At 70.2% G+C, this 40,845-nt stretch carries 39 protein-coding genes; 9 read left to right on the top strand and 30 right to left on the bottom strand.

What is annotated here, in order from left to right; translation table 11 throughout:
* A partial coding sequence (locus tag VLG41_RS20355) for a class I adenylate-forming enzyme family protein (RefSeq protein WP_325351212.1) occupies window positions 1-1,026 on the bottom strand: 1,026 nt, incomplete at its 3' end.
* A gap of 240 nt (window positions 1,027-1,266) precedes the next feature.
* On the opposite strand from VLG41_RS20355, the gene VLG41_RS20350 reads away from it, so the two are divergent.
* The gene (locus VLG41_RS20350) at window positions 1,267-2,172 is read left to right on the top strand and encodes a cytochrome c (protein ID WP_325351211.1); all 906 of its coding nucleotides are present in this window, start codon (window positions 1,267-1,269) and stop codon (window positions 2,170-2,172) included.
* Window positions 2,173-2,178: 6 nt separating this feature from the next.
* Here the strand turns inward: VLG41_RS20350 and VLG41_RS20345 are convergent, their stop codons facing one another.
* Genes VLG41_RS20345 through VLG41_RS20315 form a run of 7 tightly spaced genes read right to left on the bottom strand, consistent with a single transcriptional unit; the run spans window position 2,179 to window position 7,277 of the window.
* The gene (locus tag VLG41_RS20345; protein ID WP_325351210.1) at window positions 2,179-2,526 is read right to left on the bottom strand and encodes a hypothetical protein; all 348 of its coding nucleotides are present in this window, start codon (window positions 2,524-2,526) and stop codon (window positions 2,179-2,181) included.
* Window positions 2,496-2,732: a hypothetical protein gene (locus tag VLG41_RS20340; RefSeq protein ID WP_325351209.1), complete on the bottom strand. Its 237-nt coding sequence runs from the start codon at window positions 2,730-2,732 to the stop codon at window positions 2,496-2,498. The genes VLG41_RS20345 and VLG41_RS20340 overlap by 31 nt, the downstream gene beginning before the upstream one ends.
* 41 nt (window positions 2,733-2,773) lie before the next feature.
* The gene (locus VLG41_RS20335; protein WP_325351208.1) at window positions 2,774-3,961 is read right to left on the bottom strand and encodes a serine hydrolase domain-containing protein; all 1,188 of its coding nucleotides are present in this window, start codon (window positions 3,959-3,961) and stop codon (window positions 2,774-2,776) included.
* 19 nt (window positions 3,962-3,980) lie between these two features.
* A complete protein-coding gene (bktB, locus tag VLG41_RS20330; protein WP_325351207.1) occupies window positions 3,981-5,165 on the bottom strand; it encodes a beta-ketothiolase BktB in 1,185 nt (394 codons plus the stop codon).
* A gap of 58 nt (window positions 5,166-5,223) precedes the next feature.
* Window positions 5,224-5,778 carry a histidine phosphatase family protein gene (locus VLG41_RS20325; protein ID WP_325351206.1) on the bottom strand — a complete coding sequence of 185 codons (555 nt, stop codon included), beginning with the start codon at window positions 5,776-5,778 and terminating at the stop codon, window positions 5,224-5,226.
* A gap of 21 nt (window positions 5,779-5,799) precedes the next feature.
* Window positions 5,800-6,576 carry an SDR family NAD(P)-dependent oxidoreductase gene (locus tag VLG41_RS20320; RefSeq protein WP_325351205.1) on the bottom strand — a complete coding sequence of 259 codons (777 nt, stop codon included), beginning with the start codon at window positions 6,574-6,576 and terminating at the stop codon, window positions 5,800-5,802.
* Window positions 6,577-6,608: 32 nt separating this feature from the next.
* Window positions 6,609-7,277, bottom strand: coding sequence for an RluA family pseudouridine synthase (locus tag VLG41_RS20315; protein ID WP_325351204.1), 669 nt, complete (start codon window positions 7,275-7,277; stop codon window positions 6,609-6,611).
* 57 nt (window positions 7,278-7,334) lie between these two features.
* On the opposite strand from VLG41_RS20315, the gene VLG41_RS20310 reads away from it, so the two are divergent.
* Window positions 7,335-8,321, top strand: coding sequence for a tRNA dihydrouridine synthase (locus VLG41_RS20310; RefSeq protein WP_325351203.1), 987 nt, complete (start codon window positions 7,335-7,337; stop codon window positions 8,319-8,321).
* Window positions 8,322-8,352: 31 nt separating this feature from the next.
* Window positions 8,353-9,924, top strand: a complete 1,572-nt coding sequence (gshA, locus tag VLG41_RS20305) for a glutamate--cysteine ligase (RefSeq protein WP_325351202.1) — start codon at window positions 8,353-8,355, stop codon at window positions 9,922-9,924.
* Between the two features lie 15 nt (window positions 9,925-9,939).
* Here the strand turns inward: gshA and VLG41_RS20300 are convergent, their stop codons facing one another.
* Window positions 9,940-10,230: a hypothetical protein gene (locus VLG41_RS20300; protein ID WP_325351201.1), complete on the bottom strand. Its 291-nt coding sequence runs from the start codon at window positions 10,228-10,230 to the stop codon at window positions 9,940-9,942.
* 112 nt (window positions 10,231-10,342) lie between these two features.
* Window positions 10,343-10,825, bottom strand: coding sequence for an SRPBCC family protein (locus VLG41_RS20295; RefSeq protein ID WP_325351200.1), 483 nt, complete (start codon window positions 10,823-10,825; stop codon window positions 10,343-10,345).
* A 123-nt stretch (window positions 10,826-10,948) separates the two neighbouring features.
* On the opposite strand from VLG41_RS20295, the gene ylqF reads away from it, so the two are divergent.
* Window positions 10,949-11,887 carry a ribosome biogenesis GTPase YlqF gene (gene ylqF / locus VLG41_RS20290; RefSeq protein WP_325351199.1) on the top strand — a complete coding sequence of 313 codons (939 nt, stop codon included), beginning with the start codon at window positions 10,949-10,951 and terminating at the stop codon, window positions 11,885-11,887.
* A 12-nt stretch (window positions 11,888-11,899) separates the two neighbouring features.
* Here the strand turns inward: ylqF and VLG41_RS20285 are convergent, their stop codons facing one another.
* The 5 genes from VLG41_RS20285 to VLG41_RS20265 form a co-directional block, all read right to left on the bottom strand.
* Window positions 11,900-14,602 carry an Ig-like domain-containing protein gene (locus VLG41_RS20285; RefSeq protein WP_325351198.1) on the bottom strand — a complete coding sequence of 901 codons (2,703 nt, stop codon included), beginning with the start codon at window positions 14,600-14,602 and terminating at the stop codon, window positions 11,900-11,902.
* A 34-nt stretch (window positions 14,603-14,636) separates the two neighbouring features.
* A complete protein-coding gene (locus VLG41_RS20280; protein WP_325351197.1) occupies window positions 14,637-16,088 on the bottom strand; it encodes a hypothetical protein in 1,452 nt (483 codons plus the stop codon).
* A 145-nt stretch (window positions 16,089-16,233) separates the two neighbouring features.
* Window positions 16,234-16,821 (bottom strand): thioredoxin fold domain-containing protein, encoded by a 588-nt coding sequence (locus VLG41_RS20275; protein ID WP_325351196.1) that lies wholly within the window; start codon window positions 16,819-16,821, stop codon window positions 16,234-16,236.
* A 29-nt stretch (window positions 16,822-16,850) separates the two neighbouring features.
* Entirely contained in the window at window positions 16,851-17,270 is a 420-nt protein-coding gene (locus VLG41_RS20270; RefSeq protein WP_325351195.1) for an RcnB family protein, read from the bottom strand.
* Between the two features lie 121 nt (window positions 17,271-17,391).
* Window positions 17,392-17,880 carry a TerB family tellurite resistance protein gene (locus tag VLG41_RS20265; RefSeq protein WP_325351194.1) on the bottom strand — a complete coding sequence of 163 codons (489 nt, stop codon included), beginning with the start codon at window positions 17,878-17,880 and terminating at the stop codon, window positions 17,392-17,394.
* Window positions 17,881-18,090: 210 nt separating this feature from the next.
* Between VLG41_RS20265 and VLG41_RS20260 the strand changes: the two genes are divergently transcribed.
* On the top strand, window positions 18,091-20,208 hold the full coding sequence (locus VLG41_RS20260; RefSeq protein WP_325351193.1) for an Ig-like domain-containing protein: 2,118 nt from the start codon (window positions 18,091-18,093) through the stop codon (window positions 20,206-20,208).
* Between the two features lie 37 nt (window positions 20,209-20,245).
* Window positions 20,246-20,992 (top strand): tRNA-uridine aminocarboxypropyltransferase, encoded by a 747-nt coding sequence (locus tag VLG41_RS20255; protein ID WP_325351192.1) that lies wholly within the window; start codon window positions 20,246-20,248, stop codon window positions 20,990-20,992.
* Here the strand turns inward: VLG41_RS20255 and VLG41_RS20250 are convergent.
* Both VLG41_RS20250 and VLG41_RS20245 read right to left on the bottom strand, forming a co-directional pair.
* The gene (locus tag VLG41_RS20250; RefSeq protein WP_325351191.1) at window positions 20,989-21,843 is read right to left on the bottom strand and encodes a hypothetical protein; all 855 of its coding nucleotides are present in this window, start codon (window positions 21,841-21,843) and stop codon (window positions 20,989-20,991) included. The genes VLG41_RS20255 and VLG41_RS20250 overlap by 4 nt on opposite strands.
* Entirely contained in the window at window positions 21,834-22,790 is a 957-nt protein-coding gene (locus tag VLG41_RS20245) for an alpha/beta fold hydrolase (protein ID WP_325351190.1), read from the bottom strand. The genes VLG41_RS20250 and VLG41_RS20245 overlap by 10 nt, the downstream gene beginning before the upstream one ends.
* 77 nt (window positions 22,791-22,867) lie before the next feature.
* Between VLG41_RS20245 and VLG41_RS20240 the strand changes: the two genes are divergently transcribed.
* Window positions 22,868-23,608, top strand: a complete 741-nt coding sequence (locus VLG41_RS20240) for an AraC family transcriptional regulator (RefSeq protein ID WP_325351189.1) — start codon at window positions 22,868-22,870, stop codon at window positions 23,606-23,608.
* Window positions 23,609-23,631: 23 nt separating this feature from the next.
* On the opposite strand, the gene kdpE is transcribed toward VLG41_RS20240, so the two are convergent.
* The 6 genes from kdpE to kdpF are packed head-to-tail and all read right to left on the bottom strand — an operon-like array spanning window position 23,632 to window position 31,550.
* Window positions 23,632-24,324 carry a two-component system response regulator KdpE gene (gene kdpE, locus VLG41_RS20235; RefSeq protein WP_325351188.1) on the bottom strand — a complete coding sequence of 231 codons (693 nt, stop codon included), beginning with the start codon at window positions 24,322-24,324 and terminating at the stop codon, window positions 23,632-23,634.
* Complete coding sequence (locus tag VLG41_RS20230; RefSeq protein WP_325351187.1) at window positions 24,321-27,026, bottom strand: DUF4118 domain-containing protein; 2,706 nt, start codon at window positions 27,024-27,026, stop codon at window positions 24,321-24,323. Before VLG41_RS20230 ends, kdpE begins: the two co-directional genes overlap by 4 nt.
* A 10-nt stretch (window positions 27,027-27,036) precedes the next feature.
* On the bottom strand, window positions 27,037-27,657 hold the full coding sequence (gene kdpC / locus VLG41_RS20225) for a potassium-transporting ATPase subunit KdpC (protein ID WP_325351186.1): 621 nt from the start codon (window positions 27,655-27,657) through the stop codon (window positions 27,037-27,039).
* A 16-nt stretch (window positions 27,658-27,673) separates the two neighbouring features.
* A complete protein-coding gene (gene kdpB / locus VLG41_RS20220; protein ID WP_325351185.1) occupies window positions 27,674-29,740 on the bottom strand; it encodes a potassium-transporting ATPase subunit KdpB in 2,067 nt (688 codons plus the stop codon).
* An 11-nt stretch (window positions 29,741-29,751) separates the two neighbouring features.
* Window positions 29,752-31,464: a potassium-transporting ATPase subunit KdpA gene (gene kdpA / locus VLG41_RS20215; RefSeq protein ID WP_325351184.1), complete on the bottom strand. Its 1,713-nt coding sequence runs from the start codon at window positions 31,462-31,464 to the stop codon at window positions 29,752-29,754.
* The gene (gene kdpF, locus VLG41_RS20210) at window positions 31,461-31,550 is read right to left on the bottom strand and encodes a K(+)-transporting ATPase subunit F (protein ID WP_116960534.1); all 90 of its coding nucleotides are present in this window, start codon (window positions 31,548-31,550) and stop codon (window positions 31,461-31,463) included. Before kdpF ends, kdpA begins: the two co-directional genes overlap by 4 nt.
* Window positions 31,551-31,726: 176 nt before the next feature.
* On the opposite strand from kdpF, the gene VLG41_RS20205 reads away from it, so the two are divergent.
* Both VLG41_RS20205 and VLG41_RS20200 read left to right on the top strand, forming a co-directional pair.
* Window positions 31,727-32,197: a type III secretion system chaperone gene (locus VLG41_RS20205; RefSeq protein ID WP_325351183.1), complete on the top strand. Its 471-nt coding sequence runs from the start codon at window positions 31,727-31,729 to the stop codon at window positions 32,195-32,197.
* A gap of 29 nt (window positions 32,198-32,226) precedes the next feature.
* A complete protein-coding gene (locus VLG41_RS20200; protein ID WP_325351182.1) occupies window positions 32,227-34,350 on the top strand; it encodes a hypothetical protein in 2,124 nt (707 codons plus the stop codon).
* Here VLG41_RS20200 and VLG41_RS20195 read toward each other — a convergent pair.
* From VLG41_RS20195 to VLG41_RS20165, 7 genes are read right to left on the bottom strand one after another with little or no spacing between them, the layout of a single operon-like run.
* Entirely contained in the window at window positions 34,304-35,389 is a 1,086-nt protein-coding gene (locus VLG41_RS20195) for a helix-turn-helix domain-containing protein (RefSeq protein WP_414652522.1), read from the bottom strand. The two genes, VLG41_RS20200 and VLG41_RS20195, sit on opposite strands and share 47 nt — an antisense overlap.
* A gap of 32 nt (window positions 35,390-35,421) precedes the next feature.
* Complete coding sequence (locus tag VLG41_RS20190) at window positions 35,422-36,096, bottom strand: nucleotidyltransferase family protein (RefSeq protein WP_325351180.1); 675 nt, start codon at window positions 36,094-36,096, stop codon at window positions 35,422-35,424.
* A gap of 58 nt (window positions 36,097-36,154) precedes the next feature.
* Window positions 36,155-37,192 carry an XdhC family protein gene (locus tag VLG41_RS20185; protein WP_325351179.1) on the bottom strand — a complete coding sequence of 346 codons (1,038 nt, stop codon included), beginning with the start codon at window positions 37,190-37,192 and terminating at the stop codon, window positions 36,155-36,157.
* 9 nt (window positions 37,193-37,201) lie between these two features.
* Window positions 37,202-37,798, bottom strand: a complete 597-nt coding sequence (locus tag VLG41_RS20180) for a carbon monoxide dehydrogenase subunit G (RefSeq protein ID WP_325351178.1) — start codon at window positions 37,796-37,798, stop codon at window positions 37,202-37,204.
* A 28-nt stretch (window positions 37,799-37,826) separates the two neighbouring features.
* Window positions 37,827-39,002 (bottom strand): vWA domain-containing protein, encoded by a 1,176-nt coding sequence (locus VLG41_RS20175; RefSeq protein ID WP_325351177.1) that lies wholly within the window; start codon window positions 39,000-39,002, stop codon window positions 37,827-37,829.
* Window positions 39,003-39,010: 8 nt separating this feature from the next.
* Window positions 39,011-39,922 (bottom strand): MoxR family ATPase, encoded by a 912-nt coding sequence (locus VLG41_RS20170; RefSeq protein ID WP_325351176.1) that lies wholly within the window; start codon window positions 39,920-39,922, stop codon window positions 39,011-39,013.
* Window positions 39,922-40,713 carry a xanthine dehydrogenase family protein subunit M gene (locus VLG41_RS20165; protein WP_325351175.1) on the bottom strand — a complete coding sequence of 264 codons (792 nt, stop codon included), beginning with the start codon at window positions 40,711-40,713 and terminating at the stop codon, window positions 39,922-39,924. The genes VLG41_RS20170 and VLG41_RS20165 overlap by 1 nt, the downstream gene beginning before the upstream one ends.
* Window positions 40,714-40,845: the final 132 nt, after the last annotated feature.

The raw sequence follows: 40,845 nt of genomic DNA, 5'->3' as shown, positions 1-40,845 counted from the left end.
CACCTGCACTGGCGTCTGCGCCACACCCACCGAGGCCAGGCGCGCCGCGTGGTCCGGGTGCGCGGCGTCGGCGATGTGCCGCCGCGCGAGCGCGGTGCCCACCATGGGCGTTTCACCCTGGCCGTAGATCTGAACGAAGCGAGGGCCCATCACGCGCAGTGCGCGCTGGATGTCGGCCAGGTACATGGGCGCGCCCCCGTAGACGATGGTCTTGAACGCGCGCGCCGCCTCGGTCGGTCCAAGGCCCTGGGCCTCTGCATGGTCCACCAGCCGTTTCACGATGGTGGGTGCCGCGAACGTGGACAGGGGCCCCAGCGCCTGTCCGAGCGCGAACAGCTCGGCCGGCTCCACCCCGCCCGAAGCCGGCACCACGTGGCGCGCGCCGGCCATCAGGTGCGGGATGGCGTACAGCCCGCAGCCGTGCGACATCGGCGCGGCGTACACGATGGCGTCGCCGCGGTCCACGGGGTCCACGTCGACGAAGTAGCACAGGCCCATGGTCATGAGGTTGCGGTGCGTGAGCATCACGCCCTTGGGTCGGCCGGTGGTGCCGCTGGTGTAGAACAGCCAGGCCATGTCGTCCGGCGCGTTGTCGTGCGGATCGGACAGGGCGCCCCGTGGCAGCGGCGCCAGCAGCGCGTCGGCCTCGGGTGATTCGATGTCGATCTGCCGGTCCAGCCCGGCCAGGGCCTGTGGCGCCATGTCGCGCGTCACGAAGGCCCAGCGCGCCTGCGCGTTGCCGATGATCCACTCCACCTCGGCCGGGTGCAGCTTGGCGTTGACCGGCACCACCGCCAGCCCGGCCCACCACGCGCCCCACAGCAGCTCCAGGTAGCGCGGGTGGTTGCGCAGGAACAGCACCACCCGGTCACCGGGCTGCAGCCCTTGTGCGCGCAGGCGCTGGGCCAGTGCCGCGCTGCGTTGCGCCCATTGCGCGTGCGTGGCCCAGGGCTCGGTGCCATGGAAGACGGCGGGGGTGTCGGGCGAAGTGCGGGCTTGGCGGGCGAGCAGGTGGGCGAGGGACATGGTGTGGGCGCAGCAACGTGACAGCTAAGGCCCGGACCATAGCGTGCGCCCGCGCTTCTGCACATACCGTGTGTATGCCACCCCGCCAGGCCCGACACCGCTGGCCGGCGCGGCGCGCATGGGTCACCGCATCTGAAAAATCCCTTAACCCAGCGACACCGACGCGCTTTTCCTCCATCGGAGCGTTGACGCGCCTGGGCCCGCTGTCGTGCAATCGCTCCACTCAACGAGGAGGGGTACATGACGACGAACAAGAACGGCACGCGCTGGCTGCGCGTGCTCGGCATTGGACTGGGCAGCGTGGTGCTTCTGGCCGCCGCCGCCCTGGCCACTGGCATCTTTCTGGCCGAACGCAAACAGCAACGCCGCGTGGACGTGGCCGTGCAGGCCGTGCCCTTCAAGAGCGACGCAGCCTCGCTGGAGCGCGGGCGCTACCTCTACGCGTCCCGCGGCTGCGTGGACTGCCACGGTGCCAACGGCGCCGGCCGCACCTTTGTGGACGACGGGGCACTCACCATCGCCGGCCCCAACATCACCACCGGCCCCGGCGGCGTGGTGGGCGCCTACCAGCCGGTGGACTGGGTGCGCGCCATCCGCCATGGCGTGGACCCCAAGGGCCGCGCGCTGATGGTGATGCCGAGCGAGGACTACAACCGCTTCACGGACGACGACCTGGCTGCGCTCGTGGCCCACATCCGCTCACTGCCGCCGCAGACAGGCTCGGGCGCGGTGGTGAAACTGCCGCTGCCGGTGCGCGCGCTCTATGGCTTTGGTGTGGTACCTGATGCGGCTTCGCGCATCGACCACACGCTGCCGCCGCAGCAACCGGTGCCCGAGGGCGTGACGCTGGCGCATGGCCAGTACGTGGCGAACATGTGCATTGGCTGCCACCGCGAGGGCCTGGTGGGCGGCAAGATCCCCGGCGGCCCGCCCGACTGGCCAGCGGCCTCGCGGCTGGCGCCGGGCGAGGGCAGCGTGATGGGGCGCTACGCCGACGCCGACGCGCTGATCGCCATGTTCCGCAGCGGCAAGCGGCCGGACGGGACGGCGGTTCAGGTGATGCCCTTCGAGTCGCTGCGGGAGATGAGCGAGACGGACCTGCGGGCGCTGCACCTGTACCTGAAGGCGCTGCCGGGACGGGGGTAGGGCCGCTCAGGCGGGCGAACCCTGCAAACGCCGCAGGACGAATGTTCCCCGTTCGGCGATGCGGGCCGATGGGTCAGTGGCCAATCGGCGGGCCAATGGCAGGGCCGCGCTGCCCAGGGCGTCCATGGCGTCGACGAGCCCCTTGGCCGCCTCGCGCCGCACGATGGGCGAGCGATCGGCCGCGGCGTTGTCCAGCGCCTGCGACAGCGCTGGGCGGTGTTCCAGGGCCCGTTGGCCCAGAACACCCTGTGAGCGGCCCCGGCCGTGCCGCAGGTCGGTCCATTGCCACCGATACCCATCGACCCAGGCGGCCTGACCCGTGATCAGGGTTCGATGGGCCAGGGCGCGCCGCACAGCGCATCGACGACTTGTTCGGGGTCCGATGCCTCGGCCAGGGCCGGTAATGTTTCGCGGGCGGCCGAGCGAACCTGCGGCACCCAGTCGTTGAGACGGCGCAGCGCCAGGGCCATGGCGAAGCCGTTCGGTGCCGGGCCCGACAAGTCACGCAGCGCCGCTTCGCGCACATAGCCGTCGCCACTGTCCAGGTCGTTCCAGTTCAAGCCTCGCATCGGCGCGAGATTCACATGCGCTGTCCGGGTGGTCAATCGACCAACGCGCCGTACACCAGTCCCCGCATCACCCCCCGGTAGTGGATCCGCTGGTTCGGCGCCTGCGCCATGAAGATGGCGAACAGGCCCAGCGTGGGGTCGACGAAGAAGTGCGTGCCGCCGATGCCGCTCCAGTGGTAGGTGCCCAGGGAGCCCGGCACGCTGGCCTCGCCCAGCGCGGTGCGCACCGCGAAGCCCAGGCCGAAGCCGTGGCCCGGCGGCAGCAGCGGGTTGTCGGCATGGGGCACGCTGGCGCCCAGGTGGTCGGCCGTCATGAAGGCCAGGGTGTGCGGTGAGAGCAGGCGCTGGCCGTCCAGTTCGCCGCCGTTGAGCAGGCACTGCAGAAAGCGCGCGTAGTCGTGCGCGGTGGACATGAGCCCGCCGCCACCCATCTCCAGCTTCGGCACCTCGCGCGGGTCGTGCATCGGCATCTGCACGCCGCCGTCGGGATCGTGGGTGAAGGCTTCGGCGATGCGGTGGTGCTGCGCGGGCGGCACGTGAAAGCCCGTCTCATGCATGCCCAGCGGTTGCAGGACAGCCCCACGCAGGTGCTCGGCCAGGGTCTGGCCGGTGATGACTTCGATCACCCGGCCCAGCACGTCGGTGGCACGGCTGTAGGCCCAGGCGGTGCCGGGCTGGTGCGCCAGCGGCAGCGCGGCCAGGCGCTCGCAGAGCTCGGCGTTGGTCTGGTCGCGACTGCCCAGGCCGGCTTGCGCGTAGAGCTCGTTCACGTGGCCGTTGCCGGTGAACTCATACGTCAGGCCGGCGGTGTGGCGCAGCAGGTCCTGCACGGTGGCGGGCCGCTCGGCGGCCACCAGCTTCACGCCGTGTGCGCCCGGCACGGCGACGCGCTGGTGCAGGAAGCCGGGGATGTAGCGGCCTACCGGGTCGCTCAACTGCAAGCGGCCCTGCTCGACGAGCATCATGGCCGCCACCGAGACGATGGGCTTGGTCATGGAGTAGATGCGAAAGATCGCATCCGTGCCCATGGGCGCGTCGCGCGCGGGGTCGAGGCGGCCGATGGCCGCATCCTGCACCACGCGGCCGTGCCGGGCGATGAGCACCGCGGCGCCGGGCAGGCGGCCGCGGTCCACGTCGGCTTGCAGCGCCCGCACGATGCGCTGCGTGCGCTCGGGGCTCAACCCCAGGTCCGCCGGCTCGGCGGTCGGCAGTCCGTGCATGCGGGCCTCCGGTGCGGGATCAGGAACGTTCGAAGATGGCCGCGATGCCCTGGCCACCGCCGATGCACATGGTGACCAGCGCGAAGCGGCCCTGGCAGCGGTCGAGCTCGTGGATGGCCTTCACCGTGATCAGCGCACCGGTGGCGCCGATGGGGTGGCCCAGCGAGATGCCCGAGCCATTGGGGTTGACCTTGGCGGGGTCGAGCCCGAGGTCTCGGATGACGGCGCAGGCCTGGGCGGCGAAGGCCTCGTTGGCCTCGATGACGTCGATGTCGTTCAGGCTCAGCCCGGTCTTCTTGAGCACGGCCTGCGTGGCCGGCACGGGGCCGATGCCCATGTACTTGGGGTCCACGCCCGCGTGGGCATAGCCCACCAGCCGCGCGATGGGGTTGATGCCGCGCGCCTTGACCTCTTCGCCACTCATCAGCACCACGGCCGCCGCGGCGTCGTTGATGCCGGAGGCGTTGCCCGCGGTGACGGTGCCGTTCTCCTTCACGAACACAGGCTTGAGCTTGGCCATGTCCTCCACGGTGGCGTTGGGGCGGAAGTGCTCGTCGGTGTCGAAGGCCACCTCGCCCTTGCGGCTCTTGAGCATCACGGGAACGATCTGCTCCTTGAAGTACCCGGCTTCCACGGCGTGCTGCGCGCGGCGGTGGCTTTCGGCGGCGAGCCGGTCCTGCTCCTCGCGGCTGATGCCCCACTTGGCGGCGATGTTCTCGGCCGTCACGCCCATGTGGATGGTGTGGAAGGGGTCGTGCAGGGCACCGACCATCATGTCGATCAAGGTGACGTCGCCCATGCGCGCGCCGAAGCGGGTGTTCAGGCTGGCGTAGGGCGCGCGGCTCATGTTCTCGGCGCCCGCGCCGATGGCGATCTCGGTGTCGCCGAGCAGGATGCCCTGCGCCGCCGAGACGATGGCCTGCAGCCCCGAGCCGCAGAGGCGGTTCACGTTGAAGGCCGGCGTGCCCTGCGCGCAGCCGCCGTCGAGCGCGGCCACACGCGAGAGGTACATGTCGCGCGGCTCGGTGTTGACGACGTGGCCGAACACCACATGGCCCACGTCGGCGCCGTCGACGTGCGCGCGGGCGAGCGATTCGCGCACGACCAGCGCGCCCAGCGCGGTGGGGGGCGTGTCTTTCAGGCTGCCGCCGAAGGTACCGATGGCGGTGCGCACCGCGCTGACGACGTAGACGTCTCGACTCATGTGAACTCCAGTGATCTGAGGGGGAAGGGGGAACGGGGCATGGTAGCGCGGGCCCGTGTCAGAAGGTCTGGCGCGCCAGCACGCGCAGGCGCTCGCCCTGGGGCCGCGTCACGAAGACCTCGCCCATGGCCAGGTACTCGCCGGTGAGTGCGGTGATGTTCACCTGGTGCGTGACGAGCATCCAGTTCGTGGGCGCGCGCAGCGCGCGCGCGGCGGCCAGCACCTCGCGCGTCTGCGCCTCGCGCGCTGGCGCGCTGCCGAAGAACGAATTGATGGGCGTCCACACCCCCTGCCGGCCAAAGGCCAGCTGCGCGGTGTCCACGCAACGGCACCAGGCGCTGTTGCGCACCTCGTCGAGGCGGATGGCCTCGCGTTGGAAGGCCTCGCCGACGCGGCGGGCCTGTTCACGGCCTTCGGCGCTCAGGTTGCGTTGCGTGGCGCATTCGCCCAGGCGAAAGCCGGGCGGATCGCCCACACCGGGCTCGGTGCGGGCGTGGCGCATGAGCACCACGTTGCCCCCTTCGCGCAGGCGGGCCCAGAAGTCGCTGGACTGGGCGCGAGCGCCACCCGCAGCGAGGACGCAGACGGCGAGGAAGCGGCGGCGTTGCAGCATGGCGACCTCGCGGGTGAAGGCTCAGGCGTCGCGCACGTCGGCCACGGGGTTCTGGCCGAAGTCCGATCGGTCGAGCCAGGCGAGCACGCGCGTGGCGGCGTCTTCGGGACTGCTCAGCAGGCCTTTCTCGCGCAGGTCGACGAAGCGCTGGCGGTCGGGGAAGGCCTGGGCTTCGCTGCCGCGCAGGTGGATCTGCATGTCGGTGTCGATCACGCCCGGGGCCAGCGACACGAGCCTGGCGCCGTGCGGCTGGTGCAGTTCTTCCAGCGCGCAGCAGCGCGTGAAGTGGTCCAGGCCGGCCTTGGCCGCGCAGTACGGCGCCTGCGAGGCCATGGCGTTGCGGCCCAGGCCGGAGGAGATGTTGAGCACGCGGCGCGGGCCTTTCCAGCCCGCTTGCACCCAGGCGCGCGTGGCGCCCAGAAACGCGGCGGTGAGGTGCATGGGCGCCTCCAGCCCCACGCGCAGGGCGTTCGTGAGCTGCTCGGGTGGGCAGTCGGGCAGCGGCACGATGGCGGGCAGCACGCCCGCGTTGTTGATCAGCGTGGCGCTGGCGATCTCCTTCGGGTTCAGGCCGGTGAGCCAGTTCGACAGGCGATCGCGCGCGCCGCCGGTGTCGGCCAGGTCCTGCGACCACTGCGTGAGCGGTGCGCCCAGGCGCTCGGCCTCGGCCTGCAGTTCGTCGCTGATCTGGCGCGACAGGCACAGCAGCACGTGGTTGGGCGAGAGCAGTTGCCGGGCCATGGCCTGGCCCATGCCGCGCGAGGCGCCGGTGAGGATGGTGAGGTGGGGGGTGGTCATGCGTTGTGTCTCTTCGGGTCGGTCGTTCGGGTTCAGAAAGGGCAGGGGCTGTGCAGTTCGAGTGTGTCGCCGCTGACGGGGTGCGGCAAGGCGAGCCAGCCCGCGTGCAGCAGCAGGCGCGGTGCCAGCGCGCGCTGCGCCTCGCTGGCGTAAAGCGGATCGCCCACGATGGGGTGGCCGATGGCCTGCAGGTGCACGCGCAACTGGTGGGTGCGCCCGGTCACGGGTTCGAGTTCTAAGCGCGTGCCGATGTCCTTGTGCGCGCCTTGGTCATCGGCCGCCAGGCGCCAGCGGGTCAGGCTGGGTTTGCCCATGCCGTGGTGCACGATGCTGCGCGGCCGGTTCATCCAGTCGATCATGAGCGGCAGGTCGATGGTCTGCCAGCCGTTGCCGGCGTCGGGGTTGGCCAGCCGGCCGGCCACCACGGCGGTGTAGCGCTTGTGCACGCGGCGCTTCTCGAAGGCCAGGGACAGGGCGCGCTGCATGGCCAGGCCGCGCGCCATGATCACCAGGCCCGAGGTCGCCATGTCGAGCCGGTGCACGATGAGCGCCTCGGGCCAGCGCGCCTGGGCGCGCGCGCTCAGGCAGTCCTGCTTGTCCGGCCCGCGCCCGGGCACGGCCAGCAGGCCCGAGGGTTTGTCGAGCACGATCAGGGCGTCGTCCTCGTGCACCAGGTGCAGCTCATCCACGGCGGTGTTCATGGGCGGGATTGTCCCCGCCGCCGGGCGCGGGCCCGCCGCCACGGGACAATACGGCCCATGCTGCTGCTCGCTCCCATGGAAGGCCTGCTCGACGCCACGCTGCGCGACGTGCTCACGCGCCTGGGCGGCGTGGACCGCTGCACGAGCGAATTCATCCGCATCACCAACACCCTGCTCCCGGAGCGCGCCTTCATCCGCGTGGTGCCCGAACTGCTGAACGGCGGGCGCACGGTGGCCGGCGTGCCGGTGCGCCCGCAGCTGCTGGGCTCCGACCCCACGCTGCTGGCAGAGAACGCGGCGCGCCTGGCCGCGCTGCAGCCCCCGGGCATCGACCTGAACTTCGGCTGCCCCGCCAAGACGGTGAACAACAGCCGGGGCGGCGCGATCCTGCTCGACGAGCCCGAGCTCGTGGGCCGCATCGTGGCGGCGGTGCGGCGCGCGGTGCCCGCGCACCTGCCGGTGTCGGCCAAGATGCGCCTGGGCTACATGGACGACGCGCGTGCCGAGGACAACGCGCTGGCCATCACCGAGGCGGGCGCGAGCGAGCTCGTGATCCACGCGCGCACCAAGGCCCAGGGCTACAAGCCGCCCGCTCACTGGGAGCGCATCGCGCGGGTGGCGCAGGCCCTGCCCACGCAGCGGCCGGTGCTCATCGCCAACGGCGAGATCTGGAATGCGGACGATGCGCGCCGCTGCCAGGCCGTCACGGGTTGCGAGCACCTCATGATCGGCCGCGGCCAGATCACCGACCCGGGCCTGGCACTGTCGATTCGCGGCGAGGGCGAGGTGGCGTGGTCGCGCGTGGTGCCGCTGCTGCCGCTGTTCTGGGCCCGGGTGAGCGCGCGCGTGGAGCGGCGCCACCGCGCGGGGCGGCTCAAGCAATGGCTCAACTACCTGCGCCACCGCTACCCCGAGGCGCAGACCGCCTTCGACGAGCTGCGCCTACACCACGATCCCGTGGCGATCGAGGCCTGGATCGCCCGGGCCCAGGCCGCCTGGGGATGCCCCGACGAGGCGTCTGCAGAATCCGCGCAGCCGTGTTAACTTCCGGCCCCCGCTTCGCAAGAGTGTCCTTATGTCTGCACTGCAACAACGGCTGGCCGCCTTGGGCCCCGAGCGCCTTCGCGGCATGCGCCGTGGCCTCGAGAAAGAGAGCCTGCGGTCGCAGCCCGATGGCAAGCTGGCGCTCACCCCGCACCCGGCCGCGCTGGGCAGCGCGCTGACGCACCCCCACATCACCACCGACTACAGCGAGTCGCAGCTCGAACTCATCACCGGCGTGCACGCCAGCGTCGAGAGCTGCCTGGCCGAGCTGGGCGAGGTGCACCAGTTCGTGCTGCGCTCGCTCAAGGCGCAGGGCGACGAAATGCTCTGGGTGTCGAGCATGCCCTGCGGCCTGCCCACCGACGAGACCATTCCCCTCGGCCGCTATGGTTCGTCCAACGTGGGCCGCGCCAAGAGCGTCTACCGAATGGGCCTGGGCCACCGCTATGGCCGGCGCATGCAGACCATCTCGGGCATCCACTACAACTGGTCCCTGCCCGGCGTGGACAACGAGGGCTACTTCGCGCTGATCCGCAACTTCCGCCGCCACGCCTTCCTGCTGCTCACACTGTTCGGCGCCTCGCCGGCCGTGTGTTCCAGCTTCGTCGAAGGCCGCAACCACGAGTTGCAGAAGCTCGGCGCGAGCGGCACGCTGTACATGCCGCACGGCACCTCGCTGCGCATGGGCCGCCTGGGCTACCAGAGCGAGGCGCAGGCCACGCTGGCCGTGAGCTACAACGGCCTCGAGGGTTACGCGGCGTCGCTGCACGACGCGCTCACGCGGCCCTGGCCCGCCTACGAAACCGTGGGCATCCGCAACCCGGGCGGCGACTACAACCAGCTCGCCACCACGCTGCTGCAGATCGAGAACGAGTTCTACGGCACCATTCGCCCCAAGCGCGTCATCTTCCCGGGCGAGCGTCCGCTGCACGCGCTGCGCGAGCGTGGCGTCGAATACATCGAGGTCCGCCTGCTCGACCTCAACCCCTTCGAGCCCATCGGCATCGACGCGATGACGCTGCGCTTCCTTGACGTCTTCCTGCTGCACTGCCTGCTGGCGGACAGCCCGTCCGACACGCCGAGCGAGATCCGCGAGCTCGCACAGAACCAGCACCTGACGGCCGCGCGCGGCCGCGAGCCCGGCCTGGAGCTGCTGCGCCGCGGCTCACCCGTGAAGCTGGCCGACTGGGGCCTGGAGATCATCGAACAGCTGCAGCCCATTGCCGACGCATTGGACGAGCTGGAAGGCACCGACGCGCACGCGCTGGCCGTGGCGCACGCGCGCAGCACGCTGCGCCAGCCCGACCTGCTGCCCTCGGCGCGCGTGCTGCGCGCCATGTCGGCGCACCACGACGATTCCTTCATCGCCTTCGCGCGCGGGCAGTCGGTGCTCACGCACCGGCACTTGCTGGGTCTGCCCTGGAGCGATGCCCAGCAGGCACGCTTCGAGGCGCTGGCGAAACGTTCCCTGGACGACCAGCGCGCCATCGAGGCGGCCGACTCCATGCCCTTCGAGGTGTATCGGCAGGAATATGTGTCGGCCGAGCGCCTGGGGCGTCCGCGCGTGGCGGCGGCGGGAAAGGGCCAGCCGCTGGCGGCCTGAGGCCCCCGCCAGCGGTCAGATCAGGAACCAGAGCTGCCCGGCACTGGGGCTCATGAGCGGCATGGCCTGTTCGAAGCGGCGCTCCAGCACCGACGCGACGGTGGCGTGGAGATCGGGAGAGATGAGGTCAGCGTAGGTGGGGTCATCGTCGGTGGACGCCGACCCGCTGTCGTAGGATTCTTCCGCTTCCGTGGAGGCGCTCGGCGAGCTTGAGCAGGTCGAAGGTGCGCGAGGCTGAGGCGGCAGGGCAGGCGGAGCATGGGTGCCCCGAAGAGACGGCGGGCAGGACAATGAGCGCAGGCGCATGGGATGGCGGTGGAGTGGTTGGGGGAACCGTCTGGCAAGCGCCAAACCTGTCTTGAGTGCGCCACCCCAAGGCCCCGTTCCGGCCCCGCCATGAAGAAAGCTTGAAGCGCCTTCAGGCCTCGCCGCCGAACTTCTTCACCAGGTTGGCAATGTATTTGTCGACCAGCTTCTCGAACTCGGCTTCGACCACGGGCGCCACCACCATCTTCATCAGGCTGGGCAGCGGCACGTCCACCGTGCCCTCGATCGCGAGTTCGATCGCGGTGGATTTCTTCTGATCGGCAATCTTCCAATGGCCGCCCACCTGCGCGTTGCCCACGCCCTTGACGGGCGTCCACTTCACCGTGCCGGTGCCCTTGGCCTCGTCCCACTTGCTGGTGTACTTGCTCGCGTACACGGTCTGGATGTTGACCTGGGCCGTGCCGACCTTCTCCATCTCCCACTGGTAGCTGCCGCCGCCCAGGTCGGTGAGCTTCTCGACCTTGGGAAAGTGCGCCACCGACGCGGGCACGTCGGACAGCAGCTTGAACACCTCGGCCGCCTTGGCCTTGACGGCGAATTCGTAGCCGAGGTCGATCTTGACGGTGATGGCCATGCTTGCCTTTCGCTGGGACGGGGGAAGGACGGGGCATTCTAGGCAGACGGGCCCTGATCGGGGGGCGGGCTTGTACCAAGGCACAATGCGCGTCCTTCCGCCCTTTTGCCCCCTCCGTCTCCCATGAGCGTCCAGTGGTTTCCCGGTCACATGCACCTCACGCGCCAGGCCATCGGCGAGCGCGTGAAGTCCATCGACGTGGTGATCGAGATGCTGGACGCGCGCCTGCCCGGCTCCAGCGCCAACCCCTTGCTGCGCGAACTCACGCAGAAGCGGCCGACGCTCAAGGTGCTCAACAAGCAGGACCTGGCCGACCCCGAGCGCACCGCGCTCTGGCTGGCGCACTACAACGCCCAGCCCGGCACCCGCGCCATTGCGCTCGACGCCAGTGTCACGGCACCAGCGCGCGCGCTGATCGCGGCCTGCCGCGAACTGGCACCGAACCGCGGTGGCATGGTCAAGCCCTTGCGCGTGCTGATCTGCGGCATCCCCAACGTGGGCAAGAGCACGCTCATCAACACCCTGGTGGGCAAACGCTCCGCCAAGACGGGTGACGAAGCGGGTGTGACGCGCACCGAGCAGCGCCTGGTGCTGGCGGACGACTTCTACCTCTACGACACACCCGGCATGCTGTGGCCGCGCATCATCGTGCCGCAAAGTGGTTTCCACCTCGCGGCCAGCGGGGCCGTGGGGCGCAACGCCTACGACGACCAGGAAGTTGCGCTGGAGCTGCTGGACAACCTGAAGCTGGCCTACCCCGGCCCGCTGATCGCGCGCTACGGCTTCGGCTTCACGCCCCAGGCCTTGGCGCAGGTGCCCGCCGAGGAACTGCTGGAGGCCATCGGCCGTCAGCGCGGCGCGCTGGTGAGCGGTGGGCGCGTGGACGCGCAGAAGGCCGCAGAGCTGGTGATTGGCGACTTCCGCGCGACCCTGATGGGGCGCATCACGCTGGAGACGCCGCAGCAGTACCTGGAGTGGTTGCGCGCGGGCAGGGCGGCGGATGCGCTGCGGCGACAGGAGAGGGAGCGGGATCGGCCGACACGCGGGCCGCGCCGGCGCTGAGCGGCGCGATGTTCACTGGTTGCAGGAGGTTCTCCACTCCTGTATCGATTCCTGCCAAGCGACGTCCTCGTCCGCCCAGAGGCCGTAGTACACCGTCTCGCTGCGAGCCTCCTTGAAGTTGCGCGATTCGGATTGCTCCACCCAGGCCGGCAACCAGGGGGCGTTCGATTCGACGTACACGGCTGAGCCCATCCTGCGGAACCAGTAGCGCCCGTCGGGGTTCGGGCCCGTGAAGCCGCCTCCGTGAGGCACGGCACCCATGGGGTAGTACAGAGCGCCATCGCTGTTGGTGATCAAGGTGCCTTCCACGTCGTTGCCGGTCCCCTGGTTGGCGATGGGCCAGGTCCAATCCTCGCCGCAGGCCGATATGCCGAAGACCTTACGGGGGACGTAGAACATGAGCCGGGGAGTGGCCTTGGCCACGATGATCTGGCCCGTATAGGTGGTGCCACCCACGTCGGCCTCGATGGTGGTCGTCCCCGCGTTCAGGATGTGAAGCCTGCCGTTCTGGCCGTTGGGAAACTCGGCCACGTCCTGGTTGGGGACAGGGAACCGGTATTGGATGGGCGTGCTGCTGCCAACGCCCAGCGGACGCGGAATGTCGAAGTCCGGGTCGCCGTAGGTGGCGTAGATGGTTTCGAATGTCCTGACCTGGGCCGGGTTCACCGTCAGGCTGGCCTGGATGCTGGCTTCGCGGAAGTTGCTGCCGGCGGCCTGGGTGGCGCGGATGAAGACCGGGCCGGTGCTGGGTGCCAAGGGCACGAGCATCGGGCTCGCGCCGCTGTTGTCCACCCGGGCCACGGGGCTGATCTGCCCATTCGCGTCCACGACGGCATAGCTCCAGGCGCCCGTGCCGTTGAGCGAGGCGGGGGGCGCCAAGGGGTACGGGTTCGAATCCATGCCGATGGTGATCGCGGGAAAGGCTTGCAGCCGAGGGTCGGCGCCGATCACGGTGACCAACACGCTGTCGTAGTCGTCGACCACGCTCGTATTGATGGCGTAGGCGCAAGCGATCTCGGTCTGGCCGACACCCAAAGTCTGCCAGCTGTCCTTGTCGAAGTCCGAGCCCGGGCCCGTGCCGCCCAGGACACCACCGTTGCCCTTCACGTAGAAGCGGGTGCATCGGTTGTTGTCGGTGACCTCGGCGCCGCTCTGGTCGTAGGACTTCGGCATCACCGGCTTGTCGCCATAGACCATGGTCAGCGGTGGGCCCAGATTGAACAGGCCGGGCAGGGGCGGCCCATTGACCTCGATCGGCCGGATCAGCGACTCGATGTTGCTCAAGGGCGAGATCGTTTGAGCAAAGAAGGGCGACTCCACGACGCCCATGATGAAGTTGTACTGGCCGTTGCCCGTCTTGGGTGCAACCTGGAAGGTGAAGGTACCTTCCTGGCCGAGTCCTGCAGGCGGTGCGTGCGAAGTCATGGGGAAATGGGTGACGTCTGCCGACCAGCGTTCACCGGGCCAATGGACCCACCCCGAGACCCTGCCCCCGAGGAAGTTGGTGCGGTAGCCGATGCTGAAGGTATCGCCCTGCTTGAGCGCGCCCGTGGGGGAGCGGGTGATGACGACGCCCGGCAGGCCATCCTCGATGGTGACGGGGACGATGATCTCGCGCGCGGCCCAGGGCCCATTCGCGGCTTGCGCCACCTTCACATGCACCGTGCCCGGGCCCTTGACCCACAGTTGGCCTGTCGTTGCATCGATCTCGGCAATCTCGTTGTTCTGGGCCGGGTCGGGGATGCTGAAGGCGATCGCGCCAGCGCTGTTCGAGCGCGCGCGCAGCGTGGTCTCGAAGGTGGTGGAGGGGAGCGATGGCACAGGATCCACGGTCAGCGTGGGTTGGCCCGCGACCACCCGCCACGTGGCCTTGGCCACCACGATGCCGGCGCTGTTCCTGGCCTCCAGCACCGTCTGGCCCAGGCCCGTGAGCGAGACCTGCGGCTGGCCGCTGCTGCCGATGACCGTGGCCACGCTGGCGGCGCTGCTGGTGTAGGTGACGTTCTGCCCGCCGAGTTGGGGTAGCAGGTCGATGGGGGTGGTGGTGTAGGGCATCTCCCGGTCGTTCAGGCCAGGCACCGCCATCACTTCGAGTTCGGCCTCCACGCTGCCACCCTCGTAGGCGCCCAGAGGTTTCTGCGTGGCCACGATGATCGTCTTGCCCACGGCCTTCACCGTGATCAGACCGGTTTCCGTGACACTGGCCACCGTGGTGGCCGTGTCCTTGAGGCGGTAGACGATGCTGGCGTTCTGGACATTGGATACGGGCGCCGCGATCTGGAAGGCCGGTACGCCGTACATCACGCTGGCCAGTTGCCAGGGCTGGAACGTGACCGGCAGGCCCTTCACCTTGATGGTGTAGGTCGCGCTGGCGGCCGGGTACGGCGGCGAGGCGGCCTGGCTGGCGGTGATGGTGGCCTCACCCGCGAGCACGCCGGTGACCTGGCCCGTCTGGGCGTTGACCATGGCCACCGCCGTGTCGCTGCTGCCGTAGGTGACGGCGCCCGGGCTCAGGCGCACGGTGGCGGTCTGCGTGAACTGCTGGTTGACGTTCACCTCGGCCCTGGCCTGTGCGAAGGACAACTGCTTGACCGTGGTGATGACCAGGTTGCTGATGCTCACGCCGCCGGTGGCCCAGACGAGGGGCGTGCCGGCCAGGAGCAGCAGCAGCCATTGCCAGGGCCGCTTGAGCAAGGGAAGGAAGAATGGCGTCATCGAGGGGAAAGAAGGAAAGCCGCGGGCGCGCATGTCAGTACCCCACCGCGTTGAAGTCCACGAGGATCAGGCTGGCGTCGGACATCACGACCACGACGGACACGGGCGTGGTGGCACCGGCGCCCGGGTTGGGGAAGCGGCGGATGCCGAGGTAGAGCGAACCGTCCTGCACCCAGACCAGCGGCTTGCCGTCGCTGCCCAGGTTGGTCGACGGCGCGCCATTCAAGCTCACCTGAGCCACGGCCACAGCGGGCACGGGCAGTTTGATGATCAGCGCGTCGGGCGTGGCGCTCACGGTGGAACCGCCCAGGCCGGACTTGTCCAGGCTGGCCAGCAGCACCGGCACGGCCGTCAGGTCGACCTTGGCGAGCACGCGCGTGGGCAGCTCGCGCGGGCGCTGGAACACCTCGTCGAGGCGACGCACGCCCGAGGTCTGGCGCTGGCTCAGGGTGGAGCAGCGCGAGGCGCGGCCATCCAGCGGGGCTTCAAGGCCCATCATCAGGCTGGTGCGTGGCTTCATGCCCTGGGCGCCGCCGTCGCGCGCCAGCGCCAGGTGCCACTTGCCGTGGCGCACGCCGAACGAAAGCCGGTCGCCCGCCACGCCCGTGTTGGCCTGGCCTTCGAGCTGCCAGCAGCCCGGCAGCGCGTGGGTGTAGCCCAGGCCCGTGGTGGTGCGGGTGTTCTTTTCGCTGGAGCCGTCCTGGAAGCGGTAGTGCAGGGTTTCGCGGCCCAGCGTGAGCTTGAACTCGGCGTTGGCCCAGGGTGCAAGGCCCACGCCCAGGTTGAAGCCCTGCAGGCGGCCCGGGGCGATTTCGCGCGGATCGACGAGGAAGCGGATGAGGGTGGGCGTTTCCTCGACCATCACGGCATCCGGCACATCGGGCTTGTGCGCGCGCGTCGCGTAGGCGCTGGCGTTGAGCTGCGTGAGCCACGAGCCTTGATCGAAACGCTTGATCACCCGCAGCAGGGCGGCGGTCTGGTCGACGGCCACGTCGTCGGGGCCCGAATAGAAGCGGTAGGTGTCGGTGTCGCGCAGCCAGCCCAGCGACAGGCCGAGGTGCAAGTCCTTCGTGGGCGAGTACAGGCCATTGAGCATGAGCTCCTGGTGCTCGGTGCCCGCTGAAACGTTGGCGCCAACGGCCCAGGTGTCACCGAGCAGGCGCGCGTAGTCGATGTCGATGCGCGAGCCGCCGCCACCGCCCCAGTCGCGCCCGAACCGGGCGCCGATCCGGGCGTCTCTCGATTCGCTGCGGTATTGGGCGCCCGATTCGTTGAGGCTCAGATCCCCGGCCTGGAGGTTCGGAGGGGCCTGATGGACTTGACCGGGGCGCCGGTCGGGGATGGTCGGGCTGCCATCGGCCGGGGCCCGGGGGGCGGCTTGCGACAGGCCGGCAGGGGTGGGAAGGGTCTGGGCGAGGCCGTGTGTGATGGCCAGCGGCGCCGCGAGGGCGGCCATTGCCCATCGGGCGAGCGGGGGGCGGGGCATGGAGCGGTCGAAGGATGGTTGGCGAAACGCCCCGCGCGCAAACGCGGTGACGAGCATCACCAAGTGTCATCCTATTGACCTACTTTTCAGATGCCTCCGTTGTACTAATTCATGACGTCTTGTCGACGACAGCGCCCGTTCGCGCTTATTGGCCGCTCAGCCCGATGAAGCCGGCGAGTTGCGCCGTGGGCATGGCCCCGGCCACGGTGCGCGCGCCGCCACCCTGGGGATCGCGCGCCACGACAAAGGGCACGGACTCCGCGCCCAGGCGATTGAGCAGCGCCGTGTTGTGCTTGATGGCGGCCTCGACCTCGGCGGGCACGCTGGCCGAGGCGGAGAGGCCACCCTGGTTGGCCAGCAGGCTTTTCTCGTGGGCCGACATGGCCTCGGCCGGGTTGGCCGCGCCCAGGATGGCGGCGCCCTGCGGCAGGCTCTTGGCATTGAGCAGGGCCACCGGCAGCCACACGAAGCGCGCCTGGCGCAGCAGCGGCTGGGACGACTCCCACAGCGCGGCGCAGTGCGGGCACTGAGGGTCGAACAGCACGTAGACGGTGTGGGCGGCCATCATGGCGCCCACGGTGAAACCCTTGCCTTCGGCGGCGAGCACCTGCAGGGCTTGGGAGCGGTCGATGGGCGGGGCCGGCGGCGCGGCGTCGGGCTCGCGCGAGCAGGCGGACAAAAAGCCCATGGCCGCGAGGGCGGCCATGGAGGAGAGGGCGTGGCGGCGTTGCATGCCGCGATGATAGGGCGCCCGGGTGACGCTCAGTTGAGGATCGCGTGGGCGATCAGGCCGGTGGCGGCGGCGATCAGCAGGAATTCGCCATTGACCTGCACCCAGTGGTGGCCGCGCGGCGGCTGGTACAGGCGCGGGTGGTGTTGCACCACCACGTAGCGCCCGCCGCGGTATTCGCGCGGCAGGTACTGGCCGCGGTGCCAGCGCGGGCCGCGGTTGTCGTAGTAGTGGTGGCGGTTCACGACGTGCACGTCGCGGTGGACGTGGCGGTGCACGTCGCGGTGCACATGCCGCGGGCCGCGGTCGTAGACATGACGCTCGACGTGGCGCTCGACGCGGGGGCCGTCGTGGCGATGTCCGCGGCGGTGGTCGTCGCCAGCGAAGGAGGCCGTGCTCACGGCCAGTGTGGTGGCGGCGACGGCAATCGAGATCAACGAACGGGCTTTCATGGCTGTCTCCTTTCGGGAGGGGGTTGGTGAGCCTTCATCGTGCTCGGGCCATGTATCGCGCCGGTAAATGCGGCGCAGCGCCATCGCAAAGATCGTTGCCGGGCTTGTGTCGCGGGCCCGTTCAGGGCAGCTCGGCGTGCCCCGATGGCGGCCCCGAATGCTGCGCGTGCAGCTTGGCGGCGATGTATTCGCCGTGCGTGACGTGCAACAGCCCCGCCACCTTGCGGATGACGGCGTTCTCGTGCACGTCCAGGTGCGAATCGGCGTACGCCACCTCCCACATGGCCTCGACGATGGCCACCTTCTGGGCGTGAGTGAATCGTTCGTTCAGCAGGCTCGTGAAGCGCTGGTAGTCGTAGGCGGTGCGCGCGGTCTCGTGCGCCAGCTCGATCAGGCGCTGCAGCTCGTCGTCGCTGAGTTCGAACTTGCGGCGCAGGGCGCGCAGCACGGCGTCGTACTCCTCCTCGTGCACCTCGGGGGCGGCGCGCATCACCTCCACCAGCAGCACGGCGGTGGACAGGTGCAGGGTGTGGTTGTCGGGCGGGGTGTCGGCCGGCGACGACAGCTCGCCCGTGAGTTGTTCGATCAGATCCTTGATGCTTTTGAACATGAAACCTCCATGACAAGGATGGACCCGCCCGTTGGACGGAGGTTCCGGTGCCCGGCGCGTCGCCCACGCGACAAACCACGGTACGCCCGACTCAGGGAAAACGCCAGACCCTCTGGTGCGCACGGCGCGGCAGGCCTATAACCGCCGCTCGGAACAGCACCCCCGCCAGGCATTCGAGCCGCGTTCAGCGGCCCTCCCAGGAGACAAGCCATGACCCCGACTCGCCCGCGCCACCCGCGGCTGGCGTTCACGCTGGCCTTTTCCTTTGCCCTGTGGCCGCTGCTCGCGCAGGCCGATGGCGTGACCGTGCGCTACGACGCCGCTGCCTCGCCCTTCCCGAGCAACCGCTACACCGTGCCCGACTTCGGCAACGCCACGCTGCGCCGCGTGAACCTGCCCAAGCCCGACTGCGCCACCCACCCCAGCGACTGCGCCGACATCGACGTCATCAACACGCTGGACGGCTTCTCCACGCAGCCGCGCATCACCGTGCCCTTCACCGGCGACATCGACCCCGCGTCGGTGAACAGCGACAGCGTCTATCTCGTCAACCTGGGCGACGTGCTCACCCTGCGCGGCTTTGGCCAGAAGGTGGGCATCAACCAGGTGGTGTGGGACCCGGCGAGCAAGACCCTGGCTTTCGAATCGGACGAGCTGCTGCAGGAGCGCTCGCGCTACCTGCTGGTGGTCACCAACGCCGTGCGCGACGCCGGTGGCAAGAAGCTGAAGAACGCCGACTTCCTGGGCGGGCGCGACGCCCACCTGCGCGAGCTGCGCGACGCGCTGCCCATGGCGCGCGGCGGCGCGCGCGCGGTGGTGGCGGCCTCGCTGTTCACCACGCAGTCGGCCACGGGCGACCTGCTCAAGATCCAGCGCCGCATCAAGGCGGGCACACCCGCGCCGATGGACTTCATGGTGGGCAACGGCGGCGCCGTGCGCGCGGTGTTCCCCGTGTCCGGGCTGCAGGGCATCCAGTTCAGCCGCCAGACCGGCACGGCACCCACCTTCGCGGCGGGCTTCCTGCCCACGCCCGCGCTGCAGGTGGTGCCCGGCGCCGTGGGCCACGTGGCCTACGCGCGCTTCGACTCGCCCGAGTACCAGAACGCCGCCAAGGTGATCCCGCCGACGGACACCCTCACGGGTACGCCCCGCCCGCTGGGCAGCCAGGCGCTGACGGCCCAGTTCTTCCTGCCCGCCAGCCCGCGGCCGGCCGCCGGCTGGCCGGTGGCCATCTTCGGCCACGGCTTCACCGACAGCATGTACGGCGCGCCATGGACCGTGGCCTCGGTGCTGGCCTCACGCGGCATCGCCACGGTGTCGATCAACGTGGTGGGCCATGGCGGTGGGGCGCAGGGCTTTCTCACGGTGCTGCCCACGGCGGGGGCGCCAGTGCAGATCCCCGCCGGCGGGCGCGGCATCGACCAGGACGGCAACGGCAGCATCGACAGCACCGAGGGCGTGAACGCCGCCGCGCCGCAGACCATCGTCAGCAGCCGCGACGGCCTGCGCCAGACCGTCATCGACCTCATGCAACTGGTGCGCCAGGTGGAGGTGGGCGTCGACGTGGACGGCGACGGATCGCGCGACCTCGACCCCGCACGCATCTACTACGCGGGCCAGTCCTTCGGCGGCATCTACGGCACCATGCTGCTGGGGGTGGAACGCAACATCAAGGCCGGCGTGCCCAATGTGCCGGGCGGCTCCATCACCGAAATCGCGCGCCTCAGCCCGGCGTTTCGCATCCTCACCGGCCTGAGCCTGGCCACGCGCCAGCCGGTGCTGCTGAACCTGCCGCCCACGCCCGAGCGGCCGGTGCCGCTCAACTTCGACGAAAACCTGCCCCTGCGCGACCAGCCGCCGCTGGTGAACACCGTGCCGGGCGCCATGGCCATCGCCGAGCTGCTGGACCGCAACGAATGGGTGCAGCAGTCGGGCAACCCCGTGTCCTACGCCGAGCTGATCCGCCGCGACCCGCCCCCGGGCCACGCAGCCAAGCCCGTCATCGTGCAGTTCGCCAAGGGCGACGTGACCGTGCCCAACCCCACCAGCAGCGCCATCGTGCGCGCGGCCGGGCTCAAGGACCGCGTCACCTACTACCGCAACGACCTGGCCTACGCCGGCAATCCGGGCATCCCGAAGAACCCGCACACCTTCCTCACCAACATCGGTATCGCAGCGTCTGCGCCGCTGGCGGTGGCGGCGCAGACGCAGATCGCGGTGTTCTTCGCCAGCCACGGCGCGACGGTGATCGACCCCGACGGCGGCGGGCCATTGTTCGAGGTGCCGATCCAGGGTGACTTGCCTGAGGGCCTGAACTTCATCCCCTGACGGAAGGCGGCGCGGGCGGCGGTACAGTCGCCGCCTCATGTCCCACGCCGTTTCCCGCCTGCGCGCCGCGCGCATGGCCGCCAGTGTCAAGCCCTTCGTGGCGCGCGGCGGCGCAGCCATCCGATGCGAACGTTGCCGTCTCTTGCAGGCCTACTGCGTTTGCGATCTGCAGCCTCACGCGGACACGCGCGCCGGCGTCTGCCTGCTCATGGGCGACACCGAATCGCTCAAGCCCAGCAACACCGGCTGGCTCATTGCCGACGTGGTGGCGGACACCTGGGCCTTCGGCTGGTCGCGCACCGTCATCGATCCCGCGCTCATCGCCTTGCTCAACGACCCGCAATGGCAGCCTTGTGTGGTGTTCCCGGGTGAGTTCGTGGAGCCCTCGCGGCTCATCGCCACGCCGCCGCCGGTCGAACCCGCCACGGCCGGCGCACCCGCGCGCCGACCGCTGTTCGTGCTGCTCGACGGCACCTGGTCCGAGGCGCGCAAGATGTTCAACAAGAGCCGCTACCTCGACCCGTTTCCGGTGCTGAGCCTGCACCCGGAGCAGACCTCCAACTACCGCCTGCGCCGCGCCGCGCGCGCCGACCACTTCTGCACCGCCGAGGTGGCGGCCCTGTGCCTGGCACTGGCGGGCGAGCCGCGCGCGGCCGAGGCACTGTCGGCCTGGCTCGACGTGTTCACCGAGCATTACCTCAAGGGCAAACAGAACCAGCCGGTGGACCGTGAAGGCCCGGCGCACGCGCGGCTGCGCGCCCTCGCGCCCGGCGCGGCCCGCTAGCCGCAGCGCACCAGCGCGTGGCCGCCGGGCGCGGCCACGCCGCTGTGCCGCTCCAGCACCTCGGCCGGCGGGCCTGTGTCCTTGGAGCCGGCCTCGGCCCCCGCGCGCAGGCGCACCACCTCCCCAGGCTTCAGGCGCAGGGTGTCCGGTGCGGTGGCCACCCAGACCGGCGCGTACCAGTCGCCACCGTCCAGCACCTTGAGCTGGCAGCCCAGGCGCAGCACGCGGCCAGCGGCGAGGTCGCTGTCGCGCAGCGCGTCCAGCCGGCGCAGGCCGGCCTCGGCGAAGTCGAAGGCCCAGGCCGGCACCGGGCCGCGCAAGGCCACGCGCCAGCGCCCGGACGGCGCGTCCGGCACCTGGCAGCGCGTGCCGGGGCGGGGCCCCAGGGCCGCGGCACCGGCATCCCCCAACACTGTGGCGGTGCTCTCGTAGACGCCATGCAAGCGCGCGGGCACGCTGCCGTCGGGGGCCGGCCAGGCCGCGCGCAGTTCGCGCACGTCCGCCACGCTGCCGCTGGGCAGGCGCACGCCGGGCGGCAGCAGCACCGTCATCGTGTGCCAGCGCATGCCCGAGGGCTGCGCTCCATCGGGCACGCCGCACTCGCCTTCGACCAGCCGGCCCTCGTCGAGCTCGCGCCGCGTCACGCCGGCGCGCAGCGCCGCGTACAGCTCGGGGTGGCCATCGCGCACGGCGTGGCGGTCCTTCACCACGTCCAGCACCTGGGCCTGCGTCTGGCTGCCGGCGCGGGGCGCGGTTTCGCAGGCGGCCAGGGCGGCGCACAAGGCCAGCGCCAGCAAGCGCCAGGCCGCCGGGGTTCGGGCGCGGGCTGGCGTGAAGGGGGTCAGGCGCATCGGGTCATCCATCGGTGGCGTTGCAGGAAGGGGCGGTAGCGCAGCGCCACGGCCAGCGGGTCCTCCATCATCGGCAAATGTCCCAGGCGGTCCAGCACCTGGATGTCCGCGTCGGGACGGTGCCAGCGCAGCGTGCGCGCGCCCGACACGTGGAACACCCGGTCGCGCCGGCCCCACAGCGCCAGCAGCGGCGCGCGCACCCGCGCAAGGCGCGCCTCCAGCAGGTGGCGGTCGGCCAGGTGCTCCTGCCAGAGGCGGTGGTTCGACGGCGCCTGCCGGATCGCTTCCTCGCGCGCCACGCGCAGGATGGGCCAAGGCAGCCAGGGCCGCTGCGCGAACAAGCGCGCGAGCAGGGCGTCGAATTCCGCCGGGTCGTGCGCGATCAGCGGGGTCTGCCCCGCGTCGATCAGGCGGTCGGCCTCGCTGGCTTGCGGCGAGCGCAGGCCATGCGGCGCGCCGATGAAGGCCAGCGAGGCCACGCGCCCGGGGTATTCGCCGGCCAGCAGGGCGCCCAGCGCGCCACCCATGGAGCTGCCCGCCACGTGCGCGCGCTGCAGGCCGATCGCGTCCATGAAGGCGCGCAGGCGCTCCACCTGCTCGGCGTAGCCATAACGCTGGTCATCGTGCCGCTCGCTCTCGCCGTAGCCGGGCAGGTCGGGCACGATCACGCGGTGGTGCGGCGTCAGCCGCCGCGCCAGATCGACCCAGTGGTCCTTCTCCGCGAAGATGCCGTGCAGCAAGAGCACCGGCTCGCCACGCCCGCCGTCCAGATAATGCAGCGCGTGCCCGGCCACGCGCACCTGGCGCTCGCCCAGGCCCGCCAGCCGGCGGTTCATGTTCACCAGTGGAGCCTTGAGCAGATGGGACAGGCCCTTGCCTGCAGCGTTGATCAACCCGGCCTGCGGGGCCAGGCCCAGCGCCCAATGGTGGGCGGTACGAATCGACACCTCGTTCTCCTGTCGTGTGGGTGGATGGAGCCGCCAAGGTACCGGCCGGGGCCGCGCGCGTCTTGGAGGTTTGGGCTGTGTTGACGGGTAACGCGCTCACCTTGTGCGCCGACAAGGCGCTCTACCTGGGCGAGATCCCCGCCACCGGCTGGCACCGCCACGCCGCGCCGGTGCTGCTGCTGGGCTTGTCGGGGCGGTTTCGCCTGCTGTTGCCGGGCGGGCGCGGCGAGACCTGCCACAGCGCCTTGATCGACGCTGGCGTGGAGCACGTCTTCGACCCGCAGGGTGAGCGCGTCGCGCTGATGTACCTGGAACCCGACGCGCCGGAGGTGCGGCGCCTGCGGCCGGTGTTCGCGCGCCAGGGCCCGGTGATCGGCGAGCCGGTGCCCCGCGCCGTGAGCCGCTGGCACACCGAACAGCGCCTGCACAGCTTCGACCTGCCCGCGCTGCTGGGGCGCCAGGGCCTGCCCGAGCTGCAGCCGGTGGACCCGCGCGTGCTGCGCGGCCTGCAGCGCCTGCGCGAAGCGGGCGAGGGCGTGCCCGACCGCGACGCGCTGGCGCGCGCGGTGCACCTGTCGGCCTCGCGCTTCAACCACCTGTTCAGCGACGAACTGGGTGTGAGCTTTCGCAGCTACCGCGTGTGGACCCAGGTGCGCCGGGCCATGGCGGCCTACCGGCCCGACGGCAGCCTCACCGAGGCCGCGCTGGACGGCGCCTTCGCCGACTCGGCCCACTTCAGCCGCATGTTCCGCCACACCTTCGGCATGACGCCGTCCAGCGTGCTGCGTCCGCTGCGCGCGGTGAACCTGCTCGGGTGAGCGCGCCTGCTCAGGGCGCGTTCTCAGGGCACGAAGCGGTAGCCGATGCCGGTTTCCGTGAGCAGGTGCTTCGGCATCGCCGGGTGCTGCTCGATCTTCTTGCGCAGGTTGGCCATGTGCACGCGCACGTAGTGCGTGTCCTCGCGGTGGCCGGGGCCCCACACGGCCTGCAGCAGTTGCGCGTGGGTGATCACGCGCTCGGGCTGGCTGGCCAGGTGGGTGAGCAGCTTGTATTCGATGGGCGTGAGCCGCAGCGGCTCGCCCGCGCGCTGCACCTGGTGGCGCGCCAGGTCGACGACCACCTCGCCAAAGCGGATGAGCGATTCCCCGGCGGGCGTCTGCGCCCGGTGGCGGCGCAACTGCGCGCGCACGCGCGCCATCAGTTCGCCCGAGCCGAAGGGCTTGACGAGGTAGTCGTCGGCGCCCGCATCCAGCGCCTCGATCTTGCTGGCCTCGGCGCTGCGCGCCGACAGCACGATCACGGGCACCGCCGACCACTGGCGCAGGTCGCGGATCAGGTCCACGCCGTCGCCGTCGGGCAGGCCCAGGTCCAGCACCACCAGGTCGGGGCGGCGCGTGCCGGCCTCGATCAGGCCGCGCTGCAAGGTGGCGGCCTCGTGCACCTCGTGGCCCTCGGCCTGCAGGGTGAGCCGCACGAAGCGGCGGATATCGGCCTCGTCTTCGACGACCAGGATCTGGGGCGCGTGGGAGGTCATTCCGGCGAATTGTCCTCGGGCGGCGTGCCGCGCGGCAGGGTGATCTCGATGCGCGCGCCTTCCACGCGGCCTTCGCGTTCGCGGTTGCGGCCTTCGATGCGCCCGCCATGCGCTTGCACGATGGCGCGGCCGATGGCCAGGCCCAGGCCCACGCCGGGCGTGGCACTTTCGCGCGCGCCGCGCTCGAACTTCTCGAACACGCGCGCCTCCTGGCCGCGCGGCAGGCCCGGGCCGTGGTCGTCCACGCACAGGCGCACCGACTCGGCGTCGGCGACGGCCCACAGGCGGATGGCCGAGCCCGCCGGGGTGTACTTGGCGGCGTTCTCCAGCAGGTTCACCAGCACGCGCTCCATGAGCACGGCGTCGAACCGCAGCAGCGGCAGATCGGCCGGCAGGTGCACGTCGATCGCGCGGCCGTGCAGCGCGTCGCCGCACGCGGCCAGCGCGCTGCCCACCACCTCTTCCAGCGGCTGCCAGGCGCGCTGCAGGGGCACCGCGCCGGCCTGCAGGCGCGCCATGTCCAGCAGGTTGGTCACCAGCGCCGCCATGCGCCGCGCCGACTGCGCGATGGCCTCGGCCAGTTCGGCCTGCGCGGGCGCCAGCGGCGGCGGTGTCAGGCGCAAGGCGTCGCCCAGGCCCACCAGCGAGGCCAGCGGCGTGCGCAGGTCGTGCGAGATGGCGGCCAGCAGCGAGTTGCGCAGACGCTCCGATTCGATCTGCACCGTGCTGTGCTGCGCCACCTCGATGTAGTGGATGCGTTCGAGCGAGATGGCCAGCAGCGAGGCGCAGGCCCCCAGCGCCCGGCGCTGCTCGGTGTCCAGCGCCCGCGCCGCGCCGGGCTCGAGCACCAGTGCGCCGCGCGTGCGCATCGGCGCCTTCAGCGGCACCACCAGCGTGGCGCTGGCGGGCAGGGTGTCGGTGCCGCGGCCTGCCGGCTCGCCGCGCTCGAAAGCCCACTGCGCCACCGCCAGGTCCACCGGCGCCTGCCCACCGGGCAGGGCCTGCAGGCGGTCGTTGGCATCGGCAGCCAGCAGGGTGCTGCGCATGCCGAACTCGGCCTGCACGAAGCGCGCGCCGATGTCGGCCACCTGCTCGGGCAGCAGCGCGGCGGACAGGTCGCGCGACATGTCGTGCAGCGCGCGCACGCGCCGCTCGCGCCGCGTGGCGGCATCGGCCTGCTGGCGCAGCACGGCGGTGAGCTGGCCGATGGCCAGCGCCACCACCAGCATCACGGCGAAGGTGACGAGGTACTCCACGTCGCTCACCGCCAATGTGAAGCGCGGCGGCACGAAGAAGAAGTCGAACAGCGCCACGCCCAGGAAGGCCGCCAGCACCGCCGGCCCGCGGCCGAAGCGCAGCGCGATGGCCACGACCACGAGCAGGAAGATCATCACGATGTTGCTGAGCTCCAGCACCGGGATGAGTGGCGTGGCCAGCATGGCCGTGGCCGCGCAGGCCACGGTGGCGGCCAGGTAGCCGGGCCAGCGCCGCCCTGGCGCTGCCTCGTCGGCCGCGCGGGCGGGTTCGCCGCGCTCGCGCCCCGCCGGTGGCTCGGCGACGTGCAGCAGCTCCAGCTCGCCCGCCTGCGCGGCGATGCGCTCGGCCATCGGCCGGGCCCAGGGCCAGGCGCGGCGCGATCGGCCCAGCACCAGGCGCGTGAGGTTGTGCTCGCGCGCGTGGCGCACCAGCGCGCGTGCCGGGTCGCGGTCGCTGAAGCTGCTCACGCTCGCGCCCAGCGATTCGGCCAGGTCCAGCGCCTTCTGCGTGGCCGCGCCGGGCTCGTGGGAGAGCGCCTGCACGTGCACCGCGTGCCAGGGCACGTCGAGCTGCGCGGCCATGCGTGCGGCGCTGCGCACCACCTTCTCGGCCGCCGCGCCGGGGCCGACGCAGGCCAGCAGCGATTCGCGGTTGGGCCATACGGGGCGCACCGCGCCGGCCTGGCGGAAGGCGCGCACCTCCTCGTCCACGCGGTCGGCGGTGCGGCGCAGGGCCAGCTCGCGCAGGGCGAGCAGGTTGCCCTTGCGAAAGAAGTTCGCGGCGGCGCGTTCGGCGCGCTGGTCATCGCCACCCGCTTCGCGGGTGGGCAGGTAGACCTTGCCGCTGTGCAGACGCTCCAGCAGTTCGTCGGGCGGCAAGTCCACCACCACCACCTCGTCGGCGCCGTCGAACAGGCGGTCGGGCACGGTCTCCCACACGCGGATGCCGGTGATGCCGCTGACCACGTCGTTCAGGCTCTCGAGGTGCTGCACGTTCATCGTGGACCACACGTCGATGCCGGTGGCCAGCAGTTCCTCGGCGTCCTGCCAGCGCTTGGGGTGGCGCGAACCCGGCGCGTTGCTGTGCGCGAGCTCGTCGAGCAGCACCAGGGCGCCCGGGTTGGCGGCACCGAAGGCCAGCGCCGCGTCGATGTCGAATTCGCGCAGGGTGTGGCCCTTGTGCAGGACCTCGCGCAGCGGCAGGCGCTGCAGACCCTGTGTCAGCGCCTGCGTCTCGGGCCGGCCGTGGGTTTCCACCACGCCGATGGCCACCGGCAGTCCTTCGGCCTGGGCAGCGCGAGCGGCCGACAGCATGGCGTAGGTCTTGCCCACGCCCGCCGAGGCGCCGAAGAAGATCTTCAGCCGCCCGCGCCGCGCCCGGTCCTCGTCGGCCTGCACCTGCGCGAGCAGGATGTCGGGATCGGGGCGCTGCGTGGCGTCGTTCATGGCGCCCGCATCATCTCACCGGCGTCGCGGCGGCATCCATCGCGAGGTTGAGTTCCAGCACGTTCACGCGCGGCTCGCCCAGGCCGGGCACCAGCGGGCGCTGGGCCTGGCGTTCCACCAGTGCCCGCACGCCGTCCGCCGCCAGGCCCCGCGCGCGGGCCACGCGATCGATCTGGTACCGCGCCGCCGCCAGGCTGATGTGCGGGTCCAGCCCGCTGCCCGAGGCCGTGACCAGGTCCACCGGCACGGGCGCGGTGTTGCCAGGGTCGGCCGCGCGCAGCGCCGCGAGGCGTTCCCGCACGGCGGTGTGCAGCGGCTCGCTGGTGGGGCCCAGGTTGGAGCCACCCGACGCCGCGGCGTTGTACGGCACGGGCCCGGTCGCCGAAGGGCGGCCCCAGAAGTAGCGCGGCTCGGTGAAGGTCTGGCCGATGAGTGCGGAGCCGACGGCTTGGCCATCGCGTTCGATCAGGCTGCCGTTGGCCTGCCGCGGGAACAGGGCCTGCGCCGCGCCAGTGATCAGCAAGGGGTAGAGCAGGCCGGTGACCACGCTGAGCAGCAGGAACAGCAGCACGGCGGCGCGCAGCATCGTGCCCAGGCCTTCGCGCGGGGTGGGGGTGTCGTCGCTTGTCATGGGAACTCCTGTGGGGTCAGGCCAGGCCCAGGCCCGCGATCACGAGATCGATGGCCTTGATGCCGAGGAAGGGAACGATCACGCCGCCCAAGCCGTAGATCGCCAGGTTGCGCCGCAGCAGCGCGCCCGCGCCCACGGCGCGGTAGCGCACGCCGCGCAGCGCCACGGGGATCAGCGCCACGATGACCAGCGCGTTGAACACCACCGCCGAGACGATGGCCGAGGCCGGGCTGGCGAGCTGCATCACGTTGAGCGCCTGCAGCTGCGGGTAGGTGGTGACGAAAGCCGCCGGCACGATGGCGAAGTACTTCGCCACGTCGTTGGCGATGCTGAAGGTGGTCAGCGCGCCGCGCGTCATCAGCAACTGCTTGCCGGTCTCCACGATCTCGATCAGCTTGGTGGGGTTGCTGTCGAGGTCGACCATGTTGCCGGCCTCCTTGGCGGCTTGCGTGCCGGTGTTCATGGCCACGGCCACGTCGGCCTGGGCCAGGGCGGGCGCGTCGTTGGTGCCGTCGCCTGTCATGGCCACCAGGCGACCGCGCGCCTGGTGCTCGCGGATGAGTGCGAGCTTGGCCTCGGGCGTGGCCTCGGCCAGGAAGTCGTCCACGCCGGCCTCGGCGGCGATGGCCGCCGCCGTGAGCCGGTTGTCGCCCGTCACCATCACGGTCTCGATGCCCATGCGGCGCAGTTCGGCGAAGCGCTCCTTGATGCCGCCTTTGACGATGTCTTTCAGCTCCACCACGCCGAGCACGCGTGCGTTGTCGGCCACCACCAGCGGTGTGCTGCCACACCGCGCGACATCGTCCACCAGGGTTTGCACGGTGGCGGGCCACACGCCGCTGAGCGATTCGACGTGGCGGCGGATCGCGTCGGCCGCGCCCTTGCGTATCTGGCGGCCCTCGGCCAGGTCGACGCCGCTCATGCGCGTCTGCGCCGTGAAGGCCACGAAGTGCGCGCCCATCGATTGCATCTCGCGCTCGCGAAGCTGGTGGCGCTGCTTGGCCAGCACCACGATGCTGCGGCCTTCGGGTGTTTCGTCGGCCAGCGAGGCGAGCTGCGCGGCGTCGGCCAGTTCGCGCTCGTTCACACCCGGCGCCGGCAGAAAGGCGGCGGCCTGCCGGTTGCCCAGCGTGATGGTGCCGGTCTTGTCGAGCAGCAGCACGTCCACGTCGCCAGCCGCCTCCACCGCGCGGCCCGAGGTGGCGATCACGTTGGCCTGCATCAAGCGGCTCATGCCCGCCACGCCGATGGCGGACAGCAGCCCGGCAATGGTGGTGGGGATCAGGCACACCAGCAACGCCACCAGCACCACCAGGCCCACGGGCTCGCCCACGCCACCGGCCTGCGCGCTGAAGGTGGAAAAGGGCAGCAGCGTCACCACCACGCCCAGGAACACGATGGTCAGCGCCACCAGCAGGATGGTCAGTGCGATCTCGTTCGGCGTCTTCTGGCGCCGCGCGTTCTCCACCATCGCGATCATGCGGTCCACGAAGGTCTCGCCGGGGTTCACGCTCACACGCACCACCACCGCGTCCGACAGCACGCGCGTGCCGCCGGTGACGGCCGAGAAATCGCCGCCCGATTCGCGGATCACCGGGGCCGATTCGCCCGTGATCGCGCTCTCGTCCACCGAGGCCACGCCGTCGATCACCTCGCCGTCGGCGGGCACCGTGTCGCCGGCCTCGATCAGCACCACGTCGCCCTTGCGCAGCGACTCGGCTTCGATCGGCAGCCAGCGCATGGCCGTGCGCGGCGTGCCGGGCTTGAACGCGCCATCTAGCTTCTTCGCCCAGGTCTTGCGTTTCAGGCCACGCAGGCTCGCCGCCTGCGCCTGGCTGCGGCCTTCGGCCAGCGCCTCGGCGAAGTTGGCGAACAGCACCGTGAACCACAGCCACAGCGACACGGCGAGCGTGAAGCCGTCGGGCCGCGTGAACCACAGAGCCGTGGTGAAGGCGCTGCCCACGTAGACGACGAACATCACGGGGTTGCGGACCTGCGCGCGCGGATCGAGCTTGCGCAGCGCGCCGATCAGGGCCGGCCGCAGCTGGGCCGGATCGAACAGGGAAAGGCTTTGTCTGGTCATGGTCGGGCGCCTCATTTCGCCCACAGCATCAGGTGCTCGACGACCGGGCCCAAGGCCAGCGCGGGCACGTAGTTGAGCAAGCCCACCAGCAGCACGGTGCCCACCAGCAGACCGACGAACAGCGGGCCGTGCGTGGGCAGGCTGCCCGCGCTTGCCTCGGCGCGCGGCTTGGCCGCGAAGGAGCCGGCCAGCGCCAGCACCGGCAGGATCACGCCGAAGCGGCCCACCGCCATGGCGATGGCCAGCAGCAGGTTGTAGAAGGGGGTGTTGGCCGACAGGCCCGCGAAAGCGCTGCCGTTGTTGTTGGCGGCCGAGGAGAAGGCGTACAGCACCTCGGTGAACCCGTGCGGTCCCGCATCCTGAATGCCCGCGCGGCCGGCCTCGGTCATCACCGCCGCGGCCGTGCCCAGCAGCACCAGCAGCGGCGTGACCAGGATCGCGACCGAGACCATCTGCATCTCGAAGGGCTCGATCTTCTTGCCCAGGTAAGCCGGTGTGCGGCCGATCATCAGACCTGCCACGAAGACCGCCAACAGCGCGAACACCAGCATGCCGTACAGGCCCGAGCCCACGCCGCCGAACACCACCTCGCCCAGTTGCATCAGCGCGGTGGGCACCATGCCGCCCAGCGGCGTGAAGCTGTCGTGCATGGCGTTCACCGCACCGCAACTGGCGGCCGTGGTGATCACCGCGAACAGTGAGGACGCCGCGATGCCGAAGCGCACCTCCTTGCCCTCCATGTTGCCGCCCGACTGCAGGGCGCTCGCGGCCTGGTCGGCGCCGAGCGCGGCCAGGGCCGGGCTGCCCTGCTGCTCGAAGCTGGTGGCGGCCACCACGGCGGCCACGAAGATCAGCGTCATGCTGGCGAGCACCGCCCAGCCCTGGCGGCGATCACCCACCACGCGGCCGAAGGTGAAGCACAGCGCGGCCGGGATCGCGAAGATCGCGAGCATCTGCAGCGCGTTGCTCCACTCGCTCGGGTTCTCGAACGGGTGCGCCGAGTTGGCGTTGAAGAAGCCGCCCCCGTTGGTGCCCAGCATCTTGATGGCCAGTTGCGAAGCCGTGGGCCCCATGGCCAGCGTTTGATCGCCCACGCCTGGCTGCAGTGGCGTGAGCGTGAGGTAGGGCGAGAGGTTCTGCACCACGCCCAGGCCCACGAAGGCCAGCGCCAGCAGCACCGACAGCGGCAGCAGCACCCACAGCGTGATGCGCGTGAGGTCCACCCACACGTTGCCCACGGCGCGTGCCGAGTGCCGCGCGAAGCCGCGCATCAGCGCCACCACCACCACGATGCCCGTGGCCGCCGACAGGAAGTTCTGCACCGTCAGGCCCAGCATCTGCGTCAGGTAGCTCATGGTGGTCTCGCCGCCATAACCCTGCCAGTTGGTGTTGGTGACGAAGCTGACGGCCGTGTTGAAGGCCGAGTCCACCGCCACCGCGCCGAAGCCTTGCGGGTTGAACGGCAGCGCGCCTTGCAGCAGTTGCAGCGCGAACACGGCGACCACGCCCAGCGCGTTGAACACCAGCAGGCCGCGCGCATACGGCCACCAGCCGGTCTCCGCCTGTGGCCGGGTGCCGAGCAGGCGCCACAGCGGGGCCTCGATGCGGTGGCCAAGCGCGAAGCCGCCATCCATGACCGTGTGCATCCAGCGCCCCAATGGCCAGGCCAGGGCGAGCAGGGCGGCGAGCAAGAGCGCCAGCAGGCTCCAGGCAGCGGCGCTCATGAGAAATCCTCCGGTCGCGCGAGAACGGCCACGAGGTAGGCAAACAGCCCGGCCGCCAACAGGGCGGCGAGCGTCACGAAGTCCATGGGAACCCCCGAAGTGAAGACCTCGGTGAGCGTAGGCAGCGGCCCGTCAAGACGGGCGCAAGACTTCGGGGGCGGGTGTCAAGAAGGCATCAAGACCGCCGTTGCGCGATGCGATGGCCTAGTCCTGGAACAAGCACGGTGGGCAAGCCACCCAGCCTCAACTTCATGCGACCCCCATGCCCACCCTGAACACCGCCGAAGACGCCGCGCGCCTGCTGAAGCAGGCTCAGGAACGCATCGGCGAGCGGGTGCGCTTCGTCGAAACGGAGCCACACCACTGGTGTGCCATGTTCAAGGACGGCGGTTTCTATCAGCTCGAGTGGTCAGAGGCCTGGGCCCGGCTCGTGCTGATCGCTGACTTGGGCGACCCGCCGTTGCAGGACGAATGCGCGGCCTTGAATCTTGCGCTGTCCTACAACGCCCATTGGCGCCAAGTGGGCAACCTGCGCATGGCGCGCCAGGGCAAGGGCGGCGCATTGGTGCTGATTGGTGAGCTGGACCCCGGGCACGACGAGCCCGAGGGCGCCTGTGCCGCGCTGCTGCATTTCGAACGACTGCGGCGCTGGTGGGGCCAAGCCCTCACCCATGTCGACGATGACTTGTCTGAACCGCCCCTGCCGCCGAGCCGGCTGCTTGAGCGGATCTGATTTTTTTGCTTTCAAGAAGAGGAGTGACCATGGGCAATTTTTTCTCGAATCTGCTTGCGCCTAAAGCCAGCCACAAAGAGTTTGTCAAGTTCGTTGCGGACTCGCAGGCGCTCATGCAGCAAGCGGAAGCGTTGAAGAAGGACGGTGGTACCAACAACCGGACTCACGTGTTTAAGCACGGAGGAAAGTCGCATCTCAGCAAGGTCAATCAACCCACAACACCCTCGCGTCGCGACCATGTCGAGATGTTCAAGAGGTATGAGGGCTTCCTGAAAACGGAAAAAGCAAAACGCCTGTACGGTGAGCCCTTCGTGGAGCAGGCCTTGAACGGACTCAGGAACATCAGAAAGGGGAACAAGCGCTTTGAGGTGGAACTGCTGCATTGCGTTGACGGCTTCGTGGACCCCGCTGCCTACAAGACGATGTGGCGGGAACGTAGCGAAACCGCCACCCTGTTCTGCCACAACATGGACGCCGTGAATGCCCTGGCGGAGCAAGGCTTCACCCAACCAAAAAAGGGGGTGCGCCTCGCCTTCGCCCAAGACGCGAAGCGGAACGTGGAGACGGCCCACCAACAAGCGGTTGACAGTGCCAAGCTGTTCCAACGCACTTGCTTGCCTGTTGCAAATGCCGAATCGGTGAGCCCGACGCAGACCGAGTTGGCCAACTGGTTGAACAAGGCGTTCGCCGCACATTCTGAACTGAAGGAGTTTCGCGCGAGCTCGTTCGTGGATGCGCTGTTCGGGTCCTATCCGAACAAGATCACGGAATTGAACAGGGAACTGGACGATCTGTATGCGCAGTTGCATGCAGGCCACCACGACTCGGCTCTGTTGACCCAGATTTCCAACGTCGGGCAGCAGCTAGCCGCTTGCATTGAAAACTACCTTCGCAAGCTGGCCTTGGTCGGTCAACTTCTCGCCGACAAGTTTCCGTGGAAAGAGGCGCCCTTTGGCTCCATCGGGATCGCCGTGGCTTCTGGTCACGATCTGAACCGGTTGGCCCAGGCGTACCTGGCGAATGGCAGCCCGATGATGGAGATGCATTGCTTTGCGACCAAGGCGCAGGCGCAGGTGTTCGGGATTCTCCATGACGGCAAGCCCGCGCCCCACCCGACTTGGCAAGAGGCTGTTGAGAAAACCAGCGATGCCGCCCGACACCATCTCGATCGCGTCATGCGCCAACTTAAATCTGCGGTAAGTGCGAGTGCTCGGACACCCGAGCAGGAACGTCTCATTGCCTGGTGGAAAGACGCGTTCGAAGAGTACCCGCACATTTCGTTCTTGCAAGGCACCGGGCTGGACACGGCGTTGAATTTTCGATGGAACGACTTGAGTGAGCTTGAGGGGGAGCTGAAGGGGTTGATGGCGCTTCGCCGAAATGGCGTCTCTGACGAGAAGATTGACAGAGACATCGAGCGCGTCAGTTCTCAATTGATTGCGTCGATCGATCGCCATCTGAAAGTCATCGATAACTTGCGTCGCCTCCTGTTGGCGGGGGCCGACGACAAAGCGTTGACGCCTGCCCAGCGCAAGTTGCTGGCCAGCGCCAGCCAAGTCGTGCAGCGCTTGCTTCAGCGACTCACCGTGCCCGACGGGCCGCTGATGGCGCTTCGTCGATATGCCCTGGACAAGGAGACCGAGACCCCTGCTTCGACGCCCCTGCCCACAACGAGCCGTCGACCGACGTCGAATGACTCTTCATCAAACCTTGGCGTTTCATTCGCGCCAGGCGGACAGGAAGCCACTCAACAAATGCCTCGCCAATCACTCGTCCGGCCTCGCCACGATCGAGAAGGCTCAGACACGGGTTTCATGACCGCCATGCAGGAGGCGACAACCGTCGAGCAACTGGATGAGCTTCTCGCCGGTTGGTCGTCTAAAGATGTCTCAGAGTCGGACGTCCTCCCCAGCGCTGAGGCGGCCGATCCGACACAGTTGACCGACAAGGAGTTCAAGAATCTGCTGGATATCGATTCGCTTGATGTTTCAGAGAAAGCTCAGCGCAAGCTCACTTCTGTTCGAAACAAAGAGATCGAGAGTTCATTCCAGGCAGTTAGTGATTTGGTCGACGAACTGTTTGGCGATATGGCTGATGTTGCGGCCCTCAACGCCCCCGCGCCCCCAACTTCCGATAAATCGTCGCCCGACTGATCCCCAGCGCCCGCGCGGCCTCCTGCACATTGCCGCGCGCGTCGTCCACCGCCTTGCGGATGGCGGCGGTCTCCAGGTCCTTCAGCGGCACGGCCTGCGACACCGCGTTGCGGTCCAGTTGGGCCAGCACCTGCAGCCGCAGGCCCGACCACAACGGCAGCTCCAGCGCGCCGCCGTGCGCCGCTGCCGTGTCGAACAGCGACTCGATCGGCGCCGCGAGGTGCAGGCTGGCGTGGCCGGCGGGTGAGCCCGGTGCCACGCCCAGCATGTCGGCGGCCGGGCGGTTCAGGCCGGTGATGTTCCCGTCCGCGTCCAGGCCGATCAGGCCGTCGCTGTCGTCGCCCAGCACGCGGCCGGGCCAGTTCATACGCAGCAGCAGGTGGTGGGGCCGCGCCAGCGCCAGCGCGTTCTCGATGCTGCGCGCCGACTGCGACACCAGGTGCTTGAGCGCGGGCTGCTCCGCCACGTTCACGCCGGTCAGGTCCAGCATGCCCACGCATTGGCCGTCCGGGTCCCAGATGGGCGCGCCCGCACAGCTGTAGACGCTGGTGGCATCGAAGAAGTGTTCGCCCCGGTGCAGCCACACCGGTTGCAGGTCGGTCAGGGCCATGCCGATGGCGGTGGTGCCCACGGCGCGTTCCGACAGGTCCACCCCCACGCGCGCGATGCGCGCCACGCTCGGGTCGTGCCGGTCGATGGGGCCGTTGACGTCGATGACCACGCCCTGCGCGTCGGTGAGGATGGCGAAGTAGCGCGTGTGCGCCATGGCGCGCGCCAGCGAGCGGATCACGGGCGCGGCGGCCCGCAGCAGCGGCTGGCTGGCCTCCAGCGCGCGGTGCGCCTGGGCGCTGCTCACGGGGTCGAACGTGACCTCGCGCCGGGGCTCCAGGCCCAGTTGCAGGCAGCGCCGCCAGGAGCGCGCCACCCATGGGGCCAGCCGCGGCCCGGCGTCGGGGTTGCGCGCCTCCAGCACGGCGTGGCGCGCCTGCGCGATCAGGGCCAGGCGGTCGGTGGGCGAAGCGGCTGGGCTGATGGGCATGGGGCGCATTGAATCAGCCTGCCGCGGGTCGATCAAGCCTTGTTCATGCCGCAGTGCGGCAAAGCCTGGGGGGCGGGCAAGTCAACGCGCCAACCGGTGGCTTGTGCGAGGCGTGGCAGGTCCTCGGGCCTGTCCAGGTCGCGTACGTGCGCCTCGTCCGATGTGTTCCACAACGCGACAGCCTCGGGCTGGCGCTGGCGCCAGGCGCGCAGGCCGCCGCTCTGGTTGCGCAGCAGCGCGCAGGCCAGGCCGTCGAGCACGGCCGGGTGTCCGGGCTCTCCGTTCACCTGCGGCACCAGCACGTGGCGCCCGCGCTCGCGCGCGTCGAAGGCGTTCATGGCCGCCAGGATCTGCGGCGCGCCGAGCAGGGGCAGGTCGCCCAGCAGCACCAGCAGGCGCTCGGGCATGGACGTGAGGCTGCGCAGGCCCACGCGCAGCGAGTCGGCGGGTTCCTCGCCCGGCTCTGGGTTGCGCAGCAGCACGGGCCGTCGCTGGGACGGCAGGGTGGCCACGTGCGCGGCGACGGCCTCGGCGTGGTGGCCCACGACCAGGCGAACGTCTTGCACGTCCGCCTCGGCCAGCGCGTCCAGCAGCCGCTCCAGCAGCGTGCGCCCGTCCACGCGGATGAGGCACTTGGGCACGCCGCCCAGGCGGCTGCCCGCGCCGGCCACCAGCACCAGCGCCATGGTGTTGCTCCACGGTCTCATCGGAAAGCCTCCCCTACTTGCGCATCGGTGCCAGCGCCCGCTGGCGGCCGTGCGCCGCTCACGTTTCTTCGCGCACGAAACAGACCGCCGCCGCGTCGTTCGGCGCCACGTCCAACTGGTCCTTGGCCGGGCCCACCGCCAGGTCGCGCGGCAGCGGCACGCCGTTCTTCACCGCCAGCACCTCGGCCATCACGCTCACGGCGATTTCGGCCGGCGTCTTGCTGCCGATGTAGATGCCGATGGGCCCGCGCAGCTTCGCCAGGCTTTCCTCGGTCTGGTCGAAGTGCTCGATCAGCCGCGCGTGCCGCGCCATCTGGTTGCGCCGCGAGCCGATGGCGCCGATGTAGAAGGCTTCGGTCTCCAGCGCCTCCAGCAGCGCCAGGTCGTCCAGCTTGGGGTCGTGCGTGAGCGCCACGATGGCCGTGCGCCGGTCGGCGCGAAAGCCGCGCACCACGTCGTCGGGCATCTCGGTCGTCAGCGTCACGCCGGGCACCTGCCAGGCGCCCCGGTACTCCTCGCGCGGGTCGCACACCGTCACCGAAAAGCCGCTGAACAGCGCCATGGTGGCCAGGTACTCGGTGAGCTGGCCGGCGCCGATCATGAGCAGGCGGTACTCGGGTCCGAAGGCGTTGTGCAGCGCGCCGCCGTGCTCGCGCAGGGCCTCGGGTTGGGCGATGTCGGTGAGCGTGACGCGGCCCGTGGCGATGTCCGTGCTGCGCTGGACCATGCGGCCCGCGCTCAGGCGCTCCACCAGGTCGCCCAGCGTGGCGGCGTCGGGGTTGAATTCCAGCAGCAGCTCCAGCGTGCCGCCGCAGGGCAGGCCGAAGCGGTGGGCCTCGTCGGCGCTGACGCCGTACTTGGTCTTCTGCGGCGGGCCGTCTTCCAGCTTGTCGCGGAAGCGGTGGATCAGGTCGTCCTCGATGCAGCCGCCCGAGACGGAGCCGACCACGGCGCCGCCCTCGCACAGCGCCATGATGGAGCCCACCGGGCGCGGCGAGCTGCCCCAGGTGCGGGTGACGGTCGCCAGCAGCGTGGCCTTGCCCGCGCGCCGCCAGTCCAGCAGCGTGCGCAGCACGAAAAGGTCGAGGTTTTCCATGGTGGGCGATCAGCCCCAGGCGAGGCTGAAAAAAATGATGAGCGCAATGATGAATGTGCCGCCAAAGGCCAGCGCCGGCCAGGCCCATTCGGGCCAGGGGCCCGACGGCCCGCCCGCCACGGCGGGCACCGGCACCGCGGCACGCGCGGCCGCGGCCTCGGGGTGGCGGCGCAGCAATTCTTCCTCGAACCGGCGGAAGAAGTCGTCGGCCATGGATTTGGCCGCACCGTCGATGAGGCGTTGTCCCAACTGGGCGATCTTGCCACCCACGGTGGACTTCACGGTGTAGGTCAGTTCCGTGCCGCCGGGCGCGGGCTCCAGCGTGACCTTGGAGTGGCCCTTGCCAAAGCCGGCCACGCCGCCCTGGGCCTCGAAGCCCAGTTCGTAGCTGCGCGGCGGCGTGATCTCGCTGAGTTGCACGCGCCCCGAGAACTTGGCCGACACGGGGCCGATCTTGATGGCCGCGCCCACGGCGTAGGCGTCGTCGCCCAGCGGCTCGAACTTGTCGCAACCCGGCACGCAGGCCTTGAGCACGGCCGGGTCGTTGAGGGCTTCCCAGGCCTGCACCTGGTTGACGGGGAGGATGCGGTGGCCTTCCATGTCCATGGGGTTCTCCTTCTTGGGTTTTTCAGATTCAGCGGCCGCGCAACAGTTCGGCCAGGGCGTGGGCGAGCTGCTGCAGGTGCTCCAGGTTGTGCACGGCCAGCATGCCGTGCGCGTGGCGGTGCAGCACGCTCGCGCCTTGCGCCAGCGGCTCATACCCTGCGTAGCGCAGCAGCGGGTTGAGCCACAGAACCTGGCGGCTGTGGCGCCGCAGCCAGAGCAACTCGGCGTCCAGTTGCGCCGGGTCGCCGGTGTCCAGCCCGTCGGTGATGAGCAGCACCACCGTGCGCCGGCCCACCAGGCAGCGCGCGTGCTTCTCCCGCAATTCGGCAAGCGACGTGCCCAGGCGCGTGCCCCCCGCGAAATCCGCGATGGCGGCGTTGCTCAGCGTCAGCATGGTGTCGGCGTCGCTGTGCTTCCAGGCTCCGCGCAGGTCGGTAAGGCGCGTGCCGAAGGCGAAGGCCGAGCGCGGCACGCCGCGCGTGGCCTGGTGCAGAAACGCCAGCAGCAGCCGCGCGTAGCGCTCCATGGAGCCCGACACGTCCACCAGCACCAGCAGCGGCAGCGGCTCGCGGCGGCGCTGGCGGCGCGGCGGGGCGATCAGCTCGCCGTCGTGCCGGCGCGCCTGCTGCAGCGCGCGGCCCCAGTGGATGCGGTGGCCGCGTTGCCCTGGCCGGTCGCGCCGGCTCGGCACCTCGGGCAAGGGCAGGGCGATGTCGCGCGCCAGGGTTTCGACCAGGCGGAACTCGCTCGCCGACAGCCCCGCGAAATCCGCGTGGCGCAGGCGCTGCAGGTCGCTGGCCGTCATGGCGGCGTCGAAGCGCAGCTCGGTCTCGCTCGGGGCGCGCTGCTTGGCCACGGCACCGGCCACGGTCAGCGCTTCCTGCGCGCGCGCGCTGCGCGCCGCCGGCTTGGCGGTGGGCGACTTGGGCAGCATCTGCGACAGCAGTTGCTTTTCCAGCTCCGGGTTGCGAAAGAACGCCGCGAAGAGCTCGTCGAACACTTCGACGTCCTGCGGCCGGCTCACCAGCACCGCGCCCAGCGCGGCCTGCAGGTCGTCGCGCCGCTCCACGCCCACCAGTTGCGTGGCCGCGATGGCGCTGGCGATGCGCGCGCTGTCCACCGGCACGCCGGCGCGGCGCAGGGCGCGGCCGAAGGCGGTGATCTGGTCGGGGAATTTCCCCGTTCGCGCGTCGCCGAGTTGCATGGCGATCCTCAGACTTCCGGTTGCAGCAACTGATCGATCATCGGCAACAGCGCGGCCACGTCCTCGCGCTGCTTGAACAGAATGCCCGCCGTGTCCTGAATCACCTCCGGGTCCAGCGTCAGCGTGTCCAGCGCCACCAGGGCCTTGGCCCATTCCACGCTTTCGGCGATGCCGGGGCTGCGCTGGAAGGCGTTGCTGAAGGGCTGCGCGCGCAGCCGCTCCACGAAGCGCGCTATCTGCTCGGTGAGCGCCGTGCTGGCCTGCGGCACCTGGCTGCGCACGATGGCGAGTTCGCGCTCGCGCTCCGGGTGGTCCAGCCACTGGTACAGGCAGCGGCGCTTCACCGCGTCGTTCAGGTCGCGCGTGCGGTTGCTCGTCAGGATGGTGAGCGGCGCGGCCATCGCGGTGATGGTCCCCAGCTCGGGAATGCTCACCTGGTATTCGCCCAGGTACTCCAGCAGAAAGGCCTCGAAGGGTTCGTCCGCGCGGTCCACCTCGTCGATCAGCAGCACCGCGCCGGGTGGCGGCGTCTGCAGCGCCTGCAGCAGCGGGCGGCGGATCAGGTAGCGCTCCTGGTACACCTCACGCTCGATCTGCTCGGGCGTGGCCGTGTTCTGCGCCGCGCGCATGTGCAGCAACTGCGCGGTGTGGTTCCACTCGTACAGCGCCTCGCGCTGCTCCATGCCGTCGTAGCACTGCAGGCGCAGCAGCGGGCGCCCCAGCACGCGCGACAAGGCCTTGGCCAGTTCGGTCTTGCCCACGCCGGGCTCGCCCTCCAGCAGCAGCGGGCGCTGCAGGCGCATGGCCAGGAACACGGCCGTGGCCAGCGCGCGCGGGGCGTGGTAGCCCACGCCGCGCAGCGCGGCCAGCAAGCCGTCGATGTCGCGCGGTTCGCTTGAAACGGCGGTGGGCTCGGGCATCAGCCGTTGGCCGCAGCCACCGCGCGCTGCGTCTGCACGCGGATGAGCTGCGCGCGGTACTCGGCGCTGGCGTGCAGGTCGCTGTTGAGCTGGCCCGCGTCGATCGCCACGCCCTGCGCGGCCTCGGGCGTGAAGCTCTTGGTGAGCGCCGCCTCCAGCCCCGCGAGGCGGAACACGCCGTTGCCCGCGCCGGTGATGGCCACGCGCGCGCCGCCGTCGGTGAGGGCCACGAACACGCCCACCAGCGCGAAGCGCGAGGCCGGCTGGCGGAACTTGGCATAGGCCGCCTTCTTCGGCACGGGAAAGCGGATCGCGGTGATCAGCTCGCCGCTGTCCAGCGCGGTGCTGTACATGCCCTGGAAGAAGTCGTCGGCCTTGATCTCGCGCTTGTCCGTGACGATGGTGGCGCCCAGCGCCAGCACCGCGCTGGGGTAACACGCGGCCGGGTCGTTGTTGGCCACCGACCCGCCCAGTGTGCCCATGGCGCGCACCTGCCGGTCGCCGATCTGCCCGGCCAGCGCCGCCAGCGCGGGGATCGAGGACTTCACGTCCGCGCTGTTGGCCACTTCTTCGTGGCGCGTCATGGCGCCGATGACGAGGCTGTTGCCCTCGCGGCGGATGCCGCGCAGCTCAGCCACACCGCCCAGGTCCACCAGCGCGCCGGGCTGCGCCAGGCGTTGTTTGAGCGAGGCGATCAGCGTCTGCCCGCCCGCCAGCGCCTGCGCGCCGCCGCCGGCCAGCCGCTTCGCGTCGGCCAGGGTCTTGGGTTGTTCAAGGGTGAAGGCGTACATGGTCTTGTCTCCTTGAATGAATCACTGCTTCGCCGATTGAATGGCCTGCCACACGCGCGAAGGCGAGGCCGGCATGTCGATGTCCTTCACGCCCAGCGGCGCCAGGGCGTCCAGCACGGCGTTGATGACCGC

Source organism: Hydrogenophaga sp. (assembly GCF_035481345.1).
GTDB lineage: Bacteria > Pseudomonadota > Gammaproteobacteria > Burkholderiales > Burkholderiaceae_C > Hydrogenophaga.
This window is presented reverse-complemented; position numbering and strand designations above follow the sequence as displayed.

What these genes read in the sequence shown, in the direction of transcription:
- VLG41_RS20165 (WP_325351175.1), bottom strand. Translation starts at nt 40,713, where the DNA reads ATGTACGCCTTCACCCTTGAACAACCCAAGACCCTGGCCGACGCGAAG.
- VLG41_RS20310 (WP_325351203.1), top strand. Translation starts at nt 7,335, where the DNA reads ATGCTGCTGCTCGCTCCCATGGAAGGCCTGCTCGACGCCACGCTGCGC.
- VLG41_RS20180 (WP_325351178.1), bottom strand. Translation starts at nt 37,798, where the DNA reads ATGGACATGGAAGGCCACCGCATCCTCCCCGTCAACCAGGTGCAGGCC.
- VLG41_RS20200 (WP_325351182.1), top strand. Translation starts at nt 32,227, where the DNA reads ATGGGCAATTTTTTCTCGAATCTGCTTGCGCCTAAAGCCAGCCACAAA.
- VLG41_RS20320 (WP_325351205.1), bottom strand. Translation starts at nt 6,576, where the DNA reads ATGACCACCCCCCACCTCACCATCCTCACCGGCGCCTCGCGCGGCATG.
- VLG41_RS20260 (WP_325351193.1), top strand. Translation starts at nt 18,091, where the DNA reads ATGACCCCGACTCGCCCGCGCCACCCGCGGCTGGCGTTCACGCTGGCC.
- VLG41_RS20275 (WP_325351196.1), bottom strand. Translation starts at nt 16,821, where the DNA reads ATGCAACGCCGCCACGCCCTCTCCTCCATGGCCGCCCTCGCGGCCATG.
- VLG41_RS20185 (WP_325351179.1), bottom strand. Translation starts at nt 37,192, where the DNA reads ATGGAAAACCTCGACCTTTTCGTGCTGCGCACGCTGCTGGACTGGCGG.
- ylqF (WP_325351199.1), top strand. Translation starts at nt 10,949, where the DNA reads ATGAGCGTCCAGTGGTTTCCCGGTCACATGCACCTCACGCGCCAGGCC.
- VLG41_RS20315 (WP_325351204.1), bottom strand. Translation starts at nt 7,277, where the DNA reads ATGAACACCGCCGTGGATGAGCTGCACCTGGTGCACGAGGACGACGCC.
- VLG41_RS20250 (WP_325351191.1), bottom strand. Translation starts at nt 21,843, where the DNA reads ATGCGCCTGACCCCCTTCACGCCAGCCCGCGCCCGAACCCCGGCGGCC.
- gshA (WP_325351202.1), top strand. Translation starts at nt 8,353, where the DNA reads ATGTCTGCACTGCAACAACGGCTGGCCGCCTTGGGCCCCGAGCGCCTT.
- VLG41_RS20280 (WP_325351197.1), bottom strand. Translation starts at nt 16,088, where the DNA reads ATGCCCCGCCCCCCGCTCGCCCGATGGGCAATGGCCGCCCTCGCGGCG.
- VLG41_RS20195 (WP_414652522.1), bottom strand. Translation starts at nt 35,389, where the DNA reads ATGCCCATCAGCCCAGCCGCTTCGCCCACCGACCGCCTGGCCCTGATC.
- VLG41_RS20350 (WP_325351211.1), top strand. Translation starts at nt 1,267, where the DNA reads ATGACGACGAACAAGAACGGCACGCGCTGGCTGCGCGTGCTCGGCATT.
- VLG41_RS20295 (WP_325351200.1), bottom strand. Translation starts at nt 10,825, where the DNA reads ATGGCCATCACCGTCAAGATCGACCTCGGCTACGAATTCGCCGTCAAG.
- VLG41_RS20265 (WP_325351194.1), bottom strand. Translation starts at nt 17,880, where the DNA reads ATGTTCAAAAGCATCAAGGATCTGATCGAACAACTCACGGGCGAGCTG.
- VLG41_RS20285 (WP_325351198.1), bottom strand. Translation starts at nt 14,602, where the DNA reads ATGACGCCATTCTTCCTTCCCTTGCTCAAGCGGCCCTGGCAATGGCTG.
- kdpF (WP_116960534.1), bottom strand. Translation starts at nt 31,550, where the DNA reads ATGGACTTCGTGACGCTCGCCGCCCTGTTGGCGGCCGGGCTGTTTGCC.
- kdpA (WP_325351184.1), bottom strand. Translation starts at nt 31,464, where the DNA reads ATGAGCGCCGCTGCCTGGAGCCTGCTGGCGCTCTTGCTCGCCGCCCTG.
- VLG41_RS20335 (WP_325351208.1), bottom strand. Translation starts at nt 3,961, where the DNA reads ATGCACGGACTGCCGACCGCCGAGCCGGCGGACCTGGGGTTGAGCCCC.
- bktB (WP_325351207.1), bottom strand. Translation starts at nt 5,165, where the DNA reads ATGAGTCGAGACGTCTACGTCGTCAGCGCGGTGCGCACCGCCATCGGT.
- VLG41_RS20300 (WP_325351201.1), bottom strand. Translation starts at nt 10,230, where the DNA reads ATGCGCCTGCGCTCATTGTCCTGCCCGCCGTCTCTTCGGGGCACCCAT.
- VLG41_RS20205 (WP_325351183.1), top strand. Translation starts at nt 31,727, where the DNA reads ATGCCCACCCTGAACACCGCCGAAGACGCCGCGCGCCTGCTGAAGCAG.
- VLG41_RS20230 (WP_325351187.1), bottom strand. Translation starts at nt 27,026, where the DNA reads ATGAACGACGCCACGCAGCGCCCCGATCCCGACATCCTGCTCGCGCAG.
- kdpC (WP_325351186.1), bottom strand. Translation starts at nt 27,657, where the DNA reads ATGACAAGCGACGACACCCCCACCCCGCGCGAAGGCCTGGGCACGATG.
- VLG41_RS20255 (WP_325351192.1), top strand. Translation starts at nt 20,246, where the DNA reads ATGTCCCACGCCGTTTCCCGCCTGCGCGCCGCGCGCATGGCCGCCAGT.
- VLG41_RS20325 (WP_325351206.1), bottom strand. Translation starts at nt 5,778, where the DNA reads ATGCTGCAACGCCGCCGCTTCCTCGCCGTCTGCGTCCTCGCTGCGGGT.
- kdpE (WP_325351188.1), bottom strand. Translation starts at nt 24,324, where the DNA reads ATGACCTCCCACGCGCCCCAGATCCTGGTCGTCGAAGACGAGGCCGAT.
- kdpB (WP_325351185.1), bottom strand. Translation starts at nt 29,740, where the DNA reads ATGACCAGACAAAGCCTTTCCCTGTTCGATCCGGCCCAGCTGCGGCCG.
- VLG41_RS20175 (WP_325351177.1), bottom strand. Translation starts at nt 39,002, where the DNA reads ATGCAACTCGGCGACGCGCGAACGGGGAAATTCCCCGACCAGATCACC.
- VLG41_RS20170 (WP_325351176.1), bottom strand. Translation starts at nt 39,922, where the DNA reads ATGCCCGAGCCCACCGCCGTTTCAAGCGAACCGCGCGACATCGACGGC.
- VLG41_RS20270 (WP_325351195.1), bottom strand. Translation starts at nt 17,270, where the DNA reads ATGAAAGCCCGTTCGTTGATCTCGATTGCCGTCGCCGCCACCACACTG.
- VLG41_RS20190 (WP_325351180.1), bottom strand. Translation starts at nt 36,096, where the DNA reads ATGAGACCGTGGAGCAACACCATGGCGCTGGTGCTGGTGGCCGGCGCG.